Origin of the sequence: Thauera terpenica 58Eu, from assembly GCF_000443165.1 — a bacterium.
In the GTDB taxonomy this organism is placed as follows: Bacteria; Pseudomonadota; Gammaproteobacteria; order Burkholderiales; family Rhodocyclaceae; genus Thauera; species Thauera terpenica.
The window spans coordinates 1-44,077 of sequence record NZ_ATJV01000056.1 but is presented as its reverse complement, the minus strand read 5'-3'; the positions used below and the strand labels follow the sequence as shown (position 1 = coordinate 44,077).

At 63.0% G+C, this 44,077-nt stretch carries 34 protein-coding genes and 1 tRNA gene; 18 read left to right on the top strand and 17 right to left on the bottom strand.

What is annotated here, in order from left to right:
- Positions 1-90: 90 nt before the first annotated feature.
- From M622_RS30635 to M622_RS30620, 4 genes are all read right to left on the bottom strand, one after another.
- Positions 91-1,467 carry an NAD(P)(+) transhydrogenase (Re/Si-specific) subunit beta gene (locus M622_RS30635; protein WP_021249477.1) on the bottom strand — a complete coding sequence of 459 codons (1,377 nt, stop codon included), beginning with the start codon at positions 1,465-1,467 and terminating at the stop codon, positions 91-93.
- A complete protein-coding gene (locus M622_RS30630) occupies positions 1,468-1,770 on the bottom strand; it encodes an NAD(P) transhydrogenase subunit alpha part 2 (RefSeq protein WP_021249476.1) in 303 nt (100 codons plus the stop codon). It abuts the gene before it with no gap.
- Positions 1,771-1,781: 11 nt separating this feature from the next.
- Positions 1,782-2,906 (bottom strand): NAD(P) transhydrogenase subunit alpha, encoded by a 1,125-nt coding sequence (locus M622_RS30625; RefSeq protein ID WP_021249475.1) that lies wholly within the window; start codon positions 2,904-2,906, stop codon positions 1,782-1,784.
- A 211-nt stretch (positions 2,907-3,117) separates the two neighbouring features.
- A complete protein-coding gene (locus M622_RS30620) occupies positions 3,118-3,879 on the bottom strand; it encodes a PP2C family protein-serine/threonine phosphatase (RefSeq protein ID WP_021249474.1) in 762 nt (253 codons plus the stop codon).
- 268 nt (positions 3,880-4,147) lie between these two features.
- On the opposite strand from M622_RS30620, the gene M622_RS30615 reads away from it, so the two are divergent.
- The 9 genes from M622_RS30615 to M622_RS30575 all read left to right on the top strand — a co-directional run bounded on the left by M622_RS30615 (position 4,148) and on the right by M622_RS30575 (position 15,548).
- Positions 4,148-5,854: a SulP family inorganic anion transporter gene (locus M622_RS30615; RefSeq protein WP_021249473.1), complete on the top strand. Its 1,707-nt coding sequence runs from the start codon at positions 4,148-4,150 to the stop codon at positions 5,852-5,854.
- A 126-nt stretch (positions 5,855-5,980) separates the two neighbouring features.
- Complete coding sequence (gene rplU, locus M622_RS30610; protein ID WP_021249472.1) at positions 5,981-6,292, top strand: 50S ribosomal protein L21; 312 nt, start codon at positions 5,981-5,983, stop codon at positions 6,290-6,292.
- A gap of 19 nt (positions 6,293-6,311) precedes the next feature.
- Positions 6,312-6,575 carry a 50S ribosomal protein L27 gene (rpmA, locus tag M622_RS30605; RefSeq protein ID WP_021249471.1) on the top strand — a complete coding sequence of 88 codons (264 nt, stop codon included), beginning with the start codon at positions 6,312-6,314 and terminating at the stop codon, positions 6,573-6,575.
- 83 nt (positions 6,576-6,658) lie between these two features.
- Complete coding sequence (gene cgtA / locus M622_RS30600) at positions 6,659-7,864, top strand: Obg family GTPase CgtA (protein WP_021249470.1); 1,206 nt, start codon at positions 6,659-6,661, stop codon at positions 7,862-7,864.
- Positions 7,865-7,961: 97 nt separating this feature from the next.
- Positions 7,962-9,077: a glutamate 5-kinase gene (proB, locus tag M622_RS30595; RefSeq protein ID WP_021249469.1), complete on the top strand. Its 1,116-nt coding sequence runs from the start codon at positions 7,962-7,964 to the stop codon at positions 9,075-9,077.
- Positions 9,078-9,530: 453 nt separating this feature from the next.
- Positions 9,531-10,727, top strand: a complete 1,197-nt coding sequence (locus M622_RS30590; protein ID WP_021249468.1) for a glycosyltransferase — start codon at positions 9,531-9,533, stop codon at positions 10,725-10,727.
- A 146-nt stretch (positions 10,728-10,873) separates the two neighbouring features.
- Positions 10,874-13,648 (top strand): XrtA/PEP-CTERM system TPR-repeat protein PrsT, encoded by a 2,775-nt coding sequence (gene prsT, locus M622_RS30585; protein WP_031346897.1) that lies wholly within the window; start codon positions 10,874-10,876, stop codon positions 13,646-13,648.
- Positions 13,649-13,696: 48 nt separating this feature from the next.
- The gene (locus M622_RS30580; protein WP_021249466.1) at positions 13,697-14,929 is read left to right on the top strand and encodes a sulfotransferase family protein; all 1,233 of its coding nucleotides are present in this window, start codon (positions 13,697-13,699) and stop codon (positions 14,927-14,929) included.
- Between the two features lie 43 nt (positions 14,930-14,972).
- Positions 14,973-15,548 (top strand): hypothetical protein, encoded by a 576-nt coding sequence (locus tag M622_RS30575; RefSeq protein WP_021249465.1) that lies wholly within the window; start codon positions 14,973-14,975, stop codon positions 15,546-15,548.
- A gap of 126 nt (positions 15,549-15,674) precedes the next feature.
- On the opposite strand, the gene M622_RS30570 is transcribed toward M622_RS30575, so the two are convergent.
- From M622_RS30570 to M622_RS30560, 3 genes are all read right to left on the bottom strand, one after another.
- Positions 15,675-16,691, bottom strand: coding sequence for a PEP-CTERM sorting domain-containing protein (locus tag M622_RS30570; RefSeq protein WP_245543063.1), 1,017 nt, complete (start codon positions 16,689-16,691; stop codon positions 15,675-15,677).
- Positions 16,692-16,900: 209 nt separating this feature from the next.
- A complete protein-coding gene (locus tag M622_RS30565; protein ID WP_021249463.1) occupies positions 16,901-17,992 on the bottom strand; it encodes a nitroreductase family protein in 1,092 nt (363 codons plus the stop codon).
- Entirely contained in the window at positions 17,985-18,875 is an 891-nt protein-coding gene (locus M622_RS30560) for a ThiF family adenylyltransferase (RefSeq protein WP_021249462.1), read from the bottom strand. Before M622_RS30560 ends, M622_RS30565 begins: the two co-directional genes overlap by 8 nt.
- 70 nt (positions 18,876-18,945) lie before the next feature.
- On the opposite strand from M622_RS30560, the gene M622_RS30555 reads away from it, so the two are divergent.
- Genes M622_RS30555 through M622_RS30545 form a run of 3 tightly spaced genes read left to right on the top strand, consistent with a single transcriptional unit; the run spans position 18,946 to position 22,166 of the window.
- Positions 18,946-20,190 carry an ABC transporter permease gene (locus M622_RS30555; RefSeq protein WP_021249461.1) on the top strand — a complete coding sequence of 415 codons (1,245 nt, stop codon included), beginning with the start codon at positions 18,946-18,948 and terminating at the stop codon, positions 20,188-20,190.
- A gap of 57 nt (positions 20,191-20,247) precedes the next feature.
- A complete protein-coding gene (locus M622_RS30550; protein ID WP_021249460.1) occupies positions 20,248-21,408 on the top strand; it encodes an ABC transporter permease in 1,161 nt (386 codons plus the stop codon).
- Between the two features lie 2 nt (positions 21,409-21,410).
- Positions 21,411-22,166: a PEP-CTERM/exosortase system-associated acyltransferase gene (locus M622_RS30545; protein WP_021249459.1), complete on the top strand. Its 756-nt coding sequence runs from the start codon at positions 21,411-21,413 to the stop codon at positions 22,164-22,166.
- Positions 22,167-22,278: 112 nt separating this feature from the next.
- On the opposite strand, the gene M622_RS30540 is transcribed toward M622_RS30545, so the two are convergent.
- The 3 genes from M622_RS30540 to M622_RS30530 form a co-directional block, all read right to left on the bottom strand.
- On the bottom strand, positions 22,279-24,171 hold the full coding sequence (locus M622_RS30540; protein ID WP_021249458.1) for a propionate--CoA ligase: 1,893 nt from the start codon (positions 24,169-24,171) through the stop codon (positions 22,279-22,281).
- Positions 24,172-24,268: 97 nt separating this feature from the next.
- A complete protein-coding gene (locus M622_RS30535) occupies positions 24,269-25,456 on the bottom strand; it encodes a response regulator (protein ID WP_021249457.1) in 1,188 nt (395 codons plus the stop codon).
- A gap of 29 nt (positions 25,457-25,485) precedes the next feature.
- Complete coding sequence (locus tag M622_RS30530) at positions 25,486-26,481, bottom strand: oxidoreductase (RefSeq protein ID WP_021249456.1); 996 nt, start codon at positions 26,479-26,481, stop codon at positions 25,486-25,488.
- 151 nt (positions 26,482-26,632) lie between these two features.
- Here M622_RS30530 and M622_RS30525 point away from each other — a divergent pair, with 151 nt between their 5' ends.
- From M622_RS30525 to M622_RS30515, 3 genes are all read left to right on the top strand, one after another.
- Complete coding sequence (locus tag M622_RS30525) at positions 26,633-27,514, top strand: HDOD domain-containing protein (protein WP_021249455.1); 882 nt, start codon at positions 26,633-26,635, stop codon at positions 27,512-27,514.
- Positions 27,515-27,602: 88 nt separating this feature from the next.
- The gene (locus M622_RS30520) at positions 27,603-28,178 is read left to right on the top strand and encodes a LemA family protein (RefSeq protein WP_021249454.1); all 576 of its coding nucleotides are present in this window, start codon (positions 27,603-27,605) and stop codon (positions 28,176-28,178) included.
- Between the two features lie 32 nt (positions 28,179-28,210).
- Positions 28,211-29,113 (top strand): hypothetical protein, encoded by a 903-nt coding sequence (locus M622_RS30515; protein WP_021249453.1) that lies wholly within the window; start codon positions 28,211-28,213, stop codon positions 29,111-29,113.
- A 59-nt stretch (positions 29,114-29,172) separates the two neighbouring features.
- Here M622_RS30515 and M622_RS30510 read toward each other — a convergent pair whose 3' ends face one another.
- Entirely contained in the window at positions 29,173-31,101 is a 1,929-nt protein-coding gene (locus tag M622_RS30510; RefSeq protein ID WP_021249452.1) for an ATP-binding cassette domain-containing protein, read from the bottom strand.
- Positions 31,102-31,240: 139 nt separating this feature from the next.
- On the opposite strand from M622_RS30510, the gene M622_RS30505 reads away from it, so the two are divergent.
- Positions 31,241-33,352: a site-specific recombinase gene (locus M622_RS30505; protein WP_021249451.1), complete on the top strand. Its 2,112-nt coding sequence runs from the start codon at positions 31,241-31,243 to the stop codon at positions 33,350-33,352.
- Between the two features lie 17 nt (positions 33,353-33,369).
- A tRNA-Arg gene (locus M622_RS30500) sits at positions 33,370-33,444 on the top strand.
- Between the two features lie 27 nt (positions 33,445-33,471).
- On the opposite strand, the gene M622_RS30495 is transcribed toward M622_RS30500, so the two are convergent.
- The 6 genes from M622_RS30495 to M622_RS30470 all read right to left on the bottom strand — a co-directional run bounded on the left by M622_RS30495 (position 33,472) and on the right by M622_RS30470 (position 43,041).
- Positions 33,472-34,281, bottom strand: a complete 810-nt coding sequence (locus tag M622_RS30495) for a S1 family peptidase (RefSeq protein WP_021249450.1) — start codon at positions 34,279-34,281, stop codon at positions 33,472-33,474.
- Complete coding sequence (locus M622_RS30490) at positions 34,278-35,165, bottom strand: lytic transglycosylase domain-containing protein (protein ID WP_370696039.1); 888 nt, start codon at positions 35,163-35,165, stop codon at positions 34,278-34,280. The genes M622_RS30495 and M622_RS30490 overlap by 4 nt, the downstream gene beginning before the upstream one ends.
- A 218-nt stretch (positions 35,166-35,383) precedes the next feature.
- Entirely contained in the window at positions 35,384-38,188 is a 2,805-nt protein-coding gene (gene prsT, locus M622_RS30485; RefSeq protein WP_306415637.1) for an XrtA/PEP-CTERM system TPR-repeat protein PrsT, read from the bottom strand.
- Complete coding sequence (gene prsR, locus M622_RS30480) at positions 38,185-39,549, bottom strand: PEP-CTERM-box response regulator transcription factor (protein ID WP_021249447.1); 1,365 nt, start codon at positions 39,547-39,549, stop codon at positions 38,185-38,187. The genes prsT (M622_RS30485) and prsR overlap by 4 nt, the downstream gene beginning before the upstream one ends.
- On the bottom strand, positions 39,542-41,626 hold the full coding sequence (prsK, locus tag M622_RS30475; protein ID WP_021249446.1) for an XrtA/PEP-CTERM system histidine kinase PrsK: 2,085 nt from the start codon (positions 41,624-41,626) through the stop codon (positions 39,542-39,544). Before prsK ends, prsR begins: the two co-directional genes overlap by 8 nt.
- Positions 41,627-41,658: 32 nt before the next feature.
- Positions 41,659-43,041: a TIGR03013 family XrtA/PEP-CTERM system glycosyltransferase gene (locus tag M622_RS30470; RefSeq protein WP_021249445.1), complete on the bottom strand. Its 1,383-nt coding sequence runs from the start codon at positions 43,039-43,041 to the stop codon at positions 41,659-41,661.
- A gap of 398 nt (positions 43,042-43,439) precedes the next feature.
- Here M622_RS30470 and M622_RS30465 point away from each other — a divergent pair, with 398 nt between their 5' ends.
- Entirely contained in the window at positions 43,440-43,889 is a 450-nt protein-coding gene (locus M622_RS30465) for a MaoC family dehydratase (protein ID WP_021249443.1), read from the top strand.
- The last annotated feature ends 188 nt before the right edge of the window (positions 43,890-44,077 follow it).

Genomic DNA, 44,077 nt, shown 5'->3' with positions numbered 1-44,077 from the left:
CGTAAGCAGGAGGATGGTCCTCCTGCTTACGGCCCGATCGGCTCGAAGCTTTAATCAAACCCGCCAGCCGCTCGGCCAGCGGGTTCATGCTCAGGACTCCAGCGCCTTCACGTGAGTGATGACCTCGCCGATGGCCTCTTGCGCGCTGCCGTACAGCATGCGGCAGTTGTCCTTGTAGAACAGCGCGTTCTCGATGCCCGAGTAGCCTGCACCCTTGCCGCGCTTGACCACGATGACGTTGTGCGCCATATCGACGTTCAGGATCGGCATGCCGTAGATCGGGCTGGTCTTGTCGGTACGTGCGACCGGGTTCACCACGTCGTTGGCGCCGATCACCAGCGCCACATCCACCTGCGGGAATTCGGCGTTGATCTCCTCGAGGTCGAAGATCTTGTCGTAAGGCACACCCGCTTCGGCCAGCAACACGTTCATGTGGCCAGGCATGCGGCCCGCCACCGGGTGGATGGCAAACGCGACTTCCACGCCGCCTTCTTCAAGCAGCTGCGCCATCTCCCACACCTTGTGCTGGGCACCCGCCACCGCCATGCCGTAACCCGGCACGATCACCACCTTGGAGGCGTAGCGCATCACCGAGGCCGCATCCAGCGCGGAGAACTCCTTCATCGTGCCTTCGATCGCCTCGCCCTCGCCAGCGGCAGCACCGCTGATCGGGGTGAAGATGACGTTGGTGATGGGACGGTTCATGGCCTTGGCCATCAGCTGCGTGAGCAGCGTACCCGCGGCACCGACCACCGTGCCGGCCACGATCAGCGCCGGGTTGGCGAGCACGTAACCCTCCAGACCCACCGCCAGACCGGTGAAGGCGTTGAGCAGCGAGATCACCACCGGCATGTCCGCGCCGCCGATCGGGCAGGTCAGGATCACGCCCAGCGCCAGAGCGAACACGAAGAACAGGATGATCATGGCCGAGGACGGCACATCAGAGATGATGATCACCAGGCCCAGCAGCGCGGTGAGCGCGGCCATCACGATGTTCACCAGGTTCTGCTGCGGCAAGCGGAAGGCGTTCTTCATGATGCCTTGCAGCTTGGCGTAGGCGATGCACGAGCCGGAGAAAGCGATCGAGCCGATCAGCGCCCCCGCCACCGCCAGCGTGGCCACGACCGGACCATGCACCTCGCCACGGGCAAATTCGAGCGCCGCGATCGCCGCCGCTGCGCCACCGCCCATGCCGTTGTAGATGGCGACCATCTGCGGCATGTCGGTCATCTTGACCGTCTTGCCGCTCCACCATGCCACCGAGCCACCGGCGACGATTGCCAGCACCATCAGACCGACGTTGCCCAGACCGGGAGTAAAGAAGGTGACCACGGTCGCAGCGACCATGGCGTAACCTGCCCACACGATGCCCTTGCGGGCCGTAACCGGCGAACTCATCGCCTTCAGGCCGATGATGAAGACGACGGCCACGACGAAGTAGGACGCGTTGATGAACCAGTTCGCCATTTATGCGCTCCCCTGCTTCTTGTTGCCACCCTTGAACATCGCCAGCATGCGCTCGGTGACGACATAGCCGCCCGCGGCATTGGCCGCACCGAGAAATACCGCGACGAATCCGATCACCAGCTGCACCGGGTCCTCCGGGTCGGCATGACCCAGCACCACCATCGCACCCACCAGCACCACGCCGTGCACGAAGTTCGAGCCCGACATCAACGGTGTGTGCAGAATCACCGGCACACGCGAGATCACCTCGTAACCGGTGAACGCGGCCAGCATGAAGATATACAGCGCTGCAAATCCTTCCATGGTCGTCTCCCTTAGAGGTCCAGAACCTGCTTGACCCCGGCGTGGCGAACTTCGCCCGCGTGAGTCAGACAGGCACCGGCCATCACCTCGTCTTCCCAGTCCAGCGCCAGCGCACCGTCCTTGATGAAGGGCGAAATGAAGTTGAACAGATTCTTGGCATACATCTCGGACGCGTGCACCGGCATGCGGCTGGGGATGTTGACCGGCCCGATGATGAGTACGTCATTGATCCACACCTTCTCGCCGGCCACCGTGCCTTCGACGTTGCCGCCGGTTTCAGCCGCCATGTCGACGACCACCGCACCCGGCTTCATCCTGGCGATCATGTCTGCGGTGATGATGCGTGGCGCACGCTTGCCCGGCACTGCAGCCGTGGTGATCAGCGCATCGGCCTGGGCGACGGCCTTGCCGAGGCGTTCAGCCTGTTTCGCCTTTTCTTCGTCGGTCAGCTCACGCGCATAGCCGCCAGCGCCCGCGGCAGACACGCCGGTGTCGACGAACTTGGCGCCGAGCGACTCGACCTGCTCGCGCGTATCCGGTCGCACATCGTAGGCCTCGACCATGGCGCCGATGCGGCGCGCGGTGGCGATGGCCTGCAGGCCCGCCACCCCGCAGCCGATCACCAGCACCTTGGCCGGACGGATGGTGCCCGCTGCATAGGTCAGCATGGGGAAGAACTTGGGGCTGTGATCGGCAGCGATCAGCGCGCACTCGTAACCCGCAACCGCACCTTGCGAGGACAGCGCGTCCATGCTCTGCGCCCGCGAGATGCGTGGCAGCAACTCGAGTGCGAAGCTGGTGATCTGGCGCTCGGCGAGCTGGCGCGCGCGCTCGGCGCTCGCCCACGGCTGCAGCATGCCCAGCAGCACGCTGCCGGACTTCATCGTGTCGATGATCTCCGCAGGCGGCGGCTGTACGCAGAACACCACATCCGCTTGCGCGCAGATTTCGGCGGCGGTATCGGCAAACGTGACTTCAGCGAACGCATCGTCGGCAAAGTGCGCTGGCACCCCCGCGCCCTTTTGCAAGACCACCGTGGCCCCCAGGCCCTGATATTTCTTCACCACATCCGGCACGACCGAAAAACGTCGCTCGCCCTCAGCAGTCTCCGCTAGCACTCCGATGATCAGAGGCATAGGCTGTTTCTCCCTATTGCTTGGCATGTAAATGCAGGAATCACGCAACTCGCCGGAGTCGCCTGTTGTTATGTGGTCCCGCCCTATGTGCTGGGCGACCGGCACCGCAACGATATTACCGTCATTCGCGCAACGAGCAATAACACAAATGGACGAGCCCGCAGGCGTCCACGTACGCGGGCTCGCGTGCGCCCGGCCGCAGTCGGTGGGTTCAGCGCGCTGAAGATGGAGGCGCGACGAGCTTGACGATGACCAGGGAAATATTGTCCCCGCAGCCGCCGCCACGCTCCCTCGCCAGCTGAATCAGGCGTTCGGCTGCAGCGCGCGGGGTGTGTGCGCGGAGGGTGGAGGCCAGCTCGAAATCGGTAAAATAGGCCCACAGGCCATCGGAGCACAGCAGGAAGCTGTCGCCCGCATCAAGCTTGTCGGCACAGCCATATTCGATGCGCGGCTCACGCTCGCTGCCGAGACAGGACAGCAGCACGTTACGCTGCGGATGCTTGAGCGCGCCGGCCTCGTCGAGACGCCCTTTGCGCATCAACTCCCCAACCAGGGAGTGGTCGCCGCTGCGCGCGACCGTCTGGGTGTCACGAAAGTAATACAGGCGCGAGTCACCGCAATGCGCCCAATAGGCCTTGCCCTGCTGCAGCAAGAAGGTGACCGCGGTGCTGTGCGGATCCTTCTCGCTGGTGAATCGAGTCAACTTGATGATGGTGTGGGCCTCATCGATGATGCTCGACAGCAACTCCTGGGGCGCTTCATGCAGCGGCGCGTAAGACTCGAAATTCTGCTTCGCCCGCATGATGACCTGCTCCGCAGCCATCGCCCCGCCGCTGTGACCACCCATGCCATCAGCCAGCACGGCCATCATCATGCCGGGCCGTTTGGGATGCGCAAAAAGGCTGACGCGATCCTGTTGCTCAGCGCGATTTCCGATATGCATGGCGACACAGGTTTCGGCTGAGAAAGCCATGAGGGAAGCCTTTGTAGGGACCCGCGAATCATAGCAACCACGCACGGAGGCGGACGTCCCGCAGACGGCGGCAATACGCTCCCCGAACTGGGCAGCGTGACGAAATGCACACTCGCGCTTATTTTGCGCCCTGCACGAGAGCCGGCGCGGGCTACTCGGACACGTTTGCTACCATGACGCTTCGATGCCGCGCGCCATCGCATCACCTGCTTGCCTCCCTCCTCCATCCACCCCTGCTCCCACTCGCCCCCCTCCGATCACACCCGCCATGACCGATCGCGCCCGCCTTGAACATTTGTTGCCCTTCCTCGGCTGGCCACGCCACTGGGGCGGCGGCGGGCTGCGTGGCGACGTGATTGCGGGCCTGACAGTGGCGCTGGTGATGATTCCGCAGTCGCTCGCCTACGCCAAGCTGGCCGGCCTGCCCCCGCAGGTGGGCCTGTATGCGGCCCTGCTGCCGGCGGTGGTCGCTGCGCTGTTCGGCTCATGCGGCCAGCTGTCCACCGGACCGGTGGCGCTGAGCGGGCTCCTGGTCGGCGCCAGCATCCTGCCGCTCGCCGGCGGCGATCCCACCCGCGCCCTCGCCCTCGCGTTGCTGCTGGCGCTGCTGTCCGGCCTGATTCAGCTCGCGCTCGGTGTACTGCGCCTGGGCTGGCTGCTGAACCTGCTGTCCGTACCGGTGCTGATGGGCTTTGTGAACGCCGCGGCGCTGATCATCTGCCTGACGCAGATTCCGCCCCTGTTCGGCGTCTCGATGGCGCAGACCGGACCTCTGGTGCTCGATTTCGCCCACTTGCTCATCGACGGCCGCATGCTCCACGTACCATCGGCCGCCTTTGGCCTGGGTGCGCTTGCGGCGCTGGTGCTGTTCAAACGGTTCGCACCCCGTGTGCCCAGCGTGCCACTGGTGGTGGCGAGCGCAACCGCCCTGTCCGCCTGGCTCGGCTTCGAGGCCAATGGTGGTGAGGTCATCGGTCATATCCCGCAGTCGCTGCCTGCACTGAGCCTGCCACCGCTGCAACCTGATCTGGCAATGACGCTCATGCCCGCCGCCTTCGTGGTGGCGATGGTGAGCTTCATGGAGGCCGCCTCCAGCGCCAAGCTCATCTCCGGACGCACCCGCCAGGCCTGGGACCAGGATCAGGAACTGATTGGCCAGGGTATGGGCAAGATTGCCGCCGCCTTCACCAGCGGCATGCCGGTGAGCGCATCGTTCTCGCGCTCGGCCTTGAACTACGCCAGCAACGCGCGCACCGGTCTATCGTCGGTGGTCACCGCGGGCCTGATCCTGCTCACCCTGCTCTACCTGACGCCACTGCTGTGGCATCTGCCCAAGCCTGCGTTGGCCGCGGTCATCCTGCAAGCAGTGGGCGGACTGCTGGACCTCAAGGTGCTGCGCCGCGCCTGGCGTACCAACCGCGACGATGGCGCAGGCGCAGCCGTCACCTTTGCCGCCACGCTGGCCTTCGCCCCCAATATCCAGAACGGCATCTTCACCGGCCTCATCCTTACCCTGGCCTTGATGGTGTATCGCGGCATGCGCCCACGTGTCGCCCTGCTTGGCCTGCATGCCGACGGCAGCTATCGCGACCTGCAGCGCTTCGGCCTGCCTCACCCCCATCCACAACTGGTGGTGCTGCGCTTCGATAGCGCACTCAGCTTCGTCACTGCGGCGCCCTTCGAAGACGGCATGTTGCGTGCCGCGCGCGCCCAGCCTGACGTGCGCATCGTGCTGGTGTCGGCGGCCGGCATCAACGACATCGACGCCACCGGCCTCTACACCCTGGCAGGACTGATGGAGCGCTTCCATGCTCAAGGCCAGTCCATTGCCTTTTGTGGCCTCAAGAAGCAGGTCATCGACGCCATGGAGCGCGACGGCTTGTGGGCGCGCATCGCCGAGCAGGCGAGGTACCGCAGCGAGCAACAGGCCATCACCGCCCTGGTGAAAACGCTGGCGGCGGGCAGCCCGGCGTGAGGGATGCCCTCCACACCGACCTTGCCGCCTGCAGGCGTCGCCCATACCATTGAACGGCATTGACTTTCTCGGAACCGCTGGTTAAAGTTCTCGATTGTTTGAAAACCCATCAACTGGAGCAACACCATGTACGCGGTGATAAAAACCGGTGGCAAGCAGTATCGCGTTGTCACTGGCGAAAAGATCAAGGTAGAACAGATACCGGCCGACGTGGGTTCCGAAATCACCATCGACCAGGTGTTCATGGTCGGTGAAGGCGAGTCGGTCAAGATCGGCACGCCAGTGGTCAGCGGAGCTTCCGTCACGGCGACCGTGGTTTCCCACGGTCGCCACGACAAAATCAAGATTTTCAAGATGCGCCGCCGCAAGCACTACCAGAAGCATCAGGGGCATCGTCAGAATTACACCGAGCTTCGCATCGAAGCGATTTCGGCCTAAGCGAAGGAGGTAATCCGACATGGCACACAAAAAAGCTGGTGGTAGTTCGCGCAACGGTCGCGACTCGGAATCAAAACGCCTTGGCGTCAAGCGCTACGGTGGTCAGTTCGTGCTCGCAGGGAACATTCTCGTTCGCCAGCGCGGCACCGAATACCACCCCGGCGACAACGTCGGCATCGGCAAGGACCACACCCTGTTCGCACTCAAGAACGGTGTCGTGCAATTTGCGGTCAAGGGCCCGTCCAGGCGCCGTACCGTGATCATCGTGCCCGAAGCGGCCTGATCTCGCGTCACGCGCTTGTGCAGTACAAAAGCCCTATCCCTGTGGTAGGGCTTTTTTTATTTTTCGATCAAGGTTGATCAGGCATGAAGTTTTTTGACGAAGCCCGCATCGAAGTCTTCGCCGGCGACGGCGGCAATGGCGCCGCCACCTTCCGCCGCGAGAAGTTCATCCCCAAGGGCGGCCCCAGCGGTGGCGACGGCGGGCGTGGCGGCAGTGTCTATGCCGTGGCCGACCGCAACATCAACACCCTGATCGACTACCGCTACACGCGCAGCTTCCGCGCCCAGCGTGGTGAAAACGGCGGCAGCCGCGATTGCTACGGCAAGGGCGGCGACGACATCACCTTGCGCTTCCCGGTCGGCACCGTGATCCGCCGGCTCGAAACCGACGAGCTCATCGCCGACCTCGACGAGGACGGCAAGAAGATCCTGATTGCGCGCGGCGGCCGCGGCGGCCTGGGCAACATTCACTTCAAGTCGAGCATCAACCGCGCCCCGCGCAAGAAGACCATGGGGCAGGAAGGCGAACAGCTCAGCCTCTACCTGGAGTTGAAGATCCTGGCCGACGTCGGCCTGCTCGGCATGCCCAATGCCGGCAAGTCGACCTTCATCCGCAGCGTGTCCGCGGCCAAACCCAAGGTTGCCGACTACCCCTTCACCACCCTCGCGCCCAATCTGGGCGTGGTGCGCACGGCGGAGAACCGCAGCTTCGTCATCGCCGACATTCCCGGCCTGATCGAAGGCGCGGCCGAAGGTGCAGGCCTAGGACACCAGTTTCTGCGCCACCTGCAGCGCACCCACGTACTGTTGCACCTGGTCGACCTTGCCCCCTTCGACCCCGAGGCCGACCCGGTCGCGGACGCCAAAGCCATCGTCGAAGAACTGCGCAAGTATGACGACGAGCTTTACGCCAAGCCGCGCTGGCTGGTGCTGAACAAGCTCGACCTGATCGCGCCGGAAGAGCAGGCAGCGCGTATTGCCGCCTTTCTCGAGGCCTACGGCCCGGTCGAGCGCCATTTCGAGATTTCCGCCATCAACGGCGAGGGCACCAAGCCGCTGATCTTTGCCCTGCAGGACTTCCTCGACGCCGAACGCACCCGCATCGAGGCCGAACGCGCCGAGCGTCATGCGGCAGAGGCCGCGCGCCTGGCTGCAATCGAGGCCGCACGCGCGGCCGCTGACGCCGCGTTCGAAGCGGAAGTGCTCAGCGCCCAGGACAGTCTGGCGGAGGACGAACTGCCCGCCGACAATTCGCCTGACGACGACGAGCCCGCCGACGCAAGCCGCTGAGGCGGCAACGGCGTGCGGCGCGCACTGCGTAGTCGCACGCCGCCCTGAAGCACCACCTTTGCCCCCAATCTCTGTTGACCCAAGGTTTGCAACACAGATGAGAACCAAGATCCGCAACGCCCGCCGCCTCGTGGTGAAGGTCGGCAGCGCCCTCGTCACCAACAACGGCGCCGGCCTCGACAAGGACGCACTCGACGACTGGGCGCGCCAGATCGCCGCGCTGCGCGCCACAGGGTACGAAGTGACCCTGGTGTCATCGGGCGCCATCGCCGCCGGCATGCAGCGCCTGGGCTGGAGCAAACGCCCGCAGGCGATGAGCAAGCTGCAGGCCGCGGCCGCCGTCGGCCAGATGGGCCTGGTCGAAGCCTACGAGAAGGCCTTCTCCCGCCACGGCCTGCACACCGCCCAGATCCTGCTCACGCACGAGGACCTCGCCGACCGCAGCCGCTATCTCAACGCCCGCAGCACGCTGACCACCTTGCTCGAGCTCGGCGTCGTGCCGATCATCAACGAGAACGACACCGTCGTCACCGACGAGATCAAGTTCGGCGACAACGACACCCTGGGCGCGCTGGTGGCGAACCTGATCGAAGCCGAGGCGCTGATCATCCTCACCGACCAGCAAGGCCTGTACACTGCCGACCCGCGCCGCGATCCGACCGCAACGCTGATTTCCGAGGGGCGAGCCGAAGACCGCCGCTACGAAGCCATGGCCGGCGGTGCGGGCACCGGCATCAGCAAGGGCGGCATGATCACCAAGATCCGCGCTGCCCAGCGCGCGGCGCGCAGCGGCGCTCATACCTGCATCGCCAGCGGTCACGAAACCGACGCCCTGCTGCGCCTGGCGCAGGGCGAGGCCATCGGCACCCTGCTCTACGCCACCAGCACCCGGCTGCAGGCGCGCAAGCAGTGGATTGCCGATCACCTCCAGCTCGCGGGCGATCTCATCATCGACGATGGCGCCGTGTCCGCCCTGAAGAGCGGGCGCAGCCTGCTGCCGGTCGGGGTGCTGGAAGTGCGCGGGGATTTCGAACGAGGCGCAGCCGTGGCCTGCCGCAGCATCGCGGGCGAGGAAGTCGCGCGTGGCCTGGTCAACTACAACGCCAGCGAGTGCCGCAAGATCGCACGCAAGCCAACCGCTGCCATCAAGGAGCTGCTCGGCTATATTGACGAACCGGAACTCATTCACCGGGACAATATGGTGGCATGCTGAGCCCGCTGACCCAGTATTGGGCAGTATGAACCCCCTGCCCGCGTTGCGCCCGGCGCAGGCCACCACGCTCCGGGAGCGACGAACACGCGGAGGGGAGATCGCACAGACGCTGCGCTGACCGGCAACACAGTCGTAACGCAGTCGTCGTCTGCACAGGGCGATCACACCCCTGTCCCCGCTACCGGCTGTGCTCTTCCCTTCAGATCGCGGTCGTGAGCATGCCCGCGCCGCCCGCCATGAGCTGCTGGCCAGTCCGGACCTCGCTTACTGCATCGTCCGCTTCTACAATGAGGTTCACCCGTACCCCACCTTGGCTAGCTGTCACCCAGCGCTTGCGACTGGGACATGGCCGCAACTTGACGCGTCGGCGTATCCAAGACGGCTTGCCCACTGCAACCCCATCACTGAAGCGCGTGCGCAACTCAGGCCATCGCCCCAATGCCATCCTCTCCCATGCGCATACTCCTGATGGGCGAAGGCTCCACCCTCGCCCATGTCGGTCGCCCCTTGCTGCTGGCCCGCGCCCTGCACCAGCTCGGGCACGACGTTGTCCTTGCCCGCCCGCAGGCCTACGCCTGGATGACTGCAGACGCCCCCTTTCGGGTAATGGATCTGGAAACCCAGCCCCCAACGGAATTCGCGCAACGACTGGACTCTGGCAAACCGCTCTATACCTTCAAGACCTTGCAGCAATACGTTGAAGATGACCGCAAACTTATCCAGGAGGTCCGCCCTGGCGCCATAATCGGCGACTTCAGGCTCTCCCTCTCGGTCAGCGCCCGGCTCGAACGTCTTCCTTATGCCACCATCTGTGACGCCTACTGGAGCCCGGAGACCCCACTAGCCCCCATCCTGCCGGTCTTTCCGTGGACCCAGTTCGCACCGCTTGGCCTGAGCCAGGCTCTGTTTCGCCACGTGGCGCCGCTGGCCTTCAGAATCCACGCCCGACCCATGGAGCGCCTGCGTCGCAGTTACGGGCTGCCTGGCTTCGAGGGCGACCTGCGCAAGTGCTACACCGACGCAGATCTACGTCTCTTCGCCAATCCGCCACCGCTGTTCCCCGATGTACACCCTCATTCGGGGGCGCTATTCATCGGCCCCCTCGCCTGGTCTCCCGATTCAGCGAAGTTCTCCGCGCCCCCTGCAGACGGACGACCCCTCGTCTACGTCACGATGGGCAGCTCAGGCTCACCGTCGGCTCTTTCGGCCCTTGTGCCGGCACTCGAACACTTCGATTGCAACATCGTGATCAGCACAGCGGGGCGCACGCTAACGAGCGAGCTGAAGAGCTCACGGGCCTACATCGCGGATTACCTCCCGGGAGACCTGATGTGCGCAATGGCCGATCTTGTGGTTTGTAATGGCGGCAGCCCAACGACCAATCAGGCCTTGGCAAACGGGGTCCCCGTGCTCGGCATCCCGCGCAACATGGATCAGTTCCTCAACATGCGGGCGATCGAGGCCTTCGGCGCCGGCCTCACGATCAGGGCCGACCGCAGTTCAGCGAAACTCGTCACCCTGGCCGTCGACCGCCTGCTTCATCACCCCGGCTATCGTGAGCAGGCAGGACGCATCCGGACCTCATGCTCCCGGTCCAACCTGAGCGACATCCTTCCCGTGATTCTGAACACGCTCGACCTCGTGCACTGATCAAAGCAACTGGTCAAAGCAAGGTCTCCGGGCTTTTTCCGCTTTGCTACAATCCCGTATGAATTCAGGTTGCTGAGGACGAGTCGTGCCGTAGCGCTGGCACAACTTCATCCACACGCAGCACAACCCACACCAGGGAAAGCCGCATGCAGAACCGTCGCCTTTACAAGCCTTTTCGAGCTCTTACCCTCAGCAGCATGCTGTTGCTGGGTGCCTGTGCTCAAGATCAAAGCCCGACTGAACAAGTCGAGAAGGCGCGCCAGCACCTTGCCGACAAATCCTTTTCCGCAGCATCCATCGAACTCAGCAACGCCCTTCAGCAAGACCCGCAGAATCGGGACGCGCGCTGGTTGCTGGCAAAAACCTCACTTGAACTTGGCGAGTGGCAGAAAGCGGAGCGGGATGCCCTGCTCGCAATGGGTCTTGGCATACCACGGGCCGAAGCGCTACCGGTGCTTGCCCGCGCCCTTCTCCAGCAAGGCAACACTGATCGTTTGCTGACCGAGACTTCCACCCTCCCGAACGATGCCTCGAAGTCAACACAGGCCACGCTGCTGAGCCTGCGCGGCGCGGCATTGTTGCTCAAGAGCGACGCCAACGAAGCCAGGATTCAGTTCGAGCGCGCCGAGGGACTCGACCCCGACAATCCGGATGTTCTGCTGGGGATGGCACAGCTACATGTTTTGCGCGCGGATTTCGAGCCCGCACGCACCCTGCTTGAGAAAGCCCTCGCACAGACGCCCGACCTCGCCGACGGGTGGTCGCTGCTTGGTGACCTTGAACTTGAGCAAGGCAACTTCGAGGCTGCAGAAAATGCCTACGACAAGGCCATTTCGGCACGTACCTACCGCAGTCTCGAACTTGCCCGACGCGCCCATGCACGCTTGCAGCAAGGCAAATTCAAGCCAGCTGAAGCCGACCTCGATGCGCTCAGCAGACAAGCTGGACACCCTTACGTCGCCTATCTGCGTGGACTGCTGTATTTCAATCAGCAAAAATTCAACGAAGCGGCTGTCGCCTTCGAAACCAGCATCACTGAAGCCCCGGCTTATCTGCCCAGTCGCCTGTACCTCGCAACCACGCGGCTCATGCTCAATCAACCCGAGCAGGCGCTGACGCATGCGGAATTCATCCGCTCAGCAGCCCCTGGCACGCGCGAAGCGAACGTTCTGGTTGGACTTGCCGAGATCAGCAAGGGCGAGTTCGCCGCCGCACGCTCGGCGCTTGCAGCAGCACTGAAAGGCAAGCCTGACGATGTCATCACGCTTCAAATGCTGGCATCCGCAGCACTGCTCGAAGGCGACGTACGTAGTGGCCTCGGTTATGCCGAGCGGCTGGCAGTCCTGCACCCGGATTCACGCTCTGTCGTCAGCCTGCTGATGCTCGCTCAACTGATGGCGGGTGCAGCCGTGCCGGAACTGCCCCCCGGCAAGGCCGACGAATACCAGTCCGCCTTCATCCTGGCCTTGCAGGCCTTCCGTGACGACCATTTCGACGACGCGCGTGCGCGCGTGAAGACCTTGCTCAGCGCCTACCCGGATCAAATCGATCCACTCGGGCTCGATGCTGCAATCGACCTCGCAAGCGGGCAGTGGCCACAAGCCCGGATCAAGCTGCAGAAGGTACTCGACCAACAGCCGACCAACCGCAGCGCTCGTCTGAACATGGCCAAGCTCGAACTCAATGATCACAACTACGAACGCGTCCGCGAACTGGTCGGACCTATCACTCTCAGCTCACCGACGGACGAGGCCTCAGCGCTGCTGCTGGTCGCGGCAGAGCATGCTCTCGGCAACGCGGAAGCAGCCAACCTCACGCTCGAGAAGCTCATCAAGGCAAACCCCGCCGCCGACACGGCTAGAGCACTCCTCGCGAGGCGCCACCTCAACGCGGACGCACCCGACAAGGCACTCGAAGTCCTGCGCAACCTGAGCGATGCACAACTGGCCGCAAACCCCCTCTTTCTCGAGCTCAGAGGCAGCGCAGCGCTAGCCAAGAATGATGCAACGGCGGCGAGAGCCAGCTTCGAACACCTCGTCCGGGTCGCTCCTGAGTCTGCGCGGGCACGCTTCATGCTCTCGGAAAGCCTGCTGCATGGCGGTCAATTCCTCAGCGCGCAGCGCGCACTGGACGAAGCACTCAAGCTTGATCCGCGCTATCTGCCCGCGCGCATCGGCGAGGTTCGTTTTCTGACTCATGCCAAGCTGTTCGACAAGGCTGCAGCAGCTGCCAAAAAACTGCTGCAGGACTTCGGTGAACTGCCGGAAGTGCTCGCCACAAGCGGCTGGCACGCCCTCGTCACAGGCGACTTCGTCGCCGCTGAAAACAATCTCGGTCGTGCGTTCGCCAAAACGCCGAACACCGAACTTGCGCTCGAACTGGTACGTGCGCAATGGGGACAGAAGAACTATGAAGCTGCTCTCAGCGGACTCAACACCTGGATCGACGCCCACCCGGGCGACATTGCGGCGCTCCTTCACCTGGCCGGAGCACACCTCAGCCTTGGCCAGGAAGCCGAAGCGGTCGCAGCCTATCAGCGGGTCCTCAAGCTAGAGCCGAACCACATCCCCTCAATCAACAACATCGCCTGGCTCAGCCGGGCGCAAAATCCGGAGGAAGCACTCCGTCTGGCACGGCGGGCGCTTGAGCTCGCGCCCGAGGACCCCCATGTTCTCGATACGCTCGGCATGCTCTATCTCGAACGCAAGGATTTTGCCCAGGCCGCGCGCTTCGTCACTGAAGCGAGTAAAGCAAGCCCCAAGGACATGCAGATTGCGCTCAATCTCGCGCGCGTTCAGATCGCCCAAGGCAAGATGAAGGATGCCCGAGAAACACTGGGCACAGTTCTGAAGGAGGGAAGTGGCTCACCCGTCGCAGAACATGCCCGCAAGCTCGTGGCCGAGCTCGACGCCCGCAACTGAGCCTCGCTGCCAGCCAAGTTCCCGCCGCTCGTCAGGAAACCCGAACCCATGAGCACGCATGAACCGTATCGCAGCCTGCTGGTGAGGGGCTGGAACTTCGCCTCCACCCTCATCGACAGCAAGGCGAGCGCGGCCAAGCTGTCATCATCAGCGCTGCTGGAAAAGACCGCGAAATCGTGCTCATCGCCCAGCCTCGACGGCGCAACGCTTGAAGCGCTTGAGCGTCTCGTCAATGCGCTCAACGACACCGCCGAGCTCCATCCATTCGGGCGTTACTACGTATCGCAGCTCCTGGCCGGCTTGTTGAGCAACCGCGGTCGCCTCGCCCAGCTGTGGCAGGAACGGCCGGAAATACTACGCGCCAGCACTGAGCAACCGCTCATCATCCTGGGGCTCCCGCGCTGCGGTACCTCCTTCCTGTTCAACCTCCTCGCGTGCGACCCGGCACACCGCTACCTGAGCAACTGGGAAGCCACGGTCTCCCAGATCCCCCCCGCGCGCGTGCGACGCCCCGAGCAGGATCCGAGACGACGGACCGGGCAGTTGCTGATGCACTTTCAACGCCATCTGGCGCCGCAGCTGGAGAACATCCACGAGTTCCACCTTGACGGTCCGGAAGAATGTACTCCGCTGTTGATGCAGGGTTTCGATACGCAGGCGCTCGCCGGGATGTTCAATGTCCCCGCCTTCTCGCAGTGGCTCAACAGCGTCGAACACCTGCCGACTTACCAGCACCACAAGCGCATCTTGCAAACCCTTCAGTCCTGCTATCCGGCGACACGCTGGCTGCTCAAATCTCCCGATCATCTCGCGGCGACTGACGCGATCCTGCAGGTCTATCCGGACGCCTGCCTGGTGCACCTGCATCGCGACCCGGTGCAGGCTGTGTCATCCTGGGCCAGTCTCAACGCGGCGTTTCGCGGCATCTGCTCGGCACGGATTGACCCGCAACAGCTCGGCGAACAAATTCTCGATCGCCTCGCGACCGACATGGATGCGTATCTGGAGGCAAGGCCCTCACATCCGCCAGCGCGCTTCCTCGACCTGCCCTACCAAGGCCTGACGGCCGATCCGATGCAGACCGTGCACAGCATCTACGATTACTTTGGGCTTGAGCTCAGCCCCGCGGCAGAACAGCGTATGGCGAGCTTTCTTGTGGCCGATCGCGAAAAGAGCCGGGGCCACAAGTACAGCCCGGAAGATTTCGGCCTCAGCGCCGGTGGCATTCGCGAACGCTTCGCCACCTACATGCAGCGCTTTGATGTCGCCCCACCGCGCTGAGGCCTTCTGAACCACGCATCAACCCCGAAAGAAGGGCTTAGCCATGCGACTCGCGGTGCTATCGGTGATTGCTTCCAGCGCGACGATTGCCACGCTTGCTGCGAAGATTTTTGATCTGGCCCCAGGCCTGCAGGCAGGCGCGGCTGCGCTCTCCGCATTGACGCTGGGCACGCTCCTGATCCATGCGTGGCGACTGTCGGGCAGACAGATTGCGCAAATCTCTGCGGACGGGACGCGCATCATGCGACTCCATGTCGCCACGCACATCGTGCCGGCAGCATTTGCGCTGGCAACCCTCTTTGGCGACCCGATCGAGCGTGCGTCCCCGCTGTGGATTGTCGCTTTCGCGCTCTTCTTCTACAGTGGTCGTCGCACCTGGCAGGCGCTACAAACCGGCTTCCCGTCTCCGATCTACTTCGTCTTCAAGCGCGGGAACAGCGCAATGCTGGGCATGAGCGTGATCCTCACGCTTATCGCAACGGCATTGCAATCCAACCCTTTGTTTGCCTTCGTCGCCGGGGTGTTGAAACTCTACGTCAGCATTCACTTTGTCCTGATGGGTATCGCCATCAGCAAGATCGACCACGATCTCGAGCCCAGCCTCAACCCAGAACATTGAAAGAGGGTTCCCGGGCGCCAACCGAGCACACACGTCAGACGTAAAAAAACCGCAGGCCTCAAGCCTGCGGTTTTTTTATGTGTCGTGCCCCCATCCCTGAGGGCACAGCCCGCCGACCGAAGTCGATCAGGCAGCCATCGCACCAGCGCGACGACGAGCACCACCCACGCCGAGCGCAGCCAGGGCACCACCAATCAACAACAAGGTGCCGGGTTCCGGGACCTGGGTCACGTTCACACTCGTCGTCCCAGCCAGCGTCAGCGCATAACGGCCCGCCTTCAGACCGGCAATGTTCAGACTGAATGCACTGCCCGGGGTGCCCAAGCTATGCGTCAGCGTCGAAGAAAGCGGACCAACACCGAGCGTTTCGTTGAGGCTCTCGCTATCCACCTCAGCACAACCCAGCACGTTCACGCAGATGGCGTCGCCGTTGACGCCGTTCGGCGACCAACTCACGAAAGGACTCGCGCCGGCGCCGCCGGACAGACGATTCAAGGTGAAGTTGGTTGTGATGTTGGTCTGCGCAATACCGGCCGTGTAAGGCGGCACCAGCGACACGTCGGCCTTCATCTCCGGGTTGGCGATGAAGCTCAGAGCCATGTTCGCCGTTTCAGTGATGTCGAAGGTGAAGGTCCAGGTCGTGTTCGACTGGATGTTCGCCGAGGCCTGGGCTTGACCCTTGCCCAAGACTTCCGCCTCGGCTACTTGCCGAGCGTGCGACGGAATACCATTGACCAGCTGCGCGGTCGTGATTTCAACGTTCGAGTTCGCAAAGGTGCCGGTATACTGGCCCATCAGCGAATAGTTCGAGTTAGCACGGACCACGGTGGAACCGGGTGCGTTCGCTGCATTCACCGTCAACACTGGCCCAGGGGAAGTACCGCAATTGCCGACGAGGCTGGAGCAGCCTGCGGCAAACGCTTGCGTGTTGCTGTTCAGCGTCGCGGAGTCCTCGACGTTGAAAGTGAACTGCGGATTCAGGTTGGTGATCAGCGCGCCGCTGCTCGCGTTCACAAACCCGATGGTGAGGTTGCTGATGTCCAGCGACGAACCTGCATAGACGCTGGCAGAAGCCTGCCCTGAAACGCCCATTGCAAGACCGGCCAGCAGAGCCATAGCGAGCGTTGTCTTCTTCATGTTCATTGTGTCCTCCGATTCAAAAAAATTACTGCTGGCGTCTGGCGCCCTTGACCTTGAAGAAGGTCTCAGCACTACCGAATCGCTCGCACATCTATAAGCAATTACCAGGCCAGATATTTTAATCTATTTAAATACAACACGTTAGAGGACAGATTGAAATTCAAAAAGGGGTTTCCGAGGCCATAGTGTAAAAAAAACCGACACCTCGCCGCTCACCCATCCCTGTGCACATCCGACCACATCAGCTCAGTGAGCGGCTTACGCACGGAGCGCGAACTCGGCAAATCGGAAACCCCGACGCGAGCAAAAAACACGAACGGATCGTCCACAGCAGCGGGCACGATCGCCTCGAAATTTCGTGCGAGTGCCAAGCCCGCTGTGTCAGCACCTTGTCGCGCCGAGAGCGAACGCCCAGCCTGCGCATACCAGCGAAAGATCACCGGCGTCATCTCGGGCTGAAGGTGCATACCCTGCTCCTCGGCTGCCAGCCACAGGCGTTGCAGCGCAATTCCGGCCTTGAGGTAGTCAGACAGTTCAACAGGCCTGCGCAGGGGCTGCATCAAGACATGTGCGGAACATGCAAGTGCGGGCAGGAAGTCGAGCTGAATGCGTGGCACCACCGTGCCGAGCAGGTAACGGTTGAAAAAGTCGACCCGCTGCCAGCTCTGCATCACCCAGCGCATCAAGCGTGAGGTCATGGGGTCGACGCCGACCGCCCGATCAGGGATACGATCCTCGCTGAACTGGACGCCCCACTCGATGATGCTGCGATGCACCTCAAAGGCCTCAGGCGTCGTAAGCCGGATGTGAGCATTCGCCCACAGCAAACGCGCGACGCGGAGCCGGTCGGCAAAGGTCTCGAAAAATCGCAGGCGATATTCCGGGCCGACCGCGCGCGCGAGTGCCTCGCGCTGCCCGGGCGCAAGAGCGCTGAAGCGCATGGGGCGGCGCTGCACAACTCGGGTTTCGATGAAGGCCTGCAGCGGATCGCGCTCGATGGTGGCGTCCGGCACCAGGCGGACATCATAAATCGGGGTCGTCTCCGGGCAATCCGGACGTACGCGCCATTCCACCCGCATGCCATGGCAACTCGCCGCAAGCCGGATCGTCTCGAGCAGTGCACCATGCGCAAGCTGGCTGGCACGACCATCGAAATCGTAGAGGACGTGATCGCGGGTGTCGAACCCATGCACGGCAAGGTGCGCCGCGTCCACCAGCTCGAAGCGCCACGGCTGCGTATTGTCGCCGCTCGGCGCCCAGCGCGCGCGCTGAAGTATGTCTTGGAGCAGACTTGAATCACTCATGCCCAGCCTCGGAGGTGTTCTTCATACGCTGTAACTGCCTGCGTCCCAGCCAGAGCCCTATACGTTGAAGCGGATTGCGATGCCCGCCCGGGCGCCAGGTACGTTTGAGGCGATTGCGGTAAGCATCAAACTGATACCCCCAGGGCGCTTTCAAGACCTCACCACGACCAAGCAGCAGCTTCAATGCATCAACCGCGGTGACGCCTGCGCAGATCTGGCAGGCCGCAATCGTCGACGGCCCCTTGCGGGCACGCAGGTCCACCCGTGAGGGGTCCGCGAGGTAGCTGCGTTGCAACATGCCGGGCGAGAGCCCGAGCAGGAAGCGCACGGCCATCTCCTCTTCGGTGCAACCTGCAAGACCGAAATAGTCATCAAAGGACATGCTGTCTTCGGTAAACACCAACACCGCCGTACCCATGCCCAGCGGCGCAGCAGTGATCGCCGGGATGCCTCGATTGCGACAGGCAGAGAATACGGCTCGTCGGGCTGAGAAGGCGAAGAAATCCAGCGCGTCAACGTAGAGATCAACACCTTCGAGAAAGTCGTCAAGGTTGGCGGCGTCAACACCATCGGCGAAAATACTGAGGTTCAACCCGGGATTGATATCCTCGGCCATCCCGCGCAAGACCTCGACCTTGGGCTGACCGATGGTGGAAACCAGAGCCCCCGCCTGTCGATTGAAGTTGGCCAGGTCGAACCGATCGAAATCAGCAATGTTGAAGCCGCCGATCCCCAGCCTGGCCAGCGTCAGCAAGTGCACGCCCCCCACCCCCCCCATTCCGGCGATGGCGACCCGCTTACCGCGCAGCAAGCCTTGCTCGGCTTCCGTAACCCAGCCCAGGTTGCGGGAAAAGGCGGTGTCGTAGTCAAAATCGCCCTGCATCCGCGATTCTCCTTCTGTGAGGTTGTCCCAACGGCTATGATAGCTCCGGTTATCTGTGACACGCGACACGATGCTCGACGAAGCCACAAACCACGCCAGGCTCACCCTCCTGATGGCGCTCCGCAACCTCTTTCGCCAGCGTCGAAGGGCGGCCTTGGCGCTCCTCATCATTTCTGGCGGAGTGGTCACCTTTTTGCTCGCGGGCGGGTTTATCCACTGGCTACTCGGAAATATGCGCGAGTCCACGATTCACTCTCAGCTCGGCCACGTACAGGTGATTCGTCCGGGCTATTTCCGCCAGGGCCTCGGCGACCCCTACCAGTATCTTTTGCCTGCTGATTCAGGCGTAGCCAAACACGCGGGAGTGGAGCGCCTGCGCACGGTAGCCCCAAGGCTTGTCTTCAACGGCCTGATTTCGCTTGGCGACAATACGGCTTTGAGCTTCACCGGAGAAGGCATCGAGCCCGAACTCGAAGCTCCCATTGCGCGCTCGGTCCGGATCGTGGCGGGTAACAACCTGGCCTCAAGCGAGGAGCAGTCAGCCATTCTCGGGCAAGGTCTGGCGGCCAACCTGGGCGCCAGACCTGGCGACACCATCGTTTTGCTTGCGAACACAGCCAAGGGTGGCCTGAACGCAGTCGAGTTGAAGGTCGTCGGCACCTTCGCCACCACCGCCAAGGCATACGATGACGCAGCGCTGAGAGTACCGATAGACATAGCCCGCAAGCTGATGCGGGTGGAGGGCGCAACCAGCTGGGTCGTGCTGCTCGAGGAAACGGACGGAACCGATGGCGCGGTGGAGCGTCTGCGCCAGGCCTTGCCAGCGGACAAGTTCGAAGTCATTCCTTGGTACGAACTTGCCGACTTCTACAACAAGACCGTCAAGCTATTCACACGCCAGGTCGATGTCGTGCGACTGCTGATCGCACTGATCGTCATACTGAGCATTTCAAACACTTTGTCGATGGCGGTCATAGAACGAACGGGCGAGATCGGTACGACCATGGCCCTTGGCGTGCGCCGGCGCGGCGTGATGGTGATGTTTCTCACCGAGGGCGCGTTGCTGGGTGCGATTGGAGGCCTGCTCGGCGTGGGCCTGGGCGCGCTGCTGGCGATGGCCATTTCTGCCGTTGGCATCCCCATGCCGCCACCGCCGGGTATGGATATCGGCTTCATCGGACGCATTTCGATCTCGCCCGGATTGGCGATGGACGCCTTCACCCTCGCGTTCATCACCACGCTATTGGCCAGCATCATGCCGGCCTGGAAGGCTTCGCGGATGAACATCGTCGACGCGCTGCGTCACCAAAGGTAGGGCATGCTAGTCCGACTTGCGCTCAGAAACCTGCTGCGTCAACGAGTTCGCACTTTGATGACGCTGACTGCGATCGTGTTTGGCGTCTGTGGACTGATCGTGTCAGGCGGCTTCGTGCAGGACATCTTCGTGCAGCTGGGAGAGGCCATCATCCACTCGCAGACCGGACACGTACAGGTCTTCCGCAAGGACTTCATCGAGCGCGGGACACGCCAGCCCGAGCGTTTCCTGATCGATGATCCGCACCTACTTTCCAAACGCGTGGAGGCCTTGCCGCAAGTGAAGGAGGCGACGCTGAGACTGAGCTTCACAGGCTTGCTCAACAACGGCAGACGTGACCTGGGCATCATCGGCGAAGGAATCGAGCCCGACAAGGAGGCGCGCCTCGGAACCTTCCTCCAGATCATATCGGGCAGACACCTGAAAGATGACGACGTATTCGGCATGGTTATTGGCCAGGGTGTGGCACATTCGCTGAGCCTGAAAGTGGGCGACAGCGTCAGTCTCGTGCTGAGCACAGCCGACGGAGCGATGAACACGCTGGACTTCGAACTGATCGGTGTGTTTCAGAGCTTTTCAAAGGAGTTCGACTCCCGTGCGGTGCGCATTCCGCTCACTGCCGCGCAGGAACTGCTCGATACCGCCGGTGCGAATCTGCTGGTCACAACCCTCCACCGCACCGAAGACACCGACACGGCCCATCACGCAATTTCCGCGCTGCTCAAGGACAGCAAGCTGGAGGCCAGGCACTGGCGAGCGCTCTCCGACTTCTACGAGAAAACGCTGACGCTATATGAGCGCCAGTTCGGCATCCTGCAGGCGATCATTCTATTGATGGTGTTGCTGTCGGTCGCAAACAGCGTCAACATGACTGCGTTCGAACGCCTGTCCGAGTTCGGCACGATGCTCGCTCTGGGCAACCAGAATCGTCATATATTCCGGCTGATCGTCACGGAAAATCTGATGCTTGGTTTGTTCGGCAGCTTGCTTGGGGTGGCGATCGGTATCGCCGTCGCAATGGCTGTGTCGAAAATTGGAATTTCCATGCCCCCGCCTCCCAACTCAAATGTGGGTTACACGGCCATGATACGCATCGTCCCCCACACTCTGCTATCGGCTTTCCTGACCGGTTTTGTTGCAACGCTGCTGGCATCTCTACTGCCTGCCAAGCGCATCTCGTCCATACCTGTGGCAACCCTGCTTCGCCAAGGCGCTTAGTCATGTCCATCATTGAACCAATCAATCTCGGCACGGGTTTCAAGAAGTATTTCAACATCTGCGCCGCAACGACGGACGCCTTGCTTGGAGATGTCTTCCACATCCGGCACGAGGTCTATTGCGAAAACCTCAAATTCGAAGCCCTGCGTCCCGATCGGCGCGAAACCGACCACTACGATGCACACAGCGTGCACTGCCTGCTGCGCAAGGTCGATGAACCTTTTGACTCCGTCGGCTGCACACGGCTCGTGCTGACCAATCCCGAGCAGCCCGAAGAACTGCTCCCGTTCGAGAAAACTTGCGGTGCTTTGCTCGACCGTTCAATCGTCGACCCCTCGCGGCTGGCGCGCGGACGCATCGCGGAAATCTCCAGACTCGCGGTGCGCGGCCAATATCGGCGCCGCAAGGGCGAGGAGCACGAGCAGGCGCCAATCAATAGCTCGGACTTCTCCACCGGTGCGCAGCCACGCTTTCCGTATATCCCCACGAGTCTGTTGCTGGGTGCGGTGGCGCTCGCCGAACGGCAGCAGATCGAAACGGTTTTTGTCCTCACCGAACCGCGCCTCGCCGCCCACTTCGCCAAGCTTGGCGTGGAGGTGATCCAGATCGGAGCGCCCATCTCACATAGAGGCACTAGAGTTCCGTCGATGATGCGCACCGAGGAGATCATCCGCAACATGCGCAGCCTGCTTCTGCCCCTGTGGCGCGTCGTGCGCGAAGAGATCGGCAAGAGCTTCGACGAACAGGCAAAAACCTGAATCGACACCCCATTTGACACCGTGTGCCCAGCTCATCGAGCGCACCAAAACAGACAGGCCCGCTGATCACCAGCGGGCCTGTCTGTTTGCAAGCGCATGCTGCCGTCGAGTATCAGCCCTTCAGCGCGGCCTTGATCTGATCCAGCGTGCTCGGATCGTCGATGGTCGTTAGGTCGCCCGCATCACGCCCTTCGGCGAGCGCCTGGATGGAGCGGCGCAGCATCTTGCCTGAACGCGTCTTGGGCAGACCACCGATGAAGAGCACCCGCGCCGGACGGGCAATCGCACCCAGGCTGGCGTCGACCTTCTTCATCACTTCCTTTTCCAGCGCGGCGCGTTTTTCAGCCGTATCGACCACGCTGGCGTCCTTCACCACCGCGAACGCCATCGGCATCTGCCCTTTGAGCGCGTCGGCAACCCCGACCACCGCAACCTCGGCGATGGCTGGGTGAGCCTGCACGGCCTCCTCGATCTCGCGCGTGCCGAGACGGTGGCCGGCGACGTTGATGACGTCGTCCATGCGACCAAGGATGCTGTGGTAGCCCTTGTCGTCCTTGATGCCCCAGTCGGACGAGGAGTACACCACCGGATCGGTGAACAGGCTGAAGTAAGTGCTGACGAAACGATCGTCCTGGCCCCAAACGGTCGACAGGCAGCCTGGCGGCAGCGGCGGCATGATGCCGACAATGCCCTTCTCGTTGGCGTCGCACTCGCTGCCGTCCTCGCGGAAGATGCGCAGGTCGTAGCCATACACCGGAAAAGCAGGCGAACCGAGCTTGATCGGGCTGCCGTCCACGCCACGGCAGATGGACAGCATCGGCCAGCCGGTCTCGGTCTGCCAGTAGTTGTCGATGACCGGGATACCCAGCTCTTCCATGATCCACTGATGCGAGGTCTCGTCGAGCGGCTCACCCGCCAGGAACAACTGCCGCAGCGACGACAAATCGTATTTCTTGAGGAAAGCCGGGTCCTGCTTCTTCAGCACACGCACCGCGGTGGGTGCGGAGAACATCACGCTGACCTGATATTTCTCGACGATCTGCCACCAGATGCCTGCATCCGGGCGCAGCGGCGTACCTTCGTACATGATCGTTGCCATGCCACCGATGAGCGGACCGTAGACGATGTAGCTGTGGCCAACCACCCAGCCGATGTCCGAGGTCGCGAACATGGTTTCGCCCGGGTTGCCGGCAAAGATGTGCTTCATCGACGCCGCCAGGGCGACGCAATAACCACCCGTGTCACGCTGCACGCCCTTGGGCTTGCCAGTGGTGCCCGAGGTGTAAAGGATGTAGCTGGGCGCGGACGACTCCATCCACTCGACCGGCACCTGGGCGTCCATGTGCTTCGCGCGCAACTCGGCGTAATCGACGTCACGCCCTGCGACTCTGGAGAAACCCTTGTCGAGGCCACGGTTGACGATCAGCACCCTGGCCGGGGGAAACTCGGCCAGGGTGCAGGCCTCATCCACCAGATGCTTGTAAGGCACCGGCTTGCCGTTGCGCATCCCCGCATCCGAACTCACCATCAGCACCGGCTTTGCATCATCGATACGGGTGGCCAGCGAGCCTGCGGCGAAGCCGCCGAACACCACCGAATGAATCGCGCCAATGCGTGCGCAGGCCAGCATCGCAAAGGCCGCCTCGGCGATCATCGGCATGTAGATCAACACCCGGTCGCCACGCCTGACTCCCAACTCCTGGTAGATCGCGGCCATGCGCTCCACTTCGCGCTGCAGTTCGGCAAAGGAGTACACCTTCTCTTCGTTGGTCTCGGTCGAGATGTACACCAGCGCACGGTCGTCGGGCCGCTGGGCAGCGTGGCGGTCGACCGCGTTGTAGCAAAGATTGGTCTCGCCGCCCTTGAACCATTTCACGAACGGCGGCTGCGAGTAGTCGCAGACCTGCTCGATCGGCTTGTTCCAGTGCACGAGCTGGGCCTGCTCCGCCCAGAATCCATCACGGTCATCGATCGAGCGGCGATAAAACTGCTGGTAGTCGGTCATTGCATCCTCTCCCTGGTTGATTCCCTGTCCTGCAGGTGACGTGCTGCCCGGTCGAAGATGCACGCAAGCGCCTTCGGCATGGGCGGCGGCTTTCGACTCAGACGGTCGTTTGGGTACCCTCTCCGTCGCCACCACCGGTTTCTGCCCCGAGTTGAAATTGTTGGAGTTGCTTGAGAGGCAGTCCGCAGTGGAGTCGCGATTCTATCAACTCAAACAAGGGCATCAGCGTGGCAATGAGCTCGGGCAAACGTGCCTCGACCTCACCCGGCGAGCCCGCGCGCAACTGACGCAGCGCAGCATCCACACTGCACTGCCGCGCAAGCTGGCGCTCGAGCAGCTGCGGGTCCACCCGCCCCCGATCCGCGACCACGCAGTTGCCACCCAGGGCGCGCCCCTGAAGCACACGCTCGGACGCGAGCGCCAGCATCTCGCTGACCTTGATCCGGCCGTCGACTTCCGAACTGGCTACGCCAATGGTGACGGTGACGCGGATGCGCTCCTCACGAAACGCCATCACCAGCTTCTCGAAGCTGCTGCGCAGACGCATGGCAAAGGCGCAGCCTGAAACCAGGCCGATGCCTGGCGACAGCAGCACGAACTGCGAATTGGAGCGTTGCGCGATGTTGTCTTCGGTACGGATACGCGCGGTCACCATCTTCGTGAGCTTGCGCGCGATGAGTTGCATGACGTGCAGGCCGTGGCGCTCCAGCAGGGCGTCATAGCCGTCAAGCTCGATCACCATGGCCGCGACCTCGGTGTGGTAGCGGCGCGCCTCCGCCAGCGCTTGCGCGCCGCGATGCTCGACATAGGCGGGGCTGAGCAAGCCACTGTCGGGGTCCTGCGGGCTCTGGCGTGCCCAGGCTTCGCGTCCACGCTCGAGCTCACCGCGCGTCTGGGAGAGCTCGAGCAGCGCGCTCAGCGTTGCGAGCAACTCGACGCTGCCCGCCCCCTTCGCGACAAAACCGTTTGCCCCCAGCGCCAGTGCACGCGCACGCGCGCGCTCGTCCTCATCACCCGAGATGATGACCACTGGCAGCTCACGCACCCGCGCCACTCTGGACGCCCGGATGCGCTCGAGCAAGGCGAAGCCATCAAGGCGCGGCATGCCGATGTCGGTCAGCACCAGATCGATCGCCGGATCGACCAGCAAGGCCTCCCACCCCGCCTCGCCATCGACCTCTTCGCGCGCCTCGAAACGACCGCGGATGTGCTTGAGGATGGACGCCCGCACCATGCGCGAGTCGTCCACCACCAGAATGCGGGGCAGTCTGTCAGGCGTGCTCATTGCCCCCCCTGTACGGCTTGTGTCCGGGCTCAGCCGCCGATGCGCACGACCGTGCGCCCCTTGACCCGGCCGTGGATGAAGTCGTCGAAGGCGGTGGGCAAGGCGTCGAACCCGATCGTGCGCGTCACCGCCGCGAGCTGGCGGGGCTTGAGGTCGGTGGCCAGACGATCCCAGACGCGCTGGCGTGTGGGAAAGCCCATGTAGCCCGAATCAATGCCCAGTAGACTGACCCCACGCAGGATGAAGGGGAACACCGTGGTGCTGATGTTGAAGCTCGCCGCGTTGCCGATGCTGGCCACGGTGCCAGCCTGCTTCATCGTCGCCAGCACCCAGTGCAGGATCTGCCCGCCGACGTTATCCACTGCCCCCGCCCACTGTGCGGCCTCGAGCGGACGCGTGCTGTCGAAGTCGATCTCGGAGCGCAGTTTGATCTCCGCCGCACCGAGCATCCTCAGGTAATCACCCTCTTCCGCCTTGCCGGTCAGCGCCACGACGTGGTAACCCAGTTGCGCCAGCATGTCGATGGCGAGGCCGCCCACACCACCGGTCGCACCGGTGACGATCACCGGGCCATTGGCCGGCGCCAGTCCGTTGTCTTCCATGCGCACGATGCCGAGCGCGGCTGTGAATCCGGCGGTGCCCAACGCCATGGACTCGAACAGGTCCAGCCCCTCAGGCAAGGCCACCACCCATTGCGCCGGCACGCGCGCATACTCGGCGTAACCGCCGTGATGCGCAACGCCGATGTCGAAACTGGTGGCAATGACCTGGTCACCGGCCTTGAAGCGGGCGTCGGCACTCTCGACCACCTCACCCGCCAGGTCGATGCCGCCCACGCAGGGAAAGCGCCGGATGATCCTGCCCGCGCCAGTGGCGGCGAGCGCGTCCTTGTAGTTGATGCTGGAATAATGCACACGAATCGTGACTTCGCCGGCGTCAAGCTGCTCGGGAGCCAGCGTCGCCATGCTGGCAAGCACTTTTCTGTCCGCATCCTGATTGATCACAAAGGCCTTGAACGGATTCATACGAGCGCTCTCCCTGCGGTGGAATATCACGGAACGTCTGTGCACAATTGGCGATAATTATAGCGCCATAGATGAGTCGCTCTGGCGCATCGCTTCAGTTCGGGCCGCGCCAGCCGATAATCCTGCCACTGGAATTTCGCTGCGTGCGCCCATGAGCCAACTGCTTGCCCCCCTGCCGTCGGTCGAGGCCTACGTCGCCCACTTTTCCCAACAGACACTCCCCGTGCTGCGGCGCACGGTGCACGAACTCGATGCGCTGGGCGTCGACCCGGACCGCGCCGGCAGTCGCCAGATCGCCGCCATCGTGCTCAACGATCCGCTCATGACGATGCGCCTGCTGACTTATCTCGAGACCCACAGACGAAAATCGCAGAACCATGACATCACCACCATCGAGCGCGCGGTGATGATGATCGGCCTTGAGCCTTTCTTTCGTATCTTCAATGACTTGCCCACCGTGGAGGATGCCCTCAAGGAACACCCTCGGGCCTTGGTCGGTGTGCTCAGGACGATCGCGCGCGCGCGGCGAGTGGCCGAACTCGCGCGCGAATTCGCGGTGATGCGGCACGATCTCGATGTGCAGGAAATCACCGTTGCCGCCACCCTGCACGAAGCCACCGAAATCGTGTGCTGGATCCACGCTCCCGCCCTCACCGCGCAGGTCTATGCGCTCCAGGCTGCTGACCTCCGCATGCGCTCGGCCCATGCGCAGCGGCAGGTCTTTGGCGTCACCGCGGGCGAAATCCAGCTCGGCCTGATCCGCGCATGGCGCCTGCCCGGCTTGCTGGTGCAACTGCTTGACGACAGCCTGCAGGATGACCCCCGTGTCCGTACGATAAAGCTGGCTGCACGCATCACCCGTCACCTCGCACGCGGCTGGGATGATCCCGGTGTGCCCGACGACATCGCCGAGCTCGAAGCCCTGCTGCGCGTGCAGCGCGAGACCTTGCTCAAGCGCCTCGGCGCCCCCGAGGACGCCCGCGAACGTCTGCTATCCTCCCCACCCCCGCCTCACCAGGCCTGCGCGCACTGAGCCTTATTCGTATCGCCTGCGTGTGCCTCTGCAGACCATACGGCCCACGAGCGGAGTAACATCAAACATTCGCAATGGAGTCAGACCCATGAGCATCTCTACCGCAGTGCTGCTCGGCCTCGCTGTCGTCGCGCTTGTCTATGGCGTGTTGGTCTACAACGGACTCGTCAATCTGAAGCACGGTGTCGCCAAGGCCTGGGCCAACATCGACGTGCTGCTCAAGCAGCGCCATGACGAACTGCCCAAGCTGGTCGAAGTCTGCCGCCAGTACAAGCACTTCGAACAAGCCACCCTTGCCCGCGTGACCGAGGCGCGTGCGCGCGTGGCCGCGGCACGCGAGGCGCATGATGTCGGCGCACTGGGCGCCGCCGAAAGCATGCTGAGGGCCGGCCTGGGGCAGATCTTCGCGGTTGCCGAGGCCTATCCCGAATTGAAGGCAAACGAACATTTCATGCAGTTGCAAAGCCGCATCACCGCGCTGGAGAACGGCATCGCCGACCGACGCGAGCTCTACAACGAGGCGGTCAACCTGCTCAACGTGCGCATCGAGCAATTCCCCGACCTGATCATCGCCCGCCTGTTCGCCTTCGTCAGCCAACCGCTGCTGCAGTTCTCGAGCGCGGAGAAGGCTGACATCGACCTCAAGGCCCTCTTCAGCGCCTGAGCCTGCGCGACCCAGGGCGACTCTCCCAAGGCATGCTGGTCCGCCTCAAGCACGCCCGACTGGACGCGGCGCTGCCCTTGCTGCAGCTCGGCGTGATCGCTGCCGCGCTGCGTGCAGACACGGCCTGGGGCAGCATCGCCGCCCTCGCCCTGCTGCTGGCCAGCGGACTCTACGGCTGGTTGCGCTCGGTGCAGCACTCCCGCCTGATCCTGGACACACCCACATCCCGCATCGCGTCCGCAGCCCAGGGCTATGTAGAGCTGCGTGGCCGCGCGCGTGCGCTGGCCGGCACTCCGCTTCATTCCCCGGTCGATGGCCTGCCGGTGTTGTGGTACCGGGTCCTCACCGAGCGCCGCCGCGCCGACGGCAAGTGGCACACGGTCGATACCAGCGAAAGCGATGCCTCCTTCCTGCTCGACGATGGCAGCGGCGTGTGCGCGGTGGACCCCGAAGGCGCCGAGATGCTGGTGCGACGGCGTGATGTCAGCACACGTGGCGACACCCGCAGCACGCAGTGGTCACTGATCAATAACGACAGCGTCTACGCCCTGGGCGAATTCATCACGCTGGGCAGCGTCAGTGCCGACTTCGACAGCCGCGCTCAGCTAGGCGAGCTGCTCGCGACCTGGAAGGCGGACAAGGCCCAGCTGCTGCAGCGCTTCGACCTTGACGGCAACGGCGAACTCGATGTGCGCGAATGGGAGCTTGCGCGCATGGCGGCAAAGCGCGAAGTCGGCCGTGTGCGCAACGAGATCCTGGCCGCACCCGAGGCGCACGTGATGCGAAAGCCCCTCCAGCCGCGCCTGTATCTGATCTCTGATCTTGACCCGCACAGGATCGCACGCCGCTATCAGTGGCTGGCGGCCTTCCACCTCGCAGTGTTCCTTGGCGCAGCGGCTGCGAGCGCCTGGTTCAGCCAGCTCGGCGTCTTCTAGCGCCCGCCTTTCTCGCCCCCGCGTCCTGTCCACACCCCGGGCGCCTGAGGCCGCCGTGCTTACGCAGATGCGGCGCGTGCCTCGAGCTCTTCCCAGCGCTGCATCGCAGCGTCGATCTCGGCCTCGAGCTCGCCGAGGCGGGTGTTGATGTGCACCGTTTCCTGCGCCGCCTGCTGCGCCGCCTGCTCGTACAGCGCAGGGTCGGCCATGCGTGCATGGAGGGCAGCCTGCTCGGCCTCCAGGGCAGCGATGCGGTCGGGCAGAGCCTCGAGCTCACGCTTGTCGTTGAATGACATGCGCGCCGCCCGACTGGGGGGCTTGGCCTCCGCCGCGCGCGGCTTGGAGACAGACGATCGCTTGTCCACCGCACGCACGCTGTCCTGCTCGGCACGTGCGGCCTGCACGCGCTGCCAGTCAGCGTAGCCACCCGCATATTCCCCCCAGCGTCCATCGCCTTCGGCGGCAATCACCTGGGTGACGACGTTGTCGAGGAAAGCGCGGTCGTGACTGACGAGGAACAAGGTGCCGTCGTAACGAGTGAGCAAGTCCTCGAGCAAATCCAGGGTCTCGATGTCGAGGTCATTGGTGGGCTCGTCGAGCACCATGAGATTGGCCGGGCGTGCGAACAGACGGGCGAGCAGCAAACGATTGCGCTCCCCGCCCGACAGCGACTTCACCGGCGAACGTGCGCGCTGCGGTGCGAACAGGAAGTCGCCCAGATAGCCGATGACATGCTTGCGCTCACCACCAATCTCGATGAACTCCGAACCCGGACTGATGACCTCGGTGAGCGGCAGCTCGGGGTCAAGCTGTTCACGCATCTGGTCAAAGTAGGCCACGCTTTGACGCGTACCGCGGCGCACCGTGCCTTCATCGGGCTCGATCTCGCCCAGAATGAGCTTGAGCAAGGTGGTCTTGCCGGCGCCATTGGGGCCGATGAAGCCGATACGGTCGCCGCGCATGATGCGCGCGGAGAAGTCGCGCACCACGGTGCGATCGCCGTAATGCTTGCTGACATGGATGAGCTCGGCCACCATCTGACCGCTTTTCTCGCCGCGATCGACGGCCAGGCTGACGTTACCGAGACGATCGCGACGCGCGGCGCGCTCATTGCGCAGCGCTTCGAGACGTCGCACCCGACCCTCTTTGCGGGTGCGTCTGGCCTCCACCCCCTTGCGGATCCACACCTCTTCCAGCGCAAGGAACTTGTCAAAACGCGCCGCCGCCTTGGACTCCGCTTCCAGCTCTTCGGCCTTGCGCCGCAGATAGTCGGAAAAACGCCCGGGGTAGCTGGCCAGCCGGCCACGGTCGAGCTCGATGATGCGGGTGGCAACGCTGTCGAGGAACACGCGGTCGTGGGTGATGACGATGACCGCACCGCGAAAATCCCGGATCAGGCTCTCAAGCCAGACGATGCCGTCGATATCGAGGTGGTTGGTCGGCTCGTCGAGCAGCAGCAGATCAGGCTCGGCAACCAGCGCGCGCGCCAGCGCCACGCGCTTGATCCCGCCGCCCGACAGGCTGGAAACCTTCGCTGCCGCATCGAGCCCGAGACGGGCGAGCATGTGCTCGACACGCTGACTGAGACGCCAGCCGTCGGCGGCCTCGAGCTCATGCTGCAGCGCATCGAGCCGGGCCAGCGCCGTCGGGCTCGCATCCTCGACCACGAGCATCATCGCGGCGTGATAATCGACCAGCAGTTGCGCGGCATTGCCCAGGCCATCGGCCACGGTCGCGAACACGTCGCGCTCGAGGTCGAAATCCGGCTCCTGTGGCACGTAGGCAGTCACCAGACCCACCTCGCGCCACACCAGGCCGTCGTCCAGCGTGGCCTGCCCGGCGATCGCCCGCAGCAGGCTGGACTTGCCCGAGCCGTTGCGGCCGATGAGGGCGACGCGCTCGCCCGCGTCGAGCTGGAAGCTGGCCTTGTCGAGCAGGTCGACATGGCCAAAGGCGAGACAGGCGTTTTCTACGGACAGCAGGGGCATGGCGTGGGGTAGTCCGCAAGGCGGTCATGAAGGCAATATGGGAATTTTAGCCCCCCACTCGCAATCCGGGCGGATTACCCGATAATGCGGTGCACAAATATGAGCGTGTCGCGCATGACCGACATGCAGGAGCCAATAGATGGAAAGCACCCTCAGGCGCTTTGGCCAGGCTGACGAGGATCTGGTAGCCCCCTGGGTGGCTGTGGTCGATCGCCTGCGCCCGCAACAGGCCCACCAGATTGACGAAGCGGCCGAGAACCTGCGCACGCTGATGCATTGTCTCGCGCGCAACCCCGAGCTGCTCACTTCCCTGCGCGCGGCCTTTCTGCGCGTGTTCGCCGAGCGCAAGCAGGTCTCGCTGTATGTGTCATCGGGCTTGCTGCCTTCGACCGGGTTCTTTTCCGAGACCTCGAACCGGATTTCGCATCGCCTGCTACCCGAGGTGCTCGACACCGCCTACCTGAAGGATATGCTGTCGGCGGTCTTTCACCGTCCGGATGACGAGGTCTGGGTCACTGGCGTGTGCGACGCGGTCTGGCTCGAGCTCATCGCCACCCTTGTTGGCGACGAGACGCCCATGGTGGAAGAGGACGCCAGCCCGCTGCCAGCGGCGGTGGGCGAGATCCTCGAGTCCTTGCGCGTGCTGTCCTACCACGTGTCGGCGATTGGCCTCGACCCGGAGCTGGTACGCATCGACCCCAACCTGGAAGAGTACGAGTCACCCTTTCTCGCCCAGAACGCCGAACTGATCAGTTACATCGAGCACTACAGCGACTGGTGGGTCACACCCAAGGCCCTGCTCACCGATGATCGCCACCTGACGGTGATGCTGGCGCAGTGCTACGAGGTCTTGCAGCGCGTACGCAAGCGCGCCACCAAGATCGGCACCAGCCTCACCCTCACCTTCAAGCTCGAACGTCTGCGCCAGCACCTGGACCGCATCGAAGAGCTGATTGCGATGCTCAAGGAGTTGCGCGCACGTCGCGTCGTTGCCGACGTCGCGCCGCGCATCGTGCGCCTGTTCAAGACCCTGGTGCGGGCGGAGTGTCGCAAGAACCATCTCAGCGACTACTGGAGCCAGAACCTCGAAATCCTGTCCTTGCGCATGACCGAGAGCGCAAGCAAGACGGGCGAGAAATACATCACCAGCACCCGCGGCGAATACTTCAGCATCCTCGGCTCGGCGATGCTGGGCGGTCTGATCATCGCGCTCATGGCGGGCATGAAGATCGTGCTCGACAAGCAGGGCATGGCGCCGCTCAATGAGGCCCTGGCCTTTTGCCTCAATTACGGCATTGGCTTTGTGCTCATCCATATCCTCGGCGGCACCGTGGCCACCAAGCAGCCCGCGATGACCGCCAACGCCATCGTCGCCTCGATCGGGGAAGCGCGCGGCAGCACGCGCAACCTCGAAGCCTTGGCCGATCTCATCGCCCGCACGGTACGCAGCCAGCTCGCCGCCATCCTCGGCAACCTCGGCACCGCCATCCCGGCGGCGATCCTGGTCGGGATGGCCATCCACCACTTCACGGCGAGGCACTTCGTCAGCCCGGACAAGGCGCATCAGCTACTGGCGGAAATCGATCCACTCGGCGGCGCGCTGTTCTTTGCCGCCATCGCTGGCGTCTGCCTGTTCCTGTCCGGCTTGATCGCCGGCTATTACGACAACATGTCGGCCTACAATCGCATCCCCGAACGCCTGCTGCAACTACGCTGGCCACGACGCGTGCTGGGCAAGGCGCGCGTGGAACGTATCGCCAGCTACATCGAGAACAATCTGGGCGCCCTGGCGGGCAATCTGTTCTTCGGCTTCATGCTCGGCGGCATGACCGCACTGGGTGTGCTGTTCGGACTGCCGCTCGACATCCGTCACATTGCCTTTTCCTCCGCCTACCTGGGCTATGCCTCGAGCGCGCTCGAATTCAAGCTGAGCACTCAGGCAGTGGTGCTGGCACTGAGCGGTGTGCTGCTGATCGGGCTGGTCAACCTGGCGGTGAGTTTTGCGCTGACATTGAGCGTTGCCATGCGTGCGCGGCGCATCAGCTTCGCCCAGGGGCGCAGCCTTGGCCTGATGCTGATGCGCCGCTTCCTGCGTCGGCCGCAGGATTTCCTGCTGCCGCCACTGCGTAATCCGCCGCCGACCGAAGACGTCAAGGCGGTGTCCGTCAGCAGCGAACGCACGCCGCGCAGCGGCACAACAAAGCCGGTCATCACCACTTCGCCTATTGGTGAGCAGCCCCCGAACGGCTAGAATGCGCGGCTGCAAGTCTCGTCATAGTTCAACGGATAGAACAGGCGCCTCCTAAGCGCCAGATCCAGGTTCGATTCCTGGTGACGAGGCCACCTCGATTGGTGCGTGCTCCCTTGCCTTCAGCGCAGCTGGGCGAGCAACTTGTGCAGATACTCCACCGGAATCGCGTAGCTGATCCCCGACGGATCGGAGAGCACGCTCTCCTTGGTCGACTTCACGAACACCATATTGATCACGCCGATCACTTCACCCGTCTGCGGGTCGAACACCGGGCTGCCGCTGTTGCCGGGATAGGCGGTGGCGTCGAGCTGGTAGACGCGAAACACGTCATTGCTGAGACTGCGGATGAGCGCCGGGTTGAGGTCGCGCGCGTTGGCCTGGGGGATGCTGATCGGGGTAATCGCGGAGACAATGCCGCGGTGGGTGACCGGTGTCATGCCCAGCACGCTGCCGATGGGGAAGCCGGTGAAGGCGATCTCCTGCCCTTCGAGCACGCGTTCGCGTGCGGCAAGCGCCAGCGCGGGCAGGGCTGGCCCGCCGTCAAGGCGCAACAGTGCCAGATCGCGGCTACGCTCGTCGGCAACCCGGCTCACCGCTCTCACCGTACCTTGCTCACCCCCACCAGGAACGACGATGACCAGGGCTTCACGGTTCTCGCTCGCGATCGTGTCCGGCAGCACATGGGCATTGGTTGCGACCAGAAAGCCATCACCGATGACGAAGCCGGTGCCCCGAAACTGGAACGCCGGGCTGCGCGTACGCTGATAAGTCCCTACCGCGACAATCGAAGGCTTGATATGCGGCAGGATGCCGACCAGGTCAGCGCGCACGAGCCCGGACAGACCGACTGTCAGGCCGAGTGCGCAAGCGGCGTGGAGGATGCGGCGACGGTGTGAGGACTGCACTTGCTGCGGGGACTGGTGGTTCATGTCTCTTGGTCTTCCTGCGCGGCCAGACGCAAGCCGCGCAACATCTGGCTGGGCTTGGTCACCGCGCTGTCGAAGGGATGCAGTTCCTGCCCCACATGACGCAGGATGCGATCCACATAAGCTTGCGTCTCGCGGTAGGGGGGGACGCCACGGTAACGATCGACCGCGCCCTCACCGGCGTTGTAGCCGGCCGCGACGAAGGCGATGTCGCCTTCGAAATAGGCCAGCAACCAGCGCAGATAGGCCAGCCCGCCCCGGATGTTCTGTTCCGGGTCGTAGGGACGACTGACATTGAAACGAACTGCGGTTTCGGGGATGAGCTGCATCACCCCCATTGCGTTCTTCGGCGACAGCGCCTGCGGATTCAGGGCCGACTCGGTCAGGCCGATGGCCAGCGCCAGCGCGGGCTCGATGCCGTATTGCGGCGCCAGATCGGCGAGCAGGCGGGCGATCGCCTGACGCTCGGCCGACAGGCGTGCAATGAGGGCGTCGACCGGCCAGCGCTGCTGCAAGATCGCAGCGGGAGTGTGCAGGCAATCCGGCACCGCACCGGTGTAGCTGCCGGTCACACGCTGCATGCGAGCGGCGAGTGCGTCACCTGCGAAGGACGCCATGGCGAACAAGGTGTTGGCATAGGCGTCGTTGCGTTCGATGCCGCGCCCGTTGGCATACATCCAGCCCAGGGAGTACATCGCCTGTGCATCGCCCAGACGCGCGGATTCGCAGTACAGCCGGGCGGCATAGGCTTGGTCACGCGGAACCCCTTCACCGTGTTCGTAGCTCACCGCTTCGGCGGCCAGGTAGCGCGCCTGTTCAGCGAAGGCCTGCGCAATGCGTGCCTCGTCGATCGCCAATGCAGCCGGCGCCGGCAGCACCCACAGCAAGCCGAGCACGCACTTCGCCCGACGCCGAAACACGGCGCAGGCGTTCAAGCAGCAAGATATCGATTTGGACGGTTTTGTCATCTGACGCTCGATCGATCACCTTCCAGGGCGGCACACCAGCGCTGCATGGCCCTGAGAGGCTCCGAGGCCACCGAAATCCGCACCCGACAAATGCGGCCAGGAGCATTGGCCGTGCTGTGACAAGCGCTGGCGAGCACTCAGAGTGAATTCAAGAGTTCAACGGCTTCCTTGTGCAGTGGCGTTCCTTCCTTCAGCTTGGGCAGTAGCGTGTTGAGCTCCTTGCGCGCCTCGTCCTTGCGTGCCAGACGCGCGTAGGACTTCGCCAGGTTCAGTCGCAGCGGGGCCAGCTCTGGACCGAGCGCTACCGCGCGCTCAAGATTGCCCAGACCTTTTTCGGTCTGGCCACGGTCGATCTGGATCATGCCCAGGGTGTCAAGAATGGCCGCATTGTCCGGCGCCAGGCGCTGCGCCTGCTCGGCATACTCGAGGGCCTTCGCATCCTTCACCTGGTTTGCTGCCCACGCCAGGTTGTTGAGCACCAGGGCGTTATTGGGTGAAATTTCGTTCATTCTGGAAAAAATCCCCATGGCCTCGGCGTGGCGCCCCTCGCCCAGCGCACGTTCGGCCAGGTAGCCGCGCATGGTCATGTCCTTGGGCTGTTGACGCAGCCAGTCGGCGGCGAACTTGTCGGCCTCACTCGTGCGCTCGGCACGCATCAGTGCTGCATGCAGGCGAATCCCGACCTCCCCACCCGCCTTGCGCTCGAGCGCCTGGCGGTAGCCGGTGACGGCATCAGCCCAGCGCCCGGCTGCCGCATGAAGCCCTGCCTCCAGCGCATAGCCGGCAGGGTCCGCAGCATGCTGCTTCTGCACCGTCCGTGCGATCTTCAGTGCCCCCTCAAGCTCACCGCGGTCAGCCATCACACCGACCAGACGTTGCTGTACATCGATCGCGTCGGGATCAATCGCAAGTGCCTTGTGCAAAGCCTGCTCTGCCGCGGCGTCGTTCTTGGCACCGCGCTGCACGTCGGCCAGCATGATCAAAGGTAGCGTTGACTGCGGGCGCAAGCTCACCAGCCGGTTGAGGGACGAGATAGCCTGTTGCGTGTCACCGGCCGCGAGCTGAGCGCGCGCGAGGGCATCGATTGAACGCACGTCGTTCGGATAGACCGCAGCGAGTTTTTGTGCCGCTGCAAGAGCCTTCGGTATCTCGCCGTTACGCAGATGATGGTAGATGATCGCCAGCGCCGGCGGAATCGTTCCGGGCGCAGCCGCTTCGGCGCGCTCGAGGGTGGCGAACACCTCGGCGGGCGTTGCCGCGGTCGCGAGTTGCAAGTCAGCCAGCGCAAGGCGGGCCTCCACGCTCTTTTCGTCGCGATCGGCAAGCGCGCGAATGCGCGCAAGCCCTTCGGGAGTCTTGCCCTCGGCGATGTCGAGACGTGCGAGGTTGAGCGCCGCCGCGAGATAGTCCGGATTGAGCGCCAGAGCCTGGTCGAACGCCGCGCGTGCGCCCGGCACGTCGCCCTTGCCAAGCATGACTCCACCGCGCAGGTTGTGTACGAGCGGATTCTGCGGTGCCTTGCGCTCGAGCCGCTCCTGGGCCTGGAGCGCCTTGTCGAATTCGCCACGGCGAAGGTGAGTGGCAACGAGCGCGAGGTCGGCCTGAATGGCGTTGTCATCCATCGCCGAAGCGCTCTCGAAATCGGCAAAGGCGCCTGCGGCATCGCCACCTGCCATGCGCATTGCGCCAAGGCGCACACGCGCCTGGGGGTCTTCAGGTGCCGCCGTGGCGGCACGCTGGAAAAAGTCCTCAGCTTTTTCAAAGTCACCATTGGCCACGTACACCTGCCCCGCCAGTGCAAGCAGCCGCGGATCGGTGAGCGGGCGTTCGAGCAGGGGTTGCAGGAGCTCGAGCGCGCGCGGCGCCTCACCGGCGGCGAGGTGCGAGTTGATGAGCAAGGTACGCGCCAACTCCTGCCCGGGCACACGACTGAGGACCGAGTTGAGGTAAGTGCGTGCCTGCGCCTGATCGTTTAGGCGCAGCAACACGGTGCCGGCCAGCAGTTGCGCGGGCAGGAAGTCCGGGCTTTCCTTGAGAACCTGCATCAGTCCGTCGCGCGCCTCGGGCAGACGATCGGCACGCGCATCTATGAAGGCCTGCAGATAACGGGTGGAGGTGTGGTTCGGCGCCTGTCTCTTCATCTGTTCGAAACGCGCTATGGCCTCCTCGTGGCGCGCGCCACGAAACAGCTGGGATACCAGCGCGTAGTGGTAGGCCGTCACCGAGGGACGCAGGCGCACTGCTTCCTCCAGCGCCTTGATGGCCTCTTCGGGCTTGCCCTGCACCTGCATGACATCTGACAGCGTCGCCTGGGCCTCGCCACTGTCGGGGCTGTGAGCGATGACTGCCCGGATCGCTGCCTCTGCCGCCTCAGGTTCGCGATTGAGGAGCCGGGCGCGTGCCAGACCAATGCCGGCCTCCACATCCTCGGCGCGCACCACCAGCGCTTGTTGATAAGTCTCGATGGCATCGGCCACTTTTGTGGTGCCGAGTTGGGCGTCGGCCACGGCTCCGAGCAGACGCCCTTGAGCCGATGCGTCCTCAAGCTTGACGTCGGCAAAGTCGGCCAGCACGCGCTCGAACTCACCGCCGCGGACGCGCGCCCGGGCTAACAAGGGGACGACTTCTGCCTTCGGGTAGCCGAGATCGAAGGCGCGTTGCAATTCCTTGATCGCGGCAGGTATATCGCCATTTTCAAGATGGATGCGTCCGAGCAGAAACCTGGCCTCGACCAGACTGCCATCTTCCTGCAGGGCATTCTTGAGCTGAATCGAAGCTGCGTTGGAATCATTGCTGGACAAATAGCTCTTGGCCGAGGCGATCATCTGCTCCGGGCTGTCACCACAAGCGCTCAACAAAGCCGCGGAAAGCAGGCTCAGCGCCAGACTCCGTGCGCCCATGCTCCAAGCTGAATCCTGCCTGCCCTTTGTGGTGCCATTCACGATCCACTCTCCTTCTTCAGATCAAAGCGATTCATCAAATCGTAGAGCGAGGGACGGCTGATACCAAGAATTTCGGCCGCCCGCGCAACATTATTGTTGGTGCGCGCCAGAACACGCAGCACAGCCCTACGCTCAGCCTCATCGCGCACGTGTCGCAGGTTGAGTCGTTCGAAGTCTTCCTCGACCGTCTCCAGGCCGAGATCGTCGGCCGTGATGCGATTGCCATCTGCCATGATCACTGCACGTTTGAGGCAGTTTTCGAGCTCTCGCACGTTGCCCGGCCAGGGGTGGGCGTCAATCGCATTGATCGCGTCCTCGGTCAAGGCCATCGACCCACGCCCGTTTTCATGCGCATAGCGCTGAACGAAGGCATGGGCAAGCAATACCGCATCACCTTCACGCTCACTCAAGGGCGGGATTTCAATGACGATTTCGGCGAGACGGTAGTAGAGATCCTCACGAAACAGACCGGCCTTGATCTGTGCTTTCAGATCTCGATGGGTGGCGCAGACGATGCGCACATCGACCGGGATTTCGTCCCTGCCGCCCACGCGCTCGATCACACGCTCCTGCAGGAAGCGCAGCAGCTTGGCCTGCAAGGGCAAGGGCAGATCACCGATTTCGTCGAGGAAAAGTGTGCCCTTGTGAGCCGTTTCTATCTTGCCCAGGGTCTGTTTCACTGCGCCGGTGAACGCGCCCTTCTCGTAGCCGAAGAGCTCGCTCTCGAGCAGCGTGTCGGGAATTGCCGCACAGTTGATGGCGACAAAGCGTTCAGTGACGCGCGGCGACAGCACGTGCAGCGCACGCGCCAGCACTTCCTTGCCCGTTCCGCTATCGCCCAGCAAGGCCACCGTAACGGAGGCGGAGGCGAGCTTCTCGATGGTGCGGCAGATCTTGAGCATGCCGGGATCACGCGTCAGCAGCCCCGACAAGGGGCTGCTGCCCACCGCGGCAAGGCGGGCATTCTCGACCTGCAGGTCATGCATGCGAAAGGCGCGCTCGATGGTGAGCTCAAGCAGCTCCGGCTCAAAGGGTTTGGCAAAGAAGTCATAGGCGCCCAGCCCCACAGCCCGAACCGCGTTTTCGCGATCGTGCTGGCCGGTGAGCACGATGACCTTGGTGTCCGGGGCCAGTGCGAGAATCTCGCGCAGCAGCTGGAAACCCTCGGTGACGTCGTCGGGCGCCGGAGGCAGACCCAGATCCATCGTGACCACGGCGGGCTCGTGGCGGCGCAACTGCGCAATCGCGCTCTCCCGGTCATCGGCCACGATCGTCTCGCGGGTATCGAAGGCCCACCGCATCTGCTTTTGCAGCGCGGGATCATCCTCGACGATCAATAGCGCTCGCTGCTTTTCAGACATGAATCTCACTGGCTCCATCATCAATTTCCGACCGACCACCCATCAGACGCGGCAGCTCGATAGTGACGCGCGTTCCTTGCCCGACCTGGCTGTCGAACTGGAGCTCGCCACCAATCTCGTTCAGGTACTGGCGCGTTTCGAACACGCCGATTCCCATGCCACTGCGTTTCGTTGTCTGAAATGGGCGTGACAGGCGGTCACGAAGAAACTCGGGCGACATTCCACAACCGGTGTCGGTCACCACGATCCTGACTTTGGCCCCATCCAGAAGAAGGAGCTGTGCACTCACCTTACCATCGTCGTTTGTTGCATCCAGTGCATTTTGCACGACATGCCCAAGGATTCTCTCAAGGCGCTCGGGGTGCGCCCTGACCTGCACCTGGAGCGGGACTGGATCCACCAATTCGACCACCGGCAGTTGCCCGTGCCTGGACGCACACACGCGGCGCATGAGTTGGGAAAGGTCGACCGTTCGCGGCGGATCGATCGGACGCTTTTCCTGTAATTGCGTCATCAACCCACGCATGCGCCCCTCCACATGCGCCACGGTGTCGAGCATGTCCTTTTGAAACTCGGGCTTGTGTCCATGGCGCTCGGCGTTCTTGAGCATCAGCGAGAGCTGCGCCACCAGATTCTTCAGGTCGTGCACGATGAAGGCTGACATGCGGTTGAAGGCGTCGAACTTGCGTGCCTCGAGCAAAGCCTCGGCGTCGAGCATGCGTTCGAGATAGCCTGCGGCCTGACGCTGGGCGGTCTTGAGCAGGTCGAGCACCTCCCAGTCCACCTCGAACGGCACCCGCGGAGTCGACAGCACGACGAACCCGAGCAAGGCGTCAGTGGTCTTGAGCGGGATCACCAGCCAAGCGTCCGGCAGGCTTGACAGCCAGTCCGGGAGCACCAGTCCACCATAGGGTTGTGGACGAATGCGATATTCCTCAAGATTGACGATCCATTCACGGTCGCTGAGAAACCGACAGAAATCGGAGTCCGCCGACTCAAGCACCTCGACTGCGGGACGATTCAGTCGGGCGTGAAGCGCAAACTTGCCATAACCGTCACGCAGCCATAGCAGCCCCCCCGAACTCTCCACCAGGTCGGACAGCGCCCTCACCACTGACTGACCGAGGTCCAGCCCCTTGTCTGCAGACGCCAGCGCCTGGGTGAAGCGCAGCCATTCATTGCGATAGTCGTAGCGATAGGAAAAAAAGTGCTTGTTCAGAAACACCTTCAGGCGCGCGCGCTGCGAACCCGAAAAAAGTAGTGCACCGAGAAGCACCAGGCCAGCGAAGAGCAAGGCCATCTGCAGCGCACGACCCCAGTCGCCGCCAAAGTAACGCACGTAATACGCCGCGGCCGCGATCACCAGGAGGTAGATGCCAGCGACCGCGAGTGCGGTGGAGTGAAAAACCATCTCGCGTGACATCGCCATGCGCAGGGTCCATGACGGGCTGCGCGTGCCGGAAAGGCCGATCAGGGGAATGAGCAAGGCATGCGCCACACCCCGTACTGCGAGGACGTCGGCATCGATGCGATTGAACAAGGCCGCATCTGCAAACAGGTAGAGCTCGAAGATATAACCTGCACCCAGCGCAATGCAGAGCGGCTTGATACCCCAGCGCGAAGCACCAGGGAGCGCCCGATAGAGGTGTTCGACGAAGACCAGGCCGACCACCGCATGGGCGAGCCAGGCCACCAGCATGGGCCGCATCGCGAGGGCACCCACAGGCAGAAATATCTCCAGTGCGAGTGCGACAAACTGGCTCGCAACCACTGCACCCGCAAGATAGACCGGCCACTGCACGCGCGCGCCCCACAAAGGGCGCATCAATACGATCAGGAAGGCAAACCAGGCCGCCGCGCGCAGAATGTCCGCGAGCACACCCAGCACTGGCAGCGCCGCTGCAGCGGGGAAGTGCGCCCCGGCGGCCTCGACGCCCGCCCATAGACAGGAGAGGACAACCGCCAGCAGCAGGACGCCCCCAGGAAGCCCCCCACGCCAGGCAAAGAATACGTATAGCGCAAAGACGGAGAAGGTCAGGGCTGCAAAACCATAGCCCCAAAAGGCAAGGTCTGCCACGTCAGGCTTCCCGCGTCAGAGGGCGGCTCATTTCAATGCGCACCCTCTCCAGTCAGCACCACACGCACCGTCTCGAACAGCACGAGCGTATCCAGAATCAGCGTATGGTTCTTGACGTAGTAGAGGTCGTACTGGAGCTTCTCGATCGCATCATCGACGGAGGCACCGTACTGATAACGGACCTGTGCCCATCCGGTCACGCCCGGCTTGACACAGTGCCGAACGTTATAAAAAGGAATTTCGCGTGCGAGCTGATCAACAAAGAAGGGACGCTCAGGGCGTGGCCCGACGAGGCTCATGTCTCCAACCAGCACATTGAACAATTGGGGCAACTCGTCGATCCGCATCTTGCGCAGAACCCGCCCGACGCGCGTCACCCTGTCATCATTGGTGCTCGCCCAGCGTGGCTTGCCGTCCTTCTCCGCGTCACGCCGCATGCTGCGAAACTTGATGACACGGAACACCCGGCCGCCAAGTCCAACACGCTCCTGTCGATAGAAGATCGGCGCACCGTCCTCGACAAGGATCAACAAGCAGGTCACCAGCATGATTGGCAGCGCGACGATCAACAACAAGGCCGCGACCAGAATGTCGAATACTCGCTTTATGAAGGTCCGCGTCAAGCCCTGGCGGAAGCCGTCACCGTAGATCAGCCAGCTTGCGCGCAAGGACTCCAGTCTGACCTGACCCTGGACCCGCTCGAAGAATGAAGTCAGATCAACCACGCGCACACCGGCCAGCTTGCAGTCGAGCAACTCGCGGATGGGAAGAACGCCACCGCGCCGCTCACGCACCGCAACAATGACTTCGTTGACCTTCATCGCGTGCACCGCCTCAAGCAAGCCTTGAGCGGGAAGCACCTGACGTCCGTCGACCTCCAGCTTCTCATCACCGCCTCCACGCAGGAAGCCGACGACATTCACGCTACGCTGCAAAGGACGGGTCAGATCGCGGTACACCTGCGCAGCATCCCGCCCAGTGCCGAGGATGAGCACGCGAGCGGAAAACAGACTTGAGGCCTGGCGTTGATTCACCAGGCCACGCATCAGCAGCAGGGTCGCAAGCAACAACACCACGCTCAACTGGAAGGAATGTGGTGCCAGCTCGGCCCACGGCAAGAGCCCGGAAATCCCGTAAGCGACCGGAATGCTGACCAGCAAGGACAGGCCCACACGCGCAAAAGCCTGTTTGTGGCTACGCTTCATCACCGGACGATAGAGCCCCATCGCCGTGTTCAAGCCCACCATGGAGAGCGCAAAGACAAGCGCCGACGGAACAAATACCGCCCAATCCGGCACGCTGGGCGAAGCCAGGGAGATCACCGCAACCAGGACGACGAGAAACAGCAACAGGGCATCAAAAAGCACCTGTTGCAGCGTGTGAGACGGGAAATAGTGGACGAAGACCTTCAGCATGCTTTACCCCAGACTGAACTGATCCACTGCGGAACAGACTCAAATGCTGTCCGCACAGGACGCCGACAGACGCACACAGACTATCCGACTAACGCCAGCACCGGCGTTAAACCCGTCACGCCAAGGACACCATGCGATGAATCGAGATCAGCAGCGCAACGATGCGAATCTGAAACACCCGCCAGCGTCGCCAGTTGCCGCTCAGTGTTTCCATGTTAACACGACACCACAGGCGGACACGGAGCGCTGCTTGGCAGCTCCCGGTGTGCCGCTCAAGCTCGCGCAAGATCAAGGCCCAGCAACGCATGTGCAGACAGCTGAGCGGACAGATGGGCTATATTTGGCTCTCCGGGCACCCCTGCTCAGGCGAAAAAAACCCTTTCAACAGGACCTGCAGAATGAGTGAGAGCAAACGCAATTTCAGCGAAATGTACGGCCATCAGTTCGAGGACCTCAGCGTCGGCATGAGCGCAAGTCTGTCTCGCACCGTATCAGAGGCGGATATCCTGATGTTCGCTGGCGTATCCGGTGACAACAACCCGGTGCATATGGACGAAGAGTTCGCCGCCAGTACCATGTTCGGCGGTCGCATTGCACATGGGATGCTCTCTGCCGGCCTGATCTCCGCGGTATTCGGCACACGACTCCCCGGGCCAGGCAGTATCTACCTTTCGCAGAATCTTAAATTCAAGGCTCCAGTGCGGATCGGACAGACGCTGGTGGCGACGGTGACAGTAAAGGAACTGAAGGCAGAGAAACGGCGCGTTGTTTTTTCAACCGTGTGCACCTGTGGCGAAACCGTGGTGATCGATGGTGAAGCTGAATTGATGCTCCCGTTGCGCAGCTAAGCGCGTACTGTTGGAGGGAGGTGCATCGCAGGCCTCTCTTTTTTACCAATGGCTCTTTCACCCACGTATTCTTTCGTTGACGCAAAAACCCCCTTGTACGCATTTTTGCACAAGGGGGTTTTTCATATAATTAGTCTGACGATGACCTACTTTCACGAGGGCGGACCTCACTATCATCGGCGCGTTTG

Excerpts from the sequence above, each read along its gene's own strand:
- M622_RS30540 (WP_021249458.1), bottom strand. The coding sequence starts at position 24,171 with ATGACCGACTACCAGCAGTTTTATCGCCGCTCGATCGATGACCGTGAT.
- M622_RS30555 (WP_021249461.1), top strand. The coding sequence starts at position 18,946 with ATGCTCGACGAAGCCACAAACCACGCCAGGCTCACCCTCCTGATGGCG.
- M622_RS30625 (WP_021249475.1), bottom strand. The coding sequence starts at position 2,906 with ATGCCTCTGATCATCGGAGTGCTAGCGGAGACTGCTGAGGGCGAGCGA.
- proB (WP_021249469.1), top strand. The coding sequence starts at position 7,962 with ATGAGAACCAAGATCCGCAACGCCCGCCGCCTCGTGGTGAAGGTCGGC.
- M622_RS30560 (WP_021249462.1), bottom strand. The coding sequence starts at position 18,875 with ATGCAGGGCGATTTTGACTACGACACCGCCTTTTCCCGCAACCTGGGC.
- M622_RS30620 (WP_021249474.1), bottom strand. The coding sequence starts at position 3,879 with ATGGCTTTCTCAGCCGAAACCTGTGTCGCCATGCATATCGGAAATCGC.
- M622_RS30495 (WP_021249450.1), bottom strand. The coding sequence starts at position 34,281 with ATGAACCACCAGTCCCCGCAGCAAGTGCAGTCCTCACACCGTCGCCGC.
- M622_RS30525 (WP_021249455.1), top strand. The coding sequence starts at position 26,633 with ATGAGCCAACTGCTTGCCCCCCTGCCGTCGGTCGAGGCCTACGTCGCC.
- M622_RS30520 (WP_021249454.1), top strand. The coding sequence starts at position 27,603 with ATGAGCATCTCTACCGCAGTGCTGCTCGGCCTCGCTGTCGTCGCGCTT.
- M622_RS30465 (WP_021249443.1), top strand. The coding sequence starts at position 43,440 with ATGAGTGAGAGCAAACGCAATTTCAGCGAAATGTACGGCCATCAGTTC.
- M622_RS30590 (WP_021249468.1), top strand. The coding sequence starts at position 9,531 with ATGCGCATACTCCTGATGGGCGAAGGCTCCACCCTCGCCCATGTCGGT.
- M622_RS30530 (WP_021249456.1), bottom strand. The coding sequence starts at position 26,481 with ATGAATCCGTTCAAGGCCTTTGTGATCAATCAGGATGCGGACAGAAAA.
- prsT (WP_031346897.1), top strand. The coding sequence starts at position 10,874 with ATGCAGAACCGTCGCCTTTACAAGCCTTTTCGAGCTCTTACCCTCAGC.
- M622_RS30505 (WP_021249451.1), top strand. The coding sequence starts at position 31,241 with ATGGAAAGCACCCTCAGGCGCTTTGGCCAGGCTGACGAGGATCTGGTA.
- prsR (WP_021249447.1), bottom strand. The coding sequence starts at position 39,549 with ATGTCTGAAAAGCAGCGAGCGCTATTGATCGTCGAGGATGATCCCGCG.
- M622_RS30630 (WP_021249476.1), bottom strand. The coding sequence starts at position 1,770 with ATGGAAGGATTTGCAGCGCTGTATATCTTCATGCTGGCCGCGTTCACC.
- M622_RS30550 (WP_021249460.1), top strand. The coding sequence starts at position 20,248 with ATGACGCTGACTGCGATCGTGTTTGGCGTCTGTGGACTGATCGTGTCA.
- M622_RS30565 (WP_021249463.1), bottom strand. The coding sequence starts at position 17,992 with ATGAGTGATTCAAGTCTGCTCCAAGACATACTTCAGCGCGCGCGCTGG.
- M622_RS30470 (WP_021249445.1), bottom strand. The coding sequence starts at position 43,041 with ATGCTGAAGGTCTTCGTCCACTATTTCCCGTCTCACACGCTGCAACAG.
- M622_RS30510 (WP_021249452.1), bottom strand. The coding sequence starts at position 31,101 with ATGCCCCTGCTGTCCGTAGAAAACGCCTGTCTCGCCTTTGGCCATGTC.
- rplU (WP_021249472.1), top strand. The coding sequence starts at position 5,981 with ATGTACGCGGTGATAAAAACCGGTGGCAAGCAGTATCGCGTTGTCACT.
- M622_RS30615 (WP_021249473.1), top strand. The coding sequence starts at position 4,148 with ATGACCGATCGCGCCCGCCTTGAACATTTGTTGCCCTTCCTCGGCTGG.
- M622_RS30545 (WP_021249459.1), top strand. The coding sequence starts at position 21,411 with ATGTCCATCATTGAACCAATCAATCTCGGCACGGGTTTCAAGAAGTAT.
- M622_RS30535 (WP_021249457.1), bottom strand. The coding sequence starts at position 25,456 with ATGAGCACGCCTGACAGACTGCCCCGCATTCTGGTGGTGGACGACTCG.
- rpmA (WP_021249471.1), top strand. The coding sequence starts at position 6,312 with ATGGCACACAAAAAAGCTGGTGGTAGTTCGCGCAACGGTCGCGACTCG.
- M622_RS30570 (WP_245543063.1), bottom strand. The coding sequence starts at position 16,691 with ATGAACATGAAGAAGACAACGCTCGCTATGGCTCTGCTGGCCGGTCTT.
- M622_RS30580 (WP_021249466.1), top strand. The coding sequence starts at position 13,697 with ATGAGCACGCATGAACCGTATCGCAGCCTGCTGGTGAGGGGCTGGAAC.
- M622_RS30575 (WP_021249465.1), top strand. The coding sequence starts at position 14,973 with ATGCGACTCGCGGTGCTATCGGTGATTGCTTCCAGCGCGACGATTGCC.
- cgtA (WP_021249470.1), top strand. The coding sequence starts at position 6,659 with ATGAAGTTTTTTGACGAAGCCCGCATCGAAGTCTTCGCCGGCGACGGC.
- M622_RS30635 (WP_021249477.1), bottom strand. The coding sequence starts at position 1,467 with ATGGCGAACTGGTTCATCAACGCGTCCTACTTCGTCGTGGCCGTCGTC.
- M622_RS30515 (WP_021249453.1), top strand. The coding sequence starts at position 28,211 with ATGCTGGTCCGCCTCAAGCACGCCCGACTGGACGCGGCGCTGCCCTTG.